The organism is Methylobacterium sp. 10, from assembly GCF_000519085.1.
Taxonomy (GTDB): Bacteria; Pseudomonadota; Alphaproteobacteria; order Rhizobiales; family Beijerinckiaceae; genus Methylobacterium.
This window is the reverse complement of sequence record NZ_KI912577.1, coordinates 4516618-4573136: the sequence shown is the minus strand read 5'-3', so window position 1 is coordinate 4573136 and position 56519 is coordinate 4516618. Positions and strand designations below refer to the sequence as shown.

The following is a 56519-nucleotide window of genomic DNA, read 5'->3' as shown; positions in this document are numbered from 1 at the left end:
ATACTCGAAGGCGATGCACGAGAAGTACAAGAACGCGACCAACTGAGGTCTCTAACGAAACTCCCGCCGCGCGGTAGGGTTCAGGGCGAGAACCGGCCGCGGTCGGGAGTTTCGTGAGGCACTCCGAGCCGCGCCGGGCCGATCGACCCGCCGTCTTGAGGAACACGATGGACGCCGTTCCGAACTGGTTCCGGACCCTTTACGACACCACGGGCTTCAACTTCACCGTCTTCTATGACCCCTACGACTGGGACCGCTACGTCAACGGTCTGAAGACGACCCTGCTGCTGGCGGTGACGACGATCCTGGCGAGCCTCGTCATCGGCGCTGTGGGGGCCCTGCTTCAGGGCGGCCCGTCGCGGCTCCTGCGCGGACTCGTCAACGGCTTCGTCGTGGTGTTCCGCAACACGCCGCCGCTGGTGCAGATCTTCTTCTTCTACTTCGGGCTCGGGACCCTGCTGCCGGCCGCCGAGACCGCCGACGGCCTGCGCGTGCCGATCCTCGACAACGTGCAATGGGCCATAGTCTCGCTGGCGCTGTTCGCCGGCGCTTTCAACGTCGAAATCTTCCGCTCCGGCATCGAGGCGGTGCCGCGTACCACCATCGAGGCGGCCGAGGCCCTCGGCTATACCCGCCTGAAGGCCTATCTCTTCATCGTCCTGCCGCTGGCGCTCCGCGTCTGCCTGCCGGCCCTCAACAACAACCTCATCAACCTGCTGAAGACCACCACCCTGGCCTACGCCATCGCGGTGCCCGAGACGCTCTATGCGGTGAAGCAGATCTGGTCGGAATCGCAGAACGTGCTGGAAATGATGATCGTGCTGCTGGCGACCTACGCCGTCCTCGTCGGCGTCCTCGTCTGGATCATGCATCGCTGGGAGCGGGCCTTGCGGATCCCGGGCTACAGCCGGTGAGGGCGCCACCGCCGAGTGCCAGCGACCTGCCGGTCCTGCTGCCGTTCCGGGTCTCGCGCACGCGGACCCGGTTCGCCCTCAGCCCGGCCCAAGGGTGGCTCGTCGGGGCGTGGCTCGCCGGCCTCGTCCTCGTGGCGCCGGCCTTCGCGCAAGGGGCGGACGCGGTCTTGTCGCCGCTCCAGGTCGTCCTGCGCTGGGCGCCGCTGCTGCTGACGGGCTTTGCCTTCAACGTCGTGATCTCGCTCGTGGCGATGCTCCTCGGCACGGGGGCGGGTCTCGGGCTGGGGCTCGCCCTGGTGAGCGAGGGGCCGGTCCTGCGCCGCATCGCCTGGGGCGTGACGCAGTTCTTCCGCAACGTGCCCTGGCTGGTGCTGCTGTTCTTCGTGATGTTTCTCGTGCCGTTCCAGGTCACGGTGTTCGGCCTGCGCGTGCCGCTGCCCGACTGGGTCAAGGCGACGGTGGGGTTCGCCCTGCCGGTGATGGCCAACGTCGCCGAAATCGTGCGTGGCGCCGTGCGCTCGGTGCCGGCCACCCAGTGGGAGGCGGCCGAATCCCTGGCCTTCACCCGGCGCCAGACGCTGTTCCGGATCATCCTGCCCCAATGCCTCAAGCGGATGCTGCCGCCCTGGATGAACGTCTACGCCCTCATCGCCATGGCCACCGTGCAGGCCTCCATCGTCGGTGTCACCGAGATGCTGACATTGACGGCGCAGGTTCACGCCGCCGAAGGCGGGCGGCCCGAACTGTTCGCGCCCCTCTACGGCTTCGCCCTGCTGTGCTTCTTCCTCTACTGCTATCCGATCGACCGGCTGACGGCGCGCCTGGAGCGGCGCTTCGAGACCGCGTGAGGCCAGTGTTCCCTATGGTGCGTCCCCGATGCTGAAGGTCCCGACCGCCGATGCGCCGATCATCGAGCTGCGCGACGTGCACAAGTCCTTCGGCGAGGCCGAGGTTCTCAAGGGCATCGGCTTCGACGTGCGCCGGGGTGAAGTCGTCTGCATCATCGGGCCGTCCGGTTCGGGCAAGTCGACGCTGATCCGCTGCATCAACGCCCTCGTTCCGGTGACCTCCGGTACCATCCGGGTCGACGGGATCGAAGTGGTCGACCCGAAACTCGACAAGCTCGCATTGCGCCGCAAGGTCGGCATGGTGTTCCAGCAGTACAACCTGTTCCCGCACAAGACGGCGCTGCAGAACGTCATGATGGCGCCCATCCACGTGCTCGGCCAGGACAAGCAGGAGGTCGAGGCTCGGGCGCGGGCGCTCCTCGCCAAGGTGCGCCTCGCCGGCAAGGAGGCGTCCTATCCCGGCGAGATGTCGGGCGGTCAGCAGCAGCGCGTGGCCATCGCCCGCTCCCTCGCGATGCGGCCGGAGGTGATGCTGTTCGACGAGGTCACAGCCGCCCTCGATCCCGAGACGGTCAAGGAGGTGCTGGTTACCATCCGCGAGCTGGCGGAGGAGGGCATGACCTGCCTCCTCGTCACCCACGAGATGAACTTCGCGCGCGAGGTCGCCGACCACGTCTACTTCACCGATCGCGGTGTCATCGTCGAGCACGGGCCGCCCGAGACTTTGTTCTCGTCCGCCGTCGATCCGCGCACGCGACGATTTCTCTCCCAGGTCCTTTAGAAGCCCGTTCGAGAGTAGTCAGACAAACTGTGGATATCGCCCCCTTGCTCTTGGGTGAGGGACTTGTCGCTTGCGACCCAAAATCACTCCTGCGCAACACGGAGCTTGGGAGCCGCTGCGAACAGTGCCTGCGTATAGGCATGGCGCGGGTTGGCGAAGAGTGCGGCGGTCGCCCCTTCCTCGACGATCCGTCCGCCGAGCATGACCACGAGGCGGTCGCAAAGGCGTGCGGCCACGCGCAGGTCGTGAGTGATGAACAGGATCGAGAGGTTGAGACGCTCGCGGATATCCTCCAGCAATTCCAGCACCTGGCGCTGCACCGAGACGTCCAGGGCCGACACAGCCTCGTCCGCGATGAGCACATCGGGTTCCATGGCCAACGCCCGCGCAATGGCGATGCGCTGGCGCTGGCCGCCGGAGAATTCGTGCGGATAGCGGTCGAGCGCGCCGGCATCGAGATGGACGAGATCGAGGAGGCGCGTCGCGCGCGCCCAAGCCGCCTCTTTCGACAGACCGTAGTTCATCGGTCCCTCGATGATCGACTGCCCCACCGTCCGGCGTGGATTGAGCGAGCGGTAGGGATCTTGGAACACCATCTGGACGCGACGCCGATAGGGGCGAAGTTCCCGCGTCGGCAACAGGGCGATGTCGTCGCCACCGATGCGGATATGACCGGCGGACGGATCGACGAAGCGGGCGACGCAGCGCGCCAGGGTCGATTTGCCCGAGCCCGATTCCCCCACGATGCCGAGGGTTTCCCCTGGTTGCAGCGCGAGGCTGACGCCGTCCAGGGCCGTCACTGCGCGGCCGCCACCGAAGAGACCGCGTCCGCCATAGGTCTTGGTGAGGTCACGCACAGCGAGGATCGGCGCCGAAGGCTGCCGGCGTGGCCGGGGAGGCGGCGGCTCGGCCCGGGGAACCGCCGCGATGAGCATGCGGGTATAGGGGTCGCGCGGCCGGGTCAGCACATCCTCGGCGCTGCCCTCCTCCACGAGACGCCCCTTCTGCATGACCACCACCCGGTCGGCGATCTGGGAGACGACGCCGAAATCGTGGGTGATGAACAGGATGCCGGCGTTGCGGCGGGCCTGGAGTTCCTTCAGCAGCTTAAGGATCTGCGCCTGGGTGGTGACGTCGAGCGCCGTGGTCGGCTCGTCGGCGATGATCAGGGCCGGGTCGTTGGCGAGCGCCATGGCGATCATCACCCTCTGGCGCTGGCCACCGGAGAGTTGGTGCGGGTAGGCCTTCGCGAGGCTCGGCGGATCGGGCAGGTGGACATCGCCGAGAAGGTCGAGAACGCGGCGACGCCGCGCCTCGCGGCCGCCCCGGCCGGAATGCGCTTCCAGCATCTCGGCGATCTGGTCGCCGACCTTCAGCACGGGGTTCAGGGCCGTCATCGGCTCCTGGAACACCATCGCCATGCGGCTGCCGCGCAGGGCGCGCAGGCGCGCGGGGCCGATCTTCAGCACATCCTCGCCCTGCAACAGGATCTGCCCGGCGGACGGCGACAGGTTCGGCGCCAGGAGCCCCATCACCGCACTCGCGGTGATGGATTTGCCAGAGCCGGATTCACCGACGACGCAGACGATCTCGTTCGGACCCACGCTGAGCGACAGGCCCTCGATGGCGTTGGCCCGGTCGGCGCCCCGCGGCAGCGGAACGGTGAGGCCGGTGATGGACAGGACAGGTTCCGAACGCACCGAGGCTCCGATCATCGCAAGGCTCCGAAGCGGCGCGCGGTGCGCGGGTCGAGGGCATCGCGCAGACCGTCGCCGATGATGTTGACGGCGAGCACCGTGGCGGCGACGCAGAGGCCCGGGAACAGGATCACCCAGGGCGCGATCTGGAAGGATTGGCGCCCCTCGGCCATGATGTTGCCCCAGCTCGGAATCTCGGTGGGAATGCCGGCGCCGAGGAAACTGAGGATCGCCTCGGTCAGAATCGCCGAGGCGCAGACATAGGTGCCCTGGACGATCAGCGGCGCGATGGTGTTGGGCAGAACGTGGCGGATCAGCAGCATCGGCAGGCGGGTGCCGGCACCGATGGCGGCCTCGACATAGGGCTCCGAGCGCACCGACAGGACGACGCTGCGCACGAGGCGCGCCACCCGCGGGATCTCGGGAATGGCGATGGCGACGATCACCGTGCCGATGCCGGCTCCCGACAGGGTCACCATGGCGATGGCGAGAAGGATAGACGGGATCGCCATGATGCCGTCCATGATCCGCATCACCACCGCGTCGAGGCGGCGCAGGTAGCCCGCCACGAGCCCGATGAACAGACCGATGAGTACGGCGGCGGCGGCCACCGAGAAGCCGATCGTGAGCGACACCCGGGCGCCGTAGACGACACGGGTCCAAACGTCGCGCCCGAATGCGTCGGTCCCGAGCCAGGCCACGCTCGACGGCGGTTTCAGGCGCAGGCGGGGCCGCAGCAGGATCGGGTCGCCGGTCCAGAGGAATGGTGCCGCCAGCGCCGCGAGCCCGACGACCAGCAGGACGGCGAGCCCGAAGAGCACGCCCGGATGGCGCAGGGCCGGTGGCAGCGTCGCGAGCCGTGAGGCCAGGGAGGAGGGGATGGGGGAGGGCATCGTCCGATCCTCGCCGCTCAATAGCGTATCCTCGGATCGAACAGCAGGTAGGACAGGTCGATGGCGAGATTGACCACCACGTAGAGGGCGGAGAACAGCAGGATCACGCCCTGGATGACCGGATAGTCGCGGGCGAGCACCGAATCGACGGTGAGGCGGCCGAGGCCGGGCAGGTTGAAGACGCTTTCGGTGACGACGACGCCGCTGATCAGGAGCGCGATGCCCAACCCGATCACCGAGATCACCGGCACCGCCGCGTTACGCAGGGCATGGCGCCACAGCACCTGCGTCTCGCCGATGCCCTTGGCGCGGGCGGTGCGGATGTAGTCCTCGCCCAGGACCTCCAGCACGCTGGAGCGCGTGGTCCTGGCGATGAGGGCGATGTAGATCACCGAGAGGGTGAGCGTCGGCAGGATCAGCCGCGACAGGAACGGCCAGACGCCTTCGGTGATGCTGACATAGCCTTGCACCGGCAGAAGGCGCAGTTGCATGGCGAAGCCGAAGATGAGGAGATAGCCGAGGACGAAGACCGGCACCGAGAAGCCGAGCACCGAGACCGCCATCACCGCCCGGTCGACCCAGGTGCCGTGCCACCACGCCGCCAGCACCCCGAGGGGGACCGCCACGAGGACGGCGAAGACGATGGTGGTGGTGGCCAGCGCCAGCGTCGGCTCGATCCGCTCCAGAATGAGCTTTGCGACGGGCTGGTTCGATATGATCGACGCGCCGAGATCGCCATGAAGCAGACGGCCGATCCAGGACAGGAACTGGGTCAGGATCGGCTGGTCGAGGCCGAGCCGCGCCCGGATCGCAGCGATCTGGTCGGGGCTCGCGGCATCCCCCGCGAGGATGGCGGCGGGATCACCCGGCGCCAGCCGCAGTAGCAGGAACACGATGACCGCCACCACGCCCATGACGGGAAGAGTGGCGGCGAGGCGTCCGGCGAGAAAGCGACCCATTCAGATCTCCGGGTTCTCGGATCGAGGTGCGGATCCCCCCTTCCACGGGGGAGGGGAGGCCGTGCGAACGTCACTTCTTCTCGATGTTCCAGAATACCGGCGCGGGGGCTTCGAGGATGCCCTTGAGCTTGGGGCCGGCCGCCAGCGGGCTGATGAACTGGCCGGTCGGGTAGTACATCCCGACCGCGTAGGCCCGCTGCTGCACCATCTTTGCGATGGCGACCTGCTTGGCCGGATCGATCTCAAGGGCGTAGGCGTCGCGCATCTTCTCGATCTCGGCATCCTCCGCCCAGCCGAAGAAGCCGCCGTTGCGGCCGCGCGCGTTGACGCCGACATTGCTCACCGGGTTCAGCATGTCGGCGTTGACCCAGGTCGTGTGAAAGATGTTCCAGCCGCCCTGGTCCACCGGATCCTGCTTGGCCCGGCGTCCCACCAGGGTCTGCCAATCCATCGATTGCAGATCGACGTTCATGCCGATCTTGCGCAGTGCCTGGGCGGTCACCGGCCCCAGCGGCGCGGCGATGGCGAGGTCCGTCGGCTGCATCACGACGATGGGCTTCCCGTCATAGCCGCCCTCCTTCAGCAGTTGCTTGGCGCGGGCGAGATCAGTCTTGGGCGCACCGGCATCGGTGGCGTTGGGCGTGTTGCAGACGAACATTGCGAGACACGGCACCATGTAGTCCGGGTCGCCGATCTGGGCGTCGAGGTAATCCTGCTGGTTGACGGCCAGCAGCACGGCCTGGCGGATCTTCTCGTTGTCGAAGGGCGGGTTGACCCAGTTCATCCGGAGCATTCCAGAGACGCCGAGCGTATTGTAGTTGATGATCTGCACACCCGCCCCTGCCTTCAGGATAGGCAGGAAGTCATGTGGCGGCTGCTCGATGTAATCGATCTCGCCGTTGATGAGGGCGTTCACGGCAGTCTGATAATCGGGGATGTTGAGCCACTCGACCCGGTCGACCTTCACCACCTTCGCGCCGGAGGTCCAGCTCGGCGCCTCGCTGCGCGGCACGTAATCCGGGTTCTTTTCGTAGACCACCTTCAAACCGGGCTGGAACTCGGCCTTGACGAAGCGAAACGGGCCGGAGCCGATCTCCTCCGGCACGTTCTTGTCTGCCGGTGTTTCGGCGATGCGCTTGGGCATGATGAACGGCACGTTCGAGGACGGCTTGCCCAGGGAGGTGAGAACGAGGCCGTAGGGCTGTTTCAGCTTGAGGGTGAAGGTCTTGTCGTCCACCGCGTCGAGGGAGGCGGTGTAGGCCATGAGCTTCTGGCCCATGCTGTCGCGCTTGCCCCAGCGTTGCAGCGAGGCGATGCAATCGGCCGACGTCACCGGAGTGCCGTCGTGGAACTTCAATCCGTCGCGCAAGGTGAAGGTGTAGGTCAGCGTGTCGTCGCTGACGCTGTAATCCTTCACCATCTGCGGCTGGACCTTGAAAGTCGCATCGGTGGCGAACAACGTATCGTAGATCATGTAACCGTGATTACGGGCGATGTAGGCGGTGGTGATGATCGGGTCGGTGATCCGCAGGCCCGAATGCATCACGGCGCGGATGGTGACGGGCTTGGCCTGCGCCATCGCCTCGGTCGTGACCGCTCCGGCCGCCATCGCAGCGAGGGCCAGTGCCGCCCGGAAACCCGTCCTGAACGCCTTGTCCATGGAATTCCTCCCCAACGCCGCGATGCGGCTCTCGTGACGAAGTGTATGCAGGATGCAGGCCGTTACCGTCCGTCGAGCCTCGCCATCAGGCCGGCCAGCAGCCTGGCGCGATGCGGCAGCGAGGCGGTGAGTACATACTCGTCCAGGGTATGGTAGCCAGCACCGCAGGGGCCGAGACCGTCGAGGGTCGGGATGCCGAGATTGCCGGTGAAATTGCCGTCGGAGCCGCCGCCGAAGCTCTCGTGCGGCAGCGCCGAGCCGAGGTCGCCGGCGATCATCCGGGCGGTCTCGTAGAGCGCCATGGTGCCGGCATCGGGCTCCCAGACCGGGCGGGTGACACCGCGCGTCACCGTGAAGGCGACGCCGTCCGCCTCTCCGGACAGGGCGAGCATCCGCTCGACGCCGCGGTCGAGATCGCCCTGGCGCTTGGCCATGCTCAGCACCTCGGCCCGGCAGGTGGTGGCGACGCAGTTCACCCATTGCCCGCCCTGGACGATGCCGACGCTGAAGGTGCAATCGGCATCCGACATCGCCTCGATGGCGATGATCTGCTGCGCCATGGACCGGATGGCCGAGCGGCCGTCCCCGAGGCGTGCTCCCGCATGGCTCGGGCGGCCGGTGGCGGTGAGATCGAAGCGGGCGATGGCGTAGCGCCCCGTGAGCACTCCGTCCCCCGGCTGGCCGGGCTCCGGCACCAGGACGTAGCGCTGCCGGGACGCTTCCGCCTCGATGAGATCACGGGTCGAGGGGCTTCCCACCTCCTCGTCGCTCGTGAGCAGAAAAGTGATCGGGAGCGGTGTCTCGACGGCGGCTTTGCGCAAAGCCTTCACGGCTTCGAGGGCGATGAAGTTGCCCCCTTTCATGTCGAGGATGCCGGGGCCGTAGCAGCGATCCCCTTCCACCCGCCAGGGGAGGGCGGACAGGGTGCCGACGGGATGGACCGTATCGAGATGGCCGAGCACGAGGATGCCCGGCTCGTCCCGGCGCGCATGCGGGAACCGGGCGCGGACGCAATCGCCGAAGCCCATGCGTCCGGGGATCGACTCCACCGCGGCGCCGGCCATGGCGAGGTCGCGGGCGGCAACACCCATCATCCGGTTCACCGCCGCCCTGTCGTGGGTCGGGCTCTCGCACTCGATCCAGGGGCGAAGGCCGGCGAGAAGGTCGCCGAGATCGAAGGGAAGGTCGTTCAGAGCGAAATTCTCGAAAGCCATCGATCAATCCTGTGCGAACGGGTCGGCAATGCGGGGCCAGTAGGCCGGGTCGCGCTTGGTGTAGGGGATCGCTCCGTAATCCGGGGGAACCGCGCCGGGGACGGCGACGTAGCGAATCTCGCTGGCGATAGGCGCGAAGGCCGCGTGGAAGTGCTGCATCGATTTCACCACGACGATGCGCTTGTCGTCGAGGGTGAGGCCGAGGCCGGTATAGGCATCCGGGGCGAAGGGCTGCTGGCGCTGCGAGGCCAGAACGATGTGGATGCCGTCCGCCTCGATCCAGGCGCAGGGACCGAGTTGCGCGCGCCCGCCGCTGAGGCCGCCCTGGCTATGAGACGCGGAGAGCCCGCGCACGGTGATGCGCAGGTCGAGGGGATCACCGGAGGTGACACCGCACTTGCCGGCGATGCGCAGATCGAACGTGGCGCCGATCCCGGCCTCGTGGCAGATGCCCACCGCGCCCGGATCCCAGTACAGGCCGGTGACGGCGTCGCGGATGCCCCGCTCGACCATCCGCGCGAGGAGGGCGGTATTGTCGGAGGGAGCGCCCGCCCCGGCATTGTCCGCGATGTCGGCGAGCACCATCGGGCGCGGATCGGTGGAGGCCAGCGCCGCGTCGAGCGCGGCATCGACCGTATCGACCCGTGTCGCGGCCTCCCCGCGCATCGCCCAGACATCGGCTGCGAGACTTCGGGCAAGGGACGCGGCCTTGGCCGTATCGCCGTCGGCCACCACGAGCATCCGGGCGCCGACCTCGGCGACGTCCCCCCATGGAAAACCGTGTCCGAACGAGACGGACAGGATGCCGTCCCTGCCCTCCAGCGCCTCCATCCGCCGGACGAACCCGGCGACCGGCTCCGCCGTGGTGCGCCACATATTGACCATGCGGCAATCCTGGATCGCCATGACCGGACGGATCGTCCCCGTGGCCGTGCCGATCACGAGCGGATAGAGGTCGCGCGCCCGCGCCACGATGTCGGTATGCGGGTATTCCTTGTAGATCACGACGACGTCGGCCGCCCGGCGGATCGTCTCAGTCAGATGGCAATGCAGGTCGAGCTCGACCCCGACCGCCACTTTCGGCCCGACCAGGGCGCGGACCCGCTCCAGGGTATCGCCCTCGCAATCGTCGTAGCCTTGCGCGACCATGGCGCCGTGCATGAACAGCAGCACCGCATCCACCGGCAGGGCCGCTTCGAGATCGGACAGCAGCGTGTCGCGCAAGTCTTCGTAGACCGCGCGCAGGGTGATGCCGCCGGGCTGGGCGAAGGTGGACAGGCTTTCGACCACCCTGTGCCCGTCGCTCTCGGCCATCTCGCGCCAGGCCTTGAGGCCGATATTGCTCAGGCTCGGCGGGCCGAGGCTCCCGTCGCGGCGGGCGTAATCGGCGAGGAAGGCGGCCCTGCCTGTGGGAATGGGAGCGAAGGTGTTCGTCTCGGTGGCGAGGCCGGCGATGAAGATCTTCACGTGCGCGGCACCTCCTGGCTGGGTCGAATGGGCTGGCTGGGTCGAAGCGGGATGACGGTCTCGGTGGCCGCGTCCACGGCCTCGCGGGAATAGAGCAGGGGCACGGGCTCGCCCGCCGCCCAGGGCACGGCATGGTCGGCGTAATGGGGGCTGTCGGATCGGCCCGACTGGCCCGGTGCGTTCACGAACAGGCTGGCGTCCCAATCACCCACATCGACGACCATGCGGAACGACGCGCCCGTGGTGAGGGCACCGTCATGGGGGCGGTAATCCGCATGCATCACGGAAGCCGCCGAGCCGCCGACAGGCAGCGGACCGACATTCTCGCCGGCCGCACCGCCGATGCCGGAGAGAGGATGCCGGAAGAAACCATGATGGAACCGGCCCCATTCCCATCCGGCGGGATCGGTGCCGAACCGCGCCTCGCAATCGCGCCAGGCCGAGGCGAGGGCGCGGGTGACAAGCGCCGTGCGCGCTGCTTCATCAAGGCTCGGGTCGCCATGATCGAGGGCGTCGAGCAGGGTCTCCGTGTCGCCGGGCCGGAACAGGTCGGCATCGGCCGGTTCGGGCGCCAGGGCGGTGACGAGCGCCGGGCGCAGGTGCCGGACCCACAGCGTCTCGATGAGGCAGGCGGCGGCGCTCCCCGCATGCAGGTGTCCGTCGAAGCCGAGGAGCAGATGGGCGGCGGCGCGGGACGCAGCATCGTCGGCCGGGGGCAGGGCGGCGATGAACCGGCCGAGACGAAGGGCGGGTTCCGAGAAGACGTCGGCCTGCAGGCGGGTCGAGGCGTCGAGCGTATGCCCGGCATCGTCCTCGAGGACGGAGCGGATGCGCCGGGCCCGCCAGGGCTCGAGCCACTCGAAGCCCAGGCGGCGCGTCTCGGCCGGATAATCGTCCGGCAGGTTCATCTCGTTCGCGCTGAAGACGAAGCCGCATTCCGGGTCTACGTGGTGCGGCAGCACGAAGGGATCGTGGAAACCGGCCCATTCGTAGCGGCCGTCGCCAGGCACCGGGAGCAGCCCGTCCCAGTTCGAGCGCACCGGCGCCTTGCCGGCCATGAACCATGCGATGGTGCCGCCGGTATCGGCATAGACCTGATTGGTGGAGGGTGCCGACCAATCGCGCAACGCCTCTCGGAACTCCGTCACCGTGCTGGCGCCGAGATAGGCGAGGCTGCCGAGATAGGCGGCTGTCCCGGGCTCCGACCAGACCGTCCGCACGGCGAAGGCCTGGTGTCCGGCCGCATCCTCGCAGATCACCGGCCCGTGGCGGGTGAAGGTGAGGGTGACCTCCTCGTCGGGGCCGTCGCGCACGGGGATGCGCTCGACGATCCGCGCCATGGCCTCCCAGCCCGTGCCATAGCGATAGAGGCCGGGATCGTCCGGATGCGTCTCGTAGACGAACAGGTCTTCCTGATCGATCGGCGCGATGGTGAGGCTGAAGGCGGCTGTGCCGTTATGGCCGATGGAGATGCCCGGCAGCGCCGGTTCTCCGGCTCCGATCACGTCGAGCCCCGGCGCGGTGAGGTGAACGACGTAGCGCAATGAGGGAAGCTGGTAGGCGCGATGCGGGTCGCTCGCCAGGATCGGGCGGCCGGTGGCGGTGCGCGCCCCCGAGACCGCCCAGTTGTTCGAGCCTTCGCCGGTCTCCGCCGCCGTCACGACAGGTTGGCGACCCGCGCGGTGAACGGTGCCGAAGGCATCGACCTCGCTCCATGCCCGGCCCTCGGTGCGATGGGCGGCGAGGCGGTCCGGATCGAAGCTCACCGGCGCGGTGGCGAGACGGAAGACCGTGAGGAGGTCTTCGGGCAGACGCTCGGGCGCCAAGCCTTCCGGGATCACGGGGGCGTGGGTCGGGCTCAATGACTTGCGCAGGTCATCCGTCGCAAGGCCACAGCAGGCGAGGACACGGGCGCGGGCGACCTCCGAGGCGACGTTGCGCACGAGGGCATGGCTGCGGATCCGCACCACGTCCTCCACATCCCACAAAGCGGGCCGTGTCCCCATGGAGGCGAATTCCGGCGGCAGCAGATCGTCCCGCTCACGGGTCAGGGCAATAAACGCGTTGAGCCCGCGGACGAAGGCGGAGACAATGGTTCTGGTGCGGGGATGGCCATAAGCCGCCCATTCGGCCTCCATATCCCCACGATACAGAAACAGCCGCGTGGCCCGATCCTGAGCCAGGTAGCCCGGACCGAAATCTGCGGCGAGCAAACCCAATCCTCGCTTGCGCCACAGGTCGAGCTGCCAGAGACGGTCGCGCCCCGCATTAAATCCCTGGACGAGGAATGCGTCGTCCTGCGATTCCGCCCGGATATGGGCGACGCCCCATTGGTCGAGGCGGATCTCGGCGGGCGCAGCCAACCCGTCAATGACGAAGGCGGCGTCTTCCCGGTGCATTGCAGCCGCCATCAGTGCGGAATCCGTCGGAACGGCTTCAGGCAGTCTTCTCGGTCTCCGGCACGTATCATGTATGCAATCCCATCCTGTATTCGGCGTTCTGGCAAGCCGTACGCCAACCCGGGAGTGATGGGATGAGCGGGATTTCTCCGATGCCGAGCCTGCCGCAGGGCGGGATCGTCGGCCTCGACGCGACGCGGATGATGGCGGCGATCCACGACCGGCACATCTCCTGCCGGGAGGTGATGGAGGCTCATCTCGATCGCATCGCGCTGGTGAACGGGCGAGTGAACGCCATCGTGTCTCTGCGTGACCGGGACGACCTTCTCGCCGAGGCCGACGCGGCCGATGCCGACCTTCGACGCGGGCTATGGCGCGGGCCGATGCATGGATTGCCCCACGCGGTGAAGGACTTGGCGCCGACGCGCGGGCTTCGCACCACGTTCGGCTCGCCAATCTTCGCGGAATATGTTCCGAAGGAGGATGCGCTGTTCGTCGAACGACTGCGCGCGGCGGGGGCGATCCTCATCGGCAAGACGAATGTCTCCGAGTTTGGCCTTGGCTCGCATAGCTACAACCCCGTCTGGGGGACCACGCTCAACGCCTATGATCCCGCTTTGAGTGCCGGCGGAAGCTCGGGCGGCGGCGCCGTCGCGACGGCCCTGCGCATGGTGCCCATGGCCGATGGCAGCGACTTTGCCGGCTCCCTGCGCAACCCTGCCGGCTGGAACGGCATCTTCGGGTTCCGGCCCTCCCAGGGCAGGGTCCCATCGCTGCCGGGCCCGGAGGGCTATCTTCAGCAGCTCGCCACGGACGGTCCCATGGCGCGGACCGTCGCCGATCTGGCCCTCCTCCTATCGGTCATGAGCGGGCCCGATGCCCGTGCACCCCTCTCCCTGGCGGAGCCGGGCCTCCCTGCCGAGTTGCCGCCAGGCGGAGCGGATCCCGCCCGCATCGGCTGGCTCGGCGATTTCATCAGTGCTCTTCCCCTGGAAGACGGTATCCTGCCCCTATCCCAAGCCGGCCTCTCCGCCCTCGAAGCCTCGGGATGCCGCATCGAGGAGACCCGTCTCGGGATCAGCCGGGACGAGATCTGGGCATGCTGGCTGGTCTGGCGCCATGTCCTGGTCGGCAGCCGCTACCGGCCGCTCTATGACGATCCGATCAAACGCGAGCAGATGAAGCCGGAACTGATCTGGGAGATCGAGGGCAGCCTCCGCCTTTCGGCCGACGATCTCTATCGAGCGTCGGTGACGCGGACGCGCCTCTACCAGCGCTTCCTCGCCCTCTTCGCCGATTTCGATGCGCTGGCCCTGCCGAGCGCTCAGGTTTTTCCCTTTGCTCAGGCCAAGCCCTGGCCCGCGACCATCGCCGGCACGGCCATGGACACGTATCATCGCTGGATGGAAGTGGTGGTACCAGCGACCTTGTCCGGATGCCCCACGATCTGCATCCCGTTAGGTCCATGGGCACCGGACGGACGATCATCGGGGCTGCAGCTCATCGGAAGGCCGGGACAAGACAGGGCGCTGCTCCGCATAGCCGCTGCGTTCGAGGAAGTGAGCCGGCCATCAGAGCGCCTTCCCCCATGAGGAGATAGGCCTACCCGGCAGACTAAGACCCACAACTATCAACACCCCGGCACGACGCCCCTGTTTGCCGTCCTCAACGTCATGGTCGGCATAGAGATCGGCGTTAAAAGCATGGCCCTATGAGAAGCGCCGTCAAGTCTCTGACATTTCAACAAGATTTGAGATTTTGGCAGGATCGTCATCGGCGCCGGTCGCAACCCCACATCGTGGGGAGATTGGCTCAATTAGCCATGATCCGGGAAGAATTAGGGTAGGGTCATGCTTCGACGCTGATCCACACCCTGAAAGATAGCGCGAACAGAATCAGGATTGATATCCAGACTCAATGGGCCGGCCACATCGAAGCCTGCCCGCGCGGCCGGGCGGCGGCGGGCGTCCGCCGAAGCGCAGGGAGACAGATCTAAGGTTGGGGCTGTGCGAGACATCGTATGCGCGACCGGATATGGCGAGCAGGCCCAACAGCCGATACACCATCGCGACAACTTCAGTCGCGGAGAAGTAGCTCGCTTAACTTCTGCTTCGGGGCATCGATTCGTGGAGCCCGAACGGCTGGGTTCGGTCGACAGCGGAGCGCCCGATTCTGAGCGTGCGGCCAACGTCCGCATCTGGCAAAAAGGGCACACTACCGAACGGCTTAGTTGGGTGGCAATCGGACCTTGGCCCTCCGGCCCGAAGCGGACGATCCGCCTCCACCCCTGCCCCCTTTGAACAGCCCGATCAGGATTACGCGCGTTCGATGACGACACTCCTCACCGTCCTGAAAACTGGCGGTCGCTACGACGCGGCCTGGGTCGAGCGCTTGGCACGAGGCGTTCGCCGCCACGCTCCGTCTTTCGACCGCATCCTCTGCCTCACCGACCTTCCCCTCGTGGTGGCCGGTGTAGAGCGGGTGCCGCTGCGGCACGACTGGCCAGCCTGGTGGGCGAAGATGGAAGCGTTCCGCCCAGGCCTTACACGAGGGCCGACGCTGCTCTGCGACCTTGATACCGTCTTCACCGGTCCGGCAGACGCTCTGGCCGAGCCGGGCCTCGCCGCGATGGAGGATTACTTCCACAAGGGACGGCTCTCCAGTGCCCTGCTACGCTGGGACGGCGGCGAGTTGGGTTTTCTCTACACGACCTTCGCGGCCGAGCCCGCGTGGTGGATGACGCCGGGCGCCTGCGGTTCCGTCCCGAACGCGGTACATGGCGATCAGGTCGTCATCGACCACCTCGTACGTCGGGAGGGCCTGCACCTGGACTTCCTCCAGCGCCTTTACCCGAATCTTCTTGATTTCTACGATCCGCGCCGGTCCGATCACGGCCCTGTCGTCATTTTCATTGGGGATGCGAAGCCGGACACTGCAACAGGTCCGGTCCGGGCAGCGTGGGCGGAGACATAACTGAATGCGGAAACGGTCCTGCCATCATCCCCGTCTCCCGTTGTGCCGCGTCTGCTTTCAATAAACCTCCGTCTTAGTGTCTCTCACAAAACTCCCGCTGCGCCGTCGTGCTTCGAGGAGACCCGACCGTGGCCGGGAGTTTTATGAGGCACTCTTAATGCGGATTGGCAAAAATCCACCGAAGCCCTTCGTCTGGCACTGCATCACCAAGACCCTGGGAGCGGACGTTCCCAGGGTCCGCAATGGATTGTCATCCGCCCGTCGGCGCACGAAGGGGCTCTGAAAAATGCGCCCCCCGAACGTGAAGGCGTTCCTCGGCTTCCTCGGCGAGATCTTTCGGACCCCGGCACCGTGAGATGTGACGGTCGCGGCCCACGCTTGCCGCAGGCCCCAGCCTTCTAAGGCTGAGGATGTCTGAACCGGACGGGAGAAGCGTCCTCGCGTCAGCATGGATCAGTTCGGGATGAGTTCGCGCGCCGGGCCACCGGTCTCCTGACCACGCGCCTGGGCGTAATCGGGGAGGGCCGGGTTCTTGGCGTTGCCGCTGTCGGTGTCCATACGTCCGAGCCAGTATGGGGAGCCGGCGGGCGCCGAGAGAGGCTCGTTGAGGACCGAGTGGGTCTCGGTGTGCTGGACGGTACGGGCTTCCGAGGCACCCGTCAGAACGGCGAGCGTACAAGCAGACGCGAGGAGCAGGCCCAAGAAGTTCTTGAGGGAGTTCATATCATGTCTCCAGTTTTCCTGCCCCGATCGACAATGTCTGGCAGCGATAACCGGACAGACGCCAGCTTCCTTTGGTTATTCCCAACCTCGCAAAATCTTTTTCTTGCCGTTTCGCGGTACACCCTTGTGACGGACCCTCTCGAAGGCCCGCCCAAAAAGATCTTGGGGTGCTGGAATAATCCGGAATTGGCAGCGTCCATGCCTACGTTGCCAGCCCCGGAGCATTTCCGGTCCGGCCGGCGCGAAGGCACAGGAGCCCCGCCCATGCCAGGAGACCGGACATGACGGACATGATGCGCCTCATCGAGCCGCTGATCCCGGCGCTCCGCCGCTATGCGCGGGCCCTCCTGCGCAATCCCGCCGATGCCGACGATCTCGTGCAGGACTGTCTGGAAAAGGCGGTCGGCCGCTGGCACCAACGCCAGGCCGACGGCGATACCCGGACCTGGCTGTTCGCCATCGTCCACAACCTCGCCGTGACGCAGATGCGCCAGCGCGCCCGCCGCGGGGCTCACATGGCGATCGAGGACACGGCGGAAGCCAACCTCGCCGTGGCGCCGACGCAGGAGAGCGGCCTGCGCCACCGGGACCTGATGACCGCCCTGGAGGCGCTGCCGGAGGAGCAGCGCAGCGTCCTCCTGCTCGTGACGGTGGAAGGGCTGTCCTACGCCGAGACGGCGCAGGTTCTCGCCATCCCGACCGGAACGGTGATGTCCCGCCTGTCTCGGGCGCGGGACCGGATGATCCAGTTGATGGACGGCGCCGAGGCGGCCGTTCCTGCCAAGCGCCCGCTCCTGCGGAGGGTAAAATGACCACGCGTCCGATCGGCGAAGACGACCTTCAGGGTCTCGTGGACGAGCGCCTCGATGCCACGCGGCGCAGCGAGGTCGAAGCCTATCTCGGCGACCACCCGGATGCCCGGGCGCGGGTCGCGCGCATGGTCGCCTTGCGCGAGGAGATGCGGGCTGCCTTCGCGCCCATCGCGGCTGAGCCGGTGCCGGCCCAGCTCAACCTGTCGCGGATCGTCGAGTCGCGCCGTCGCCCAGCTCGTCCCCCCTGGCAGGCGATGGCGGCCGGACTGCTGCTCCTCGTGGGCGGCGCCGGAGGGTGGGGCCTGCGCGAGGTGGTCTCGCCCGTACCGACCGGCATCGAGGCGCTCGCTCAGGAGGCGAGCACGAACTATGCGGTCTATGCCCCCGATCATACCCGCCCCGTCGAGCTCGTCGCCGCAAACCGCGATGAGCTTGCCGGCTGGTTCTCCAACAGGCTGAAGCGGCCCGTAGGCGTGCCGGACCTGAGCGGTTCCGGCTACCGCCTCATGGGCGGGCGCCTCGTCGCCACGCCGCAGGGGCCCGCCGGCATGCTGATGTACGACGACGGACACGCCACCCGCTTCGTCATGCTGATGCGGCCGATGGCCCAGCCCGGTGACGCGCCGATGCGTGCGCATACCTCGGAGGCTTCGAACGGCTACGCCTGGGCCCAGGATGGGCTGGGCTACAGCCTCGTGGGTGCCGTCGACCCGACCGTCCTGCATCCGCTGGCCAACGAGATCCGTCGCGCCACCGCGAAAGCCATCTGAAAGTCCGCCATGTCCCTCCTGAACGATCTCACAGGCGCCAGTCCCGGCTTGGGCCCGCGCGCCGTCCTCCTCCGGCTTGGCGCCATCGGAGCCCTGGTCGCCGGCACTGCGGGGACCTTTGCGTATGCCGGAGGCTGGCTCTCGCCGGGGGACCTCACCCAGGCTCGGATCGTCGACCGCTTCGAGCAGGTCAACGGCCCCCATCCGGGATTCCGGCGCAATCACGCCAAGGGGCTCTGCCTCGCCGGGCGCTTCGAGAGCAGCGGCGGGGGCGTACGCCTGTCGGAGGCCGCGCTGTTTGCCGCAGGACAGGTCACCCCCGTCACCGGGCGCATCGCGCTCGCAGGCGGACAGCCCTACGCGGCGGATGCGGCGGCGACGGTGCGCAGCCTCGCGCTTCGCTTTCATCTTCCCCACGGCGAGGAATGGCGCACCGGCAACAACGACATCCCGGTCTTCCCGGTGCGGACACCGGAGGCGTTCTACGCGCAGCTCCTCGCCGCCAAGCCCGATCCGGCCACGGGCAAGCCCGATCCCGAGGCGCTGAAAGCGTTCTTCGCCGCGCACCCCGAAAGCGCGGAGGCGGCGGCCCTGATCAAGGCGCGGACGATCACGTCCGGATTCGCCGATGACACCTTCCGGAGCCTGAACGCCTTCCGCTTCGTCGCCGCGAACGGTACCGAAACGCTCGTGCGCTGGGCCTTCGTGCCGGCGCAGGCGGCCACAGCAGAGAGCCCCGCTCAGGCAGCGCGCACAGACAAGAATTTCCTGTTCGAGGATTTCGCGGCCGCAATCCGCCGGGGTCCCGTGCGCTGGCACCTCGTGGTCACCGTCGGCTCGCCCGGCGACGCCAGCGCGGACGCGACCCTTCCCTGGCCGTCCGAACGCGCGAGCGTCGACGTCGGCACAGTGGTCGTCACCGCGACGGAGGCGGAAGCGAACGGCAATTGTCGCGACGTGAACTTCGACCCCCTCGTTCTGCCCGCCGGCATCGTGGGATCGGACGATCCGCTGCTCAGCGCCCGCTCGGCAGCCTATTCGCAATCCTTCACCCGCCGCGTTGGTGAATCGAAGGCGCCGAGCGCCGTCCACGACACCCCTGTCTCAGGAGCCGGATTGTGAGCGACCCAGCGCACTTCAACCTGCCGGCGCGAGCGTTGCACTGGACCATGGCGGCGATGGTCCTGGCCATGCTGTTCATCGGCGTGGCGATGGTGACTTCGGTGGCCCACTATCACGCCCTCGTCGCGCTGCACCGGCCCCTCGGCATCGGCATCCTGGTCCTGGCGGTGCTGCGCCTGATCAACCGCTGGCGCAGTCCACCGCCTGAATTGCCGCCGGACCTTCCAGGCTGGCAGCGCAAGGCGGCCCATGCCTCGCACATCCTGCTCTACGGACTCATGCTCGCGCTGCCGCTGGTCGGATGGGCGATGCTGTCGGCGGCCGGCTATCCCATTGGCCTCGCCGGCTCCGTGGTGCTGCCGCCGATCCTGCCACGCGATCCCGCCCTCTACGCGTGGCTGCGTCCGCTTCACACGGTCCTGGCCTACACCCTGTTCGGCATCATCCTCGCCCATCTCGGTGCCGCCCTGATGCACGGGCTCATCCGCCGGGATGGCGTCCTGGGCAGCATGGCCCTGCGTCTAACGGCATCCCAGTCGCGATGATGTAAATCAAAGGAAGGCAAGGCCGAATGGACGGTAGCGACAAAGGCCGCGTGCTGATCGCCGGGGGCGGCATCGCAGGGCTTGCCACGCGACGGGCGCTCCAGCGGCGCGGCATCCCCTCACTCACCCTGGAGCGGCGTTCAGAAGCGGCGGATGGAGGCCTCGCCATCAACCTGCCGGGGAACGCGGTCCAGGCCCTCGGGCAACTTGGCTTGGCTGAATCCCTCCGCCAGGTTGGTTCGCCCGTTCGCCGGCGCGAGTACCGCACCGAACGCGGACGCCTCCTCTTCGCCGTCGACGAAGCAGCGTTCTGGGGCGAAGAGGCACGGCCACGTTGTCTTCGACGCGCCGATCTCCTGCGCCTGCTGACGCTGGACCTCCCCTCAAGCGACATCCGGCCGGAAAGCGAGGTCGCCGCCCTCCGGCAGGGACCGCAGGGCGTTACCGTCGAATGCACGGATGGCGCGGTCGAGACCGGAAGGCTGCTCGTCGGTGCGGATGGGGTGCACTCGCGGGTCCGAGGTGGCGTGTTCGGCGAACGCGCGCTCGGCGCGGCGATGCTGGCCTCGGCGAGTTGGCGCTTCATGGCGCCGAACCCCGGTATCGACGCCTGGACGCTCTGGGCGGGATCGGGGGGATTGTTCCTGCTCATCCCCGTCGACCGTGGCGAGGTCTACGGCTGGGTCTCACTCGGCAAGGCTGCGGAACAGGGACGGGATCTGGCCGCCTTCCGCAGCGTGTTCGCCTCATTCCCACGTCTCGTCCGCGAGACCCTCGATTCGGTTCTAGTTCAGCCGGGCGCCCTCCATCACTCGCCGCTCGAGGAGGTCCGGATCCCGAGTTGGACCCAGGACCGCGTGGTGCTGGTGGGAGACGCCGCGCATGCGACGGCACCGGTCTGGGCCCAGGGCGCCGCCCTTGCCCTTGAGGATGCGGTGGTGCTGGCCGCGCTGCTGGCCGAACGAGCCGACTGGAGCACGGTCGGCACGGATTACGAAGCGTTGCGGCGGCCGCGCGTGGCCCATGTGCAAGCCATGACCGATCGCCTGTCGCGCACCGCACAGATGCCGGGCTGGGCGAGGAACCTCTTGCTTCCGTTCATCGGTCCACGCAGCTACCGCGACACCTACGCTCCCCTGCGCGTACCGGTCTCAGCCTGAGCATTGGAACATGCCAGTCTCGACCTGACGACCCGACGGCTGGACTGGGATTGCCCCGGTTTGGTGGACCCTGAGAACGCTTTCGCGTGAGGTGTTTGTCCAAATGCCGAAGAGCGGCCCGCCATAACCCAATCGCGTTCCGCCGACAGATGGTCGAGTTGGCCCGCGCCGGCGGTGATCCGAACGATATGCCTCGCGGGTTCGAGCCCTCCGCGCAGGTCCTTCGCAACGGGGTGGCCGCGGCGGATTGCACGATGGCACGACGCTGGGCTTCTGTTCGATTCGTCGTACCGAGCGAGATCCATTTCTGGCCGCTACGTCCCCCTGGAACCAAATCGCGCAGCTCCGTTGGAACCCACCCACGGAATGCAGAACCGCCGTTTGAGCGACGAACGAGCCGGGTTTCCAGGACTATTTGACGAACACCGACTGTAGCAGCAACCTGTATTACAGATAACAACTAAGCCTCTGATCGTCGAGCCTCATTGCGCTTACAATTACTTAGGAAGGCACTGGCGCAAGGGGTGTCCGCCTTAGTGGACTGATAATACATAGCTATTTTGATTTATGCAGACTGTGCCCATGCATTTGCCCAAGCGGATTTCTTCACGTTTGCACTCCTGCTGAGGAACGATCTGCTCCTGCTGCAGGGCGAAGGCGAGCTGTTCGTTCGTGAAGCACTTGCGAGGCATGGCATCCACCCTCCTTCAGGGTTCAGGATGCCCGAAAAACTCGCGCTCAGAGCGGACCAGTTTGCTGGGTCAGGGTCAGTCCGGCCTGAGATCGTGAAGGACGCCACCGACGAGTATTTCACCGCGCAGGACACCTCCAGCCAGTGGCTAGAGATGCGCTGCATCGTCGATCGGGGGAACCCGTACCGGGAAGCCACCACGAAGGAGCTGTCCGATTCCTGGTCGAAGTACGCCATTGGAAACAACGAGGCGGTCGGCTCGCTGAAGGCCTTCTCGGAGAGCTTCGAGAAGCGTGGCTTCAAGAAGCTACTGAACGTTCCTACTGGGTTAGGGACACGGGCGCGCGACTTCGCGGGTGTCGAGGTGCACCCGGACCACAGCGTTGGTGGTTCAGGTGGTGACGATGCGGATTGATGCGCATCATTGTGGTCGGTGTCTTGGTCTTACGACCAAGCACCTGTCCACCCGACGAGTTCATACTATGCCGGCCTTAGACCAATCAGCTTCCGGCCCATGTTGTATAGGCGCTTGTCGTCTTCGTGGGCGCATCGCGAGAAGTTCGACAGCTTATGGTCGTCTCTTTGACCCATCCGATATGCGTCAATAGCGGATGAAATGTACTTGGGGTCGCCCTTAGCGAAAGCCTCTTTGAGTTCGTCGCGACCCTTCACATCTTCGCCTTGGTTCAGGCTCCAATCCAAGTCGTCTTTAACTGATTTCCAGTTTGCCGACATTATTTCCTCCCTGATCCCATGCGGGACAAGAAGGAGGATACGCCCCTTTTGATCTTCGTCGAGCAAATCCGCATCGGCGGCCGGGTACGGAGCTCCGAGGGGATCGAGCCTAGGCCATCCCCATCTTATCGCTGTTGATGGTCGCCGATCCGCAACGATACCGACGCCGCGGATCTGGTGGCGGGAAAGCCTCCTCAGGAGAACGAACCGAAGCTTTCAAAGACCGACGGAGACACAGCTCTGGCATATGGGGTCCGGGGTGCGGGCGCAGCATTATCCGCCACACTCTCAGTAGCCGGTTCGCCAAGGCCAATATTGTTCAGAGATTCGGCACCGCTATCCATCACCTGCCCGGTCGAAGGCAAGGAAAGACGATCACGTTCAATGTGATTGTACATTTGTCAGGCCCATCTGGACGCGGTGAATTGGGAGAGGTGAGCTTAGAATGCGCTGCGAGCGAGCGTGTTCCGACTGGTATGCCTATGGTCTGGTGTCGCACCGGCACACGCTCAAGCTCCGATCTACTGGCCGCTGAGGGATGGCCCGCCGGACGTCCCACCGGTGCCGGGCGGGCTGCTGGTGCGCGTGCCGCCGATGTTCACATCGGGCGTGCTGCCGGGGACGGAAGCCGCGCTTGGATTGCCCGGAATGGCATCGGCAGGGCGGCCGCTCGGGCCACTCGCCCTCGGGACCGGACCCGGCTCCATGGATGGCGTCATGACGCCGGTGTTGGCGGCGCCACCAGTGGGAGCCAATTGCTCGGCGAGGGCCGGTACGGTCAGCATCATCGCCAGCGTGGCCGTGAGAGCAAGCTTCATGAGTGTCATGGGTCCGTCTGTCCTGCTGAGGTCGGTCGGCAACTGATGGGAGACCTATAAGTTCAGGGCGTTGGGGTGGGGTGGGCCATCTCAGGCCCGGCAATGATGCGGATCTTCCCTACTGCACGCACATGCACGCCCGCGCGCGGACGCGTGTGAAGGCTTTACGGCCAGCTCGCATCAATCCGCATCATCCTTGCGGGGGGTGGCCAGTAGCACCTCGTACGAGCCGTTATTTCGATGGGTGACCGATGCTTGACCATGGCGAGATCAATGGCCGGCGGCATTCGGATCGGCTGAGGGCGGACGAAAGGGCTGAAGCCTCAGTCCCCCAGAGGGGCGGGTGGTTCTAAAGGGGCTGGGAAGGCTACGCGACGCCTCGACCCGAGCGTAGCAAGAATCCGGGACGGCTTGAGGAGTGCTTTTGAACGCCTGCTAATTCCGAATAGCGGGCAGTGCGGAAACATCATCCGCTCTGAATGGTGAATTGAGTTCGCGGTGTCGGCAGCTTAGCATATCGCCATTGCAACCTACCCACGGCGGCACCCACGGTAGCCGACCAGATCATGGCCCGATGCGGCTCCACCGATCAGGCCGCAGCGAGCCCCAATCTACCTTGATGGAAGACGACAGGATGGTGGCGTATCGATAACGCATGACGGCGGCGCCTCGCGGTAGATCCTGACCAGCGGCGGCTCCTCACCATTCTCAATGGCGTACAGACGTTCTTCCTCGACGTAGGACCAGCTTTTCTCGTCCGAGTGCTCTGCTTCGAGGAACACGCCTGATCGGCAGCCCCAGCCATGAGCCCGCGCTATCTGCGCCTGCTCGTAGCTCACCGAGTAATACCCGAACTCATGAGCTTCCCGATCGCGGCACCGGATCTTGCCGTCGTCGGTGACGATGTCGCCTGGCTTGGCGCCGGCCGGAATGTCGATGGTCATTGGATCGCTCCAGGAGCGGGATGGGGGACCGTTTCGATCGCGGCCTTGATCAGATCACGGAGAAGGTCCGGTGCCAACTCCGGGTCGTCCTGTGGGATCTCGGCCTCTCTGGAGGCTGAGGTGAGGCGCGTCACGATCTCAGCGACGCGGGCTTCGATGTCTCCAGAAGAGGAAGGATCGCTCCGGACATTCTCGCTGATCCAATCGCGAACGAAATTCGATGGATTCTCGGCCATGGCGTCCTCTGCATCCGACCCGTGATCAGATCGGGGCGGCGGGGATGCGAACTCGACGCTGATCAAGGGGAAGCGAAGCCCCGCTTTCATTCGCATTCGCTAATTTCGCCGCGGTTATAGCGGCTTCGCGTTCCAGCCTCGCAGCTTCGAGATCCAGTCGGATGTCTTCGAGTTCTGCAGGTCCAATCATCGCAGCGCACTCCCAAGACGATTGCAACGCAGCACGATAAAGAGAGGTTGGCAGCCAGCTGTTCCCCCACCTGTCGCGTCGGTACGAAATCGGACGGCGCTCTCCCGGTTCGAGCGGACGCGGTACTTTCGGGATGTGCCGGGCCGGCTGAAGGGGGCCGTGCCAATTTGGGCGGCGAAGCGTTAAGCGACTGGGAAGCTGGCCTACCTTTTTCCGGGCACCGCCAGGAAGTCGATCATGAGCACCGAACGCACCGAGGGCTACATCGAAGCTTTGGCCGGCATGAGGGCGACGATCCAGTATCCGATCCGCGAGCCCCACATCACGAACGACGGCAAGCTCGAACTCCTCGATCTGTTGTCAACGTTGGACGACATGCTCAAGGGCAACCAGCCGCGCCGGAACCACTGAAGCGGCAGCTTCTAGCCAAAGCCACCCGCACCTCATGCGGATCGAATTCAGGCCGTAAGTCGCTTTTCGTCCTGAGCAGCGAATTCCTCGGTAATCGTCATTGAGATCTTCGACAGCCACGCTTCTGCGGTGCGAGCCCGCTCTTCCGCTTCCCTGATGCGGGCATCCGCGGCTTTCAGCAGCGCATCGGACCGGGTTTGAATGTCCTGGGCATGGCTCTCAGCCTCCCTGACGCGATTATGCGCGGCCGTCATATCCTCACGAACCCGGTCCAAAAGTTCACGAACGCGGATTTCCTGCTCCTGAGCTTCTGTCTCAGCCTCCCTCACGCGATGCGCCGCGTTCCTGACCCTATCAATCAGGTCCGACCAATCCTGCGGAGTCGAGTGATGATTGGAGGGAAAGTCGGCGGTCTGTCGGTCGCTCGGACCGATGACACGCAGGATGCCAGCCAGTGAAGGCGTGGGCGTTTGCTTCGCGTCAGATGCCTGCCGCTCAGCTTCGAAATCCTTGGTGAGATCACGCATGATCTTTTCGATCTGATCCACCGTATGATTCCTCACAATGACCCTAAGAACATCTTCTCGGCTTCTCGCGTGCCGAACCAGGAGCACTCCCTAATTTTCCGCAGCCGTCAAGCGAGATTAAAGTTGACTAATTATACTCTGGAAGAACCGACTGGTCGGTGTTGCTCATATATCTCTCGGTATCAGAGGCGCCACTTCCCCGCGCTGCTCGCGTGTGGCTGCTCAACCCTCGTAGAGTAGGTTGGACTGCCCGCCCAACCTAGCCGGCGCAGCGGTGCGCAGCTTGCGCGCGCCACCTGTCACGGTCGCGCTCCACCATGGCAAGCCGGCCCTGTAGCCGCTCCACCTCGGCGTGAAGCTCGCCCGCATCCACGGCCAGCTCGACGCACTGGTCCTGGACCTCCGCGAGTTGGGCACGCAATTCGACATTCTCGGTCGCTAATGCGAGCAGGAGCAGGGTATCAGAAACGGTGGGCCTCCTCGGGGCGGGGATCGGATGCCGATGCGGCCCTTTGAGCCTACGAATAGCGAACGGGCAACTGACGATATCGTCGCGATCGGATGCGTATTTGGACGGCCACAAGCGGGAGCGGACGTCTACGATCAATATAATACAAGTATTATCAGCGCTTTTGCTCAAGAAATATATGATTTGAGCGGGGGTCGAATGACCTTGCGCCAGTATCAACGATTGCGGGGCCGGATGTCCTGAGGGCGAAGCGATCCGTCCAACAACGAAAACCCTGGCTCCGCTGCCCCGCGCGCGTCGTGCGTCATGAACCCGTCAAGCTGTGGGTGGTCGCACCTCTCCCAATCCTACGAAGCCACCTCGATCCGGAAGCCCAAACCACCCCGCCAGCGCTCTGCCGTATCGAACGGCAAGCGGTTCCTCGGCCGTGTCGATGGCCGCACGGACGTTGGCCGCCGTTTCGCCGACATCATCGCGGACCTCGAGGCCGAGCGCGGCGGTACGGACGTCCTCGGCGTCGTGGAGCGCTAGGCGGTGCGGGCCTTCGCCATGCTGAGCGTCCAGCGAGATCTGATCGAGGCCGAGATGGCTGCGGGCAATGCCGTGATCCGGTTGACCAACCGCATCGGCATCACCGTGACGCCAGCCGGCTTCAAGACGGTGCGCGGTGCGCGGTGCGACCCTGGCGGCGGTGGTCTGCGACCAGATCGCGTTCTGGCACATCGAGGACGCGGCCTACCCGGACAAGGAGATCCTTCGCTGCATACCAGCAGCCGCAAAGCCTCACGGACGCTCTCGGCTATGCCTCAGCGATAGGCCAGACGAACGATCCCAACGTCGTGGCTCATTCCGTTGCCTCGGTTCCGCACGGCGACGAAGCCCCCCCGGATCAGGATCGGATCGAGCGGTGTTTTGAAGGGCCGTCCGCTCGGTACTCACGTCTTCGGGCCATCGTACGCAGAAAGGTCGGGCGCCCTCGGAGGACGCGAGAAGAGCGTTCCGAAAACGCGGCGGACGAAACGGGTGCTGGCGACGCGCAGGGCGCCATGGAGCAGTCGGATACCGAGGCGGGTCTTCGGGTTCGCCAGCTTCGGAGCGATCTTTGGCACGCCTTGGCCCTGTTCGACCATCGGCCGCATCGCCCGCTCGTAGGCGGCAAAGCCCGCCCGGACATCCCGGTTTCGCGAGAGTTCCTGGGCGAGGACGAAGGCGCCGGTGATGGCCAGGGTGGTGCCGATGCCCGCGAGCGGCGTGGCGCACCAGGCCGCGTCGCCCGTGAGCCCGACGCGGCCTTTCGACCAGCGCGGCATCCGCACCTGCCGCAGGACGTCGAAGTAGAAATCCTCGGTCGAGTCCATCCCCGCGAGGACGCGTCGCGCCTGCCAGCCGGCATCGACGAACCGCTCGCGCAGGAAGGCCTTCTGCCTGTCGACGTCCCAGTCCTGCTCGCCGGCAGGAGGCTGCCGGACGGAGATCATCGCCCTGGTGGTCCCTTTCCGGTCGGGGCGAAGCGACACGCTCCGGCCGCCGGTCGCATTGTACCAACGCCAGAGCCGATCATCGTCGGCGACCTGTGGAATGGTGAAGTAGGCGATGGTCAGGCCCATCCAGCGCGGGTCGTTCTCCCCGGGAAAAGCGAGTTCGCGCGTCGTCGAGCCTACGCCCTCGGCGACCACGACGGCGTCGTACCGCTCGGTGAGGCCACTCGCGAACGTGACGGCCGCGGCGTCACCATCCTCTTGGATGTGCTCGACCCTGTCGCCGAAACGGAAATTCGCGCTGTCGCGCGCCGCCTCGTAGAGGAGACGCGCCAGGTCACCACGCAGGATCTCCATCTCCGCGGTCGGCCCGTCAACGCCGAGCTCGTCCGTCATGAACCTCGCGACGACCCGGCCGTCTCCGTCGACCCACGCCGTTCCGGTTTCGCCCGTGCCCTGTTCGAGGGCGCGCTCATCCAGTCCCATCCGGCGCAAAACCTCGCGGCCGACGCCACGCACGTCGATGTTCTGCCCCCCGTCCCGGAACGCGGGCGACCGCTCCACCACCGTGACCTCGTGTCCGAGATGGGCAAGCCACCATGCGAGGGTGGAGCCGGCAACGCTGGCGCCGGTGACGAGAATGCGATGAGCCATGATTCCTTTCCGCAACGGGAGCGAGGATCGGGACGTATCCGGGAGCAGCCGCAATCACATCGACATCTATGGACCGAGCATCGCTGTGGGAGGTTGAAGCCGAGCCGTTTGAGCAACGTCCAGACGATTTTTCGGTAGGCCGGTGCGAAACCCGTCGGGCATGCTCGCACTCCGTTCGCATCGTACCCCAGGGGATCATCGAGGGCAGCGAAAACATGCCGATACGACTGCGTGCGGGCGAGCCAGCGCGACGTCCGATCCCTAATCCCGCGTACCGGGTGCCGAGGTTTCGTCAGGCGCCCGATGGACGACACAGTAATGGAATGCTCCTACGCCGGCAGCTTGGCGATGACCTCATCGAAGCCCTCAGTCGTGAGTGCCCCTTCGTAACGGGCGTCGTTCACGAACAAGGTCGGGGTGGCATGGACGCCGAGCTCCTCCGTCGCGCGGGCCTGCACGCGGTTCACGTGGTCGTAGAGCGCCTGGTCGGCGAGGATGGCGCCGAACCGCGCCCGGTCGAACCCGGCCTGACGCAGCAGGTCGCGCATCGCATCGAGGGGCTTCGGCACGAAGGCCCACGTGGCCTGCCTCTCGAACAACAGGTCGGTGATCGCATAGTAGTTCCGTCCGCCATCGGCCCGGGCGAGCATGAAGGCGGCCGTGTCGAGCGGGTTCAGGGGGAGTCCTCGCAGGGCGAAGCGCACCCGCCCGGTATCGATCCAGCGCGTTCTGATCGCCGGCAAGGTCCTGACGTGGAACGCGGCGCAGTGCGAGCACGTCACCGCGGCGTACTCGATCAGCGTCACCTTGGCATCTGACGCGCCGACCCAGATGTCCCCGAGGGGGCCCGCCATCGACGGATCGCCGGCGGCGGCCGCGAGGGCATCGGAGGGCCAGGTCGCCATCGCCCAGGCGGGGCTGAGGAGGATGGGGCCGGCGAAGAGATGGCGACGGGTGATCCGTCCCGCCGCCGTTCCTTGCGTGAAAATCATGCGACGTCGCCTCGGTCGCGCTCCCACCCGGTCGGATCGACCGGATGGGGCCGTTGGGAACGGGTTCGTTGCCGGTATCATGGGGTCGCCTCGGCCGGGGCCGACGCGACCCTGGGCCTCGTCGGCGAGGTTCCCACGGTGCACCCAACACAGTGGCTGAAAGGTCAGTTCGGCCAGCAGCGGCGGCCGTAGGGCCCGATGTGGAAGCCCGCCGGGCAGGAGGCGCCGCGGACATAGCCGCCACGCTGACCACCGGCTCGGCAACCGCCGTAGGGACCGCGATGGGCGTAGGGGCCGCAGCCGCCGTAGACCTGAATGATCTCGGCGCCATCCGAGCCGGTGGACACGGCGGGCTGGATCAGCGGCGACGCCGCGGCCGGGAATGCCAGTCCGGCCAGGAGGGCGACCGGGGCGAGGATCTTCAGCATCGTGGAATCCTTCTCTGCTCTCGTCCGAGCCGCGATGCCGGAGATGGCCCCGCGACCGATGAGGGCAGGATCGTCCCCGCTTGCCTCCCGGATGTGACGGACCGATGCGTCGACGTAACGTTCTGTAACGGGCCGCCCGGCGTACCCTCCGGTCGTCAAACGATAGCCGGCAGGGTCGCGACGAGGCGGGCACCGCCGAGCGGGGACGCCTCGGCCACGACGGTGCCGTCATGCGCCTCCGCGATCTGCCGCGCGATGGCGAGCCCCAGGCCGTTTCCGCCGGTCTGGCGGTTGCGGGACCGCTCGATCCGGTAGAACGGGCTGAACACGGCCGTCCGCTCCGATGCCGGGATGCCCGGGCCGTCGTCTTCCACGGTGATCCGGCACGACGCGCCGGTCCGGCTCACCGAGACGGCGACGGTCGAGCGGCCGAACTTGACGGCATTCCCGATCAGGTTGGCAACGACCCGACGCAAGGCGACCGCATCCCCGGCGGCGACGGCATCCTGCACGTCCTCGCCGGTCAGGTGGACGTCGATGCCATGCGCGGCCTGCTCGGCCACTTCGACCGCAACGAGGTCGGCGAGGTCCACCGCCGTCCGGCCCACCTCGACCGCGGTGCCCCGGGCGAAGCCGAGGGAGGTGTCGATCAGTGTGGTCATCGCGTCGAGATCCTCGATCAGCCGGTCCCGACGCTTCGGCTCCGATACGCCCTCGGCCCGCAGGCGCAGGCGTGTCAGGTAGGTCTTGAGGTCGTGCGAGATCGCGCCGATCAGCAGCGAGCGTTCGCCGAGGAGGCCGACGATGCGATCCTGCATGTCCCGGACCGCCTGGGCGAGGCGCCGGATTTCCGGGGCGCCCCGCCGAGTGGCGACCGGCTCGGGCGCGCGGCCGTCGAACCGGGTCACCGTCTCGGTGAGGCGCCGCAGCGGGGCGAGTTCGTGGCGGGTTCCGACGAGGACGAGACCGGCCACCGCAGCGCCGAGGACGGCCACCCACAGGCTCAACGGTTGCCCGAGCAGCCACGGCATGAGCGAGCGATGCCTCTTCACGGCCGAGATGACGAGGGTCCGGCCGTCCGGCAGGCGATCGGTCGCCGTCGCGAGGCGGCCGACAGGGAGGTTCCGATCCCGGTCGTTGACGTCCTCTGGATCGACGCCCCGATGCAGCATGGCCGCATCGGTATAGGCCCGCAGCGACCCGTCCGGATCACCGGTCATCCGCCACGGGCCTACCCGGCTCCGCGGGTGGTGGGCATCGACCACTGGGCTTGGCGGCGCGGGCGACGCTACGGCACCATTGTCTGCGGATCTGGAACGCCGTCGCGTTCTGGCCCTGCTGCCGGGCCGCTCTTCCGCTCCGGTCAGGGACTGGCTCGCTGCGCATCCGGGCATTGCCGTCGTCAGCCGGGACCGGGCAGGCCCCTACGCCGAGGCCGCCCGTAGCGGTGCTCCTGCCGCCATCCAGGTCGCCGATCGCTGGCACCTTCTGGTCAACGCCTCGGAAGCGCTTCGGTCCGTCGTCGCGCGCCACCAGACACAGATCGAAGAGGCTGCCGGACTTCGGCCCCCTTCCGGCAGCGTACCACCCGTGCCCGCAGTTGCGCCGCACCTCTCGCAACGGAGCGAGAACCGTCGCAGGCGCTTCGACGACGTCATGCGCCTTCACGCGGAGGGGCTTCCGATCCTGCAGATCGCGCACCGGACCGGACTGGCCCGTAACACCGTGCGCAGCTACCTGCGCGCCGGCACCTTCGTTCCGTATCGCCGTGCGCCGGGACCGAGCCTGCTCGACCGTCATCGTGGCTTTGCCGAAGCACGCTGGCAGGAGGGGCTCCGAAGCAGATCCGCGCTCCACCGAGAACTCCGGGCACGGGGCTTCGGCGGCGGCTACGACATCGTTCGACGCTGGGTTGCGGGACGACGAGAGAGCGGACCGGATCGTCCACCCGTCCGCGCTGTGCCCTCGACGCGCCAGACCACGCGCCTGCTGGCAAGCGATCCGAGCCGGCTCGCCCCCGACGACCGCGCGTTCATCGATGCGCTGTGCGAGGCGGCTCCGGAGGTTCGGATCGCGGCCGGCCACGTGCGAACCTTCGCCGATCTGCTTCAACAGGGTGATCCGGCAGGGCTGGAACCCTGGCTGGACGCGGCACCTGCAGCGGGATTGCACGGCTTCACCTCCGGCCTGCGCCAGGATCTGGATGCCGTACGGGCGGCGATCACCCAGCCCTGGAGCAACGGGCCGGTCGAAGGTCAGGTCAACCGCCTCAAGCTGATCAAGCGGCAGATGTACGGTCGTGTCGGCTTCGACCTCCTGCAGCAGAGAGTGCTCCATGCCGCGTGATCAACTCAGGCGCCGATCCAACTCCATCAATCGGGCCTCCAACACCTCTCAGCACCAAAAGTGCGGATGAACCATGCTTCGACGCTGTTTGACAGGATACCCTCGGGACCGTGAAAGCGAGGTTCTGAATGCGGCTCTGTGTCTCGTCCGGGAACCATGAGTGCCTCCGCCGCGGGATCGGCCCTGGCATTCCGTACCGAACCCTCAGCCCTCACGCCGGCCCTCCGCCCAATTCGGTGACTGGGCGAAGGTCTTTCCGCAACTAGATTCTCGGTCGCGAACTTACCGAACCGTCCTCGTCAGCGGCGGCAGCGACCGCCCGGACCGCGATAGAGGCCGGGCGGGCAACCGCGCGGCGCGCCCGTGATGGCCCGCCGCATGGCGCCGCGCGGCCCGCGGTTCAGGCGGCAGCCCCCGAACGGACCGCGATGGGCGCCGAAGCCGCAACCGGCGCGGACCTGGACGATGGGGGTGCCGACGCCGATGCCGCCGGCCGGCATGGGAAGGGCCTGGGCACCGCCAGCCACGAGCAGCGTCGCGAACCCGCCGACGATGAGACCTGTGAGCTTCATCCTGATTCCTTCGTTCTGGTGGACGCGGCAGACGGGCCGTGCCCTGGGGGAAATCGCTATCCGAACCCCGACCCCGGGCGTTCGGTTCACTTGGCGCGGCAGGGTCGCTCCGCGCGGACGACGCGACCGTCGTGGTCGGCGTCGAGCCGTGCGAACCGCTTGGTGGACGTGGCGTCGATCTCCTCGGCGGTGAGGAAGCCGTCGCCGTCCGCGTCGATGGCCCGGAACCGCCCTGCAGGGTCGTAGGGCCCCCTGCCGGGACGGGCGTCCCACCAGGCCGCCCATTCCGCCCTGCTGACGCGCCCGTCCTGGTCGGCGTCGGCCCGCATGATTCGGGTGCGGTTCCGCGAAAGGAACGTCGCGAGGTCGACGCCCGCGGCTCCCGTACTCTTCGGCGGATCCGCTCCCGCAGGCGTCTGGGCGGATGCGGGCGTAACCGCGAGGAGCATGCACAGGGCTAGGCAGGCAATAGCCTTCGTTATGATCGCACCTCTCGCGTCACCGGGTCGTCCGGGGGCCGCGCCGGATGGCACGGGCCCAAGCCGCGACAGGGTCACCAACGGTGATGCCAGCCGTGGTGGCCCCACCCGCGATGGCCCCAGCCGACATGCCGGTAGCCGCCCCAGCGATGCCAGCGAGGACCGCCCCAACCGAACCGCCGCGGTCCGTAGAATGCGGGCCGAAAGGCGTAGGGCCGGTAGAACACCCTCGGTCCGAGGTTGGGCCGGCAGTAGCCGTAGAACCCGCGGTGGCCCCCGAGGCCGCAGCCGTCACGGGCCTCGGCCGTGCCGGCGGTAGCCAGCGGTGCTGCCAGACCGGCTGCCAGCAGGGCCGCAGGTAGGAGCCGCCTCAACAGGGGCGGCGCGCGTAGCGCTTGCTTCGTCATCGCTTCGTCTTCCGATGCGGTGTTTCGACTGCCCGCACCCTGCCGCCGGCCTGTCGCAGGGCTTTGCCGGGAAACCCCGTTTTCGTCGCGATCCGTCGCGGCTTCGAAGGTCCCGATACATTTCGCGACAGAATCCATCGGGAAGCGGATGCCGCTGCGCGTTAGGATCGAGTACGAAAGGCTCGGGACATGGACGGCGCACACATCTTGGTGGTGGACGACCATCGCGACATCCGCGATCCGCTCGCGGCCTACCTTAGGAAGCACGAGCTCCGGGTCACCGTCGCCGCGGACGCGGCGGCCGCTCGCATTGTCCTGGCGGGAAGCGCCATCGACCTGGTGCTCCTCGACGTGATGATGCCGGGCGAGGATGGGTTCTCGCTCTGCCGCCATATCCGGGAGGCGTACGACACGCCCGTCATCCTCCTCACCGCACTTACAGAGGGGACGGACCGGATCGTCGGCCTGGAGATCGGGGCCGACGACTACGTCACGAAGCCGTTCGAGCCGCGCGAGCTTCTCGCCCGTATCAAGAACCTCCTCCGGCGCACGCGCGCGCTTCCCCGCACCCGGGACGGGGCCGACGGGCGCAAGCTAAGCTTCGACCGCTGGACGCTGGACACCGACCGGCGCGAGCTCGTCGACGACGCCGGCACCCCGGTGACGCTCAGCACGGCCGAGTTCCGACTGCTGTCGGCGCTGACCCGGCATCCGAGGGTGGTGCTCTCGCGCGACCAGCTCCTCGACCTGACCAGCGGCCGGACCGCCGACGCGTTTGACCGCAGCATCGACAACCAGGTCAGTCGCCTCCGGCGCAAGCTGGAGCGCGACCCGGCCAATCCGGGGATCCTCAAGACCGTCTGGGGCGGCGGCTACGTCCTGGCGACCGACGTGAGGACGGTGCCTTGAGGCTGGTGCCGCACTCGCTCGGCGGAAGGCTGGCGATCCTGCTGGTGCTCGCCGTCGTGGGTGCCCAGGCCGTGGCCTTCGCGATGTTCGCACACGAGTCGTCGCGGGTCGGCCGCGCGGCGGCCCGGACCCAGGTGGTCGACCGCATCGCCACGCTGGTTCGCCTGCTCGACGCGGTCCAGCCCGATACCGTCCCGAGCGTGGTCGCGGCCTACGGTTCTCCCCGCCACCGTTTCACTATCGATGCCGGCAGCCTTGTCCCGGAAGGCGCGATTGGGCCCGACGAGGCACGGCTGGCGCGGCGGATCGACCGACGCATGAAGGACGACGCCAGCCAGGCACGGATCGCCTTGGTCGAACGCGACGTCGGAGAAGACGTCCCCCGGGGCCGCCCGTCCAACAGGACCCAGGCTCTGCGGGTCTCCGTCAAGCTCGACGACGGGCGCTGGCTCAATGCCGAGGCCCCGCTCGCGTCCCGGACGCCACCCTGGTTGCGCATCGCGCTCATCCAGGTCCTAGCTAGCGTGGTCGCAGTGCTCGCGGTCGTCGCCGTAGCCAGGTGCGGGATCGTCGGTCCGGTGGCGGACCTCGCCAGGGCAGCGGAGTTGGCCGGTCGGGGCGCCTCGTTCAAGCCGCTACCGGAGCATGGCCCGAGCGAGTTGCGGACCATGACGGCGGCATTCAACCGGATGCAGGAGCGTTCGGCGGCCTTCGTTACCGACCGCACCCGGATGCTGGCCGCCATCAGCCACGACCTGCGCACCCCCATCGCCTCGCTATGGCTCCGGGCCGAGATGGTCGAGGACGGCGAACTGAGGGACGCGATGGTCCGCACGATCTCGGACATGAAGCGGATGGTCGAAGCGACCCTGGTGTTCGCCCGGGACGATGCGCTCTCCCAGGACAGCGGCCCGTTGGACCTCGCCGAGATGGTCCGGTCCCTTGCGGACGACCACGTGGTCCTGGGACGGCACGTAACCGTCGCGTCGCCGGCCGACCTTCCGTTCAATGGCCGGCGGATGGCGCTGCGTCGGGCCCTCGACAACCTCGTCGAGAACGCCGTCCGCTACGGCGGCAGGGCGCGAATCACCCTTGAGCGGGGCGGTGACGGCATCCGGATCCTCGTCGACGACGACGGCCGGGGTATTCCAGCCGACAAGATCGAGGAAATGTTCGAGCCCTTCACGCGGCTGGAGGTTTCGCGCAACGCTGACACAGGTGGGACCGGCCTCGGCCTCGCCATCGCACGCTCGGCGATTCGTGCGCATGGGGGCGACGTGACCCTGGTCAACCGGGCCGTCGGCGGACTGAGGGCCGAGGTGAGCCTACCGGCCTGAGGGCCGGAGTGCCGCGTGAGGTACGCCGAGAATGGCATTCGCACCCTCGGCGTCCCAGAAGCTCACGCCGCCCTGGAGGTGACCTTCTCATAGGTCCCCGTCGCGATCTGGTCTTCCAGCTGTGCCTTGAAGTCGGCGATGCCAAGAACCTGGACGGGATTGCCCGCGTCGTCGAGGAACTCGTAGAGCGCATCCTCGATGTTGCGGTTGCTGAAGAATACGATGGCATCCTCGTCGCCGCCACCCTCCATATGCGGGTCGCCGTTGGCCACACCTGAGACGTAGCTGCCCGTCGGACGGGTCTCCTTCAGGGTCCCGTCCTCACGGTAGAACCTGAGCTCCCCCTGCATCACGAGGGTCACGTAGGGGCTCTTGTGCCGGTGCAGCATGACGCGCTGGTTCGGGGCGAATTTGAATACGACGTCGACGATGCGGTTTTCCTCATCGACCTTGTAGACGAAGAACGCGATATGCGGGAGCCAGTCGAGCGTCCGCCAGGTGATGTTGCTCTCGTCGAACATATGGTTGGGCATCCAGTTTCCTTCCGTTCCCCCATCCGGCCGCTCGTGGGCGACGCACGGCTTTCCGCCGCGTCGAATGGCTCGTGATGGGGCAACGTCCCCGACGGTGGATCGATGCGACCGCCCTTCCGGACACCTCACCAGGTCAGGCGGCCATGTCACCGTCTGGCGTTTCGCACCGGAATGGAGAGCGCCTCGATGAAGTTGGCGATCTCGACCTGCCGGTTGCCTTCATCCGCGACCTGGTCGTCCAGCCCCAGTCGCCACGCGAGGTCGCGCCGGCCGGGCTCGCGGTGGAGGGCTTCAACGAGGTCCGCCTGTTCCTCGACCTCGCGCCGGTTACGTGCCAGCCCGCTTTCGATCAAATCGTCGGCCTGCCGCCGAAGGGCCCCCGTCACCTCGTCGAGGCCAATCTCCGGGTGGTACTGGACGCCCCAGAACGTGCCTCCGTCGTGCCGGATCTCGGCGGCCTCGACCACGGTGGACCGGTTGAGGGCGAGCAGGGTGGCCCCGCCCGGAAGGGTCTCGACCTCGTCCGTGTGAATGCTAGGCGCATCGTAGGCGCCGGGTCTGCCTTTGAGCATCGGCGGAAGCGAAGCAGGCCTACGTGATGTATCCGGGCAGCGACAAGCTCGACGCCTCAATGGCCTTGGCCGTGCGGTTTCGGTACGGCAATCCCGATCGGCTGCAGACGACGTGCGAGGCCATTGACCGAGAACTCGGGCGGGGGGCGTACCATTATCGCTATTGGGGAGTGGATGCCGAGGAAGGATGCTTCCTCGCCTGCACCTTCTGGCTCTCCGAGGCGATGGCGCTCCTGGGACAGGCAGAGCTTGCATCCGAAAACTTCGAGGCGGTGGTCGCGGCCCTTGACCGGAACTCCGGCACCTATTCTGAGATGGCGGACCCTGCGACGGGCAATTTCCTCGGAAACCTTCCGCAGGGGCTCACCCATCTGGCGCGGATACAGGCGGCGGCGACACTGTCGGGATCGAACCTTTAGCCCCTCCACCGTCTTGGTCGTGAGGGCGTCTCTTTCGGTCGAGACAAGGATTGCCGCGGCCGGGGATACAAATCGTAGAAAGTAGGCCCGGGGAAACGGATCATACTTCGCCCACCGAGGTGGGTTCGCGTTCGTTGCATAAGGTAACTCCGACGATTCTAGTCCGGCGCAGGAACCAGCTATCCTGATGGACAATGACGAACGCTGATTCCAAGTTCGAACGGCGTAACGACAAATGCCGGGCTGCATGGGCTCGCGGTGGAAGTCCCGGCATCCTGCGTCGAAAGCTGGTTCGCGATTCGACAGCACAACAAGCAATCCGTTCCTACATAACGACCCTTGAAACACGCGAGGATGGATGATGAGGAACGATAGAGCGGTACTAGCCGGCGGTTGCTTCTGGGGCATGCAGGACCTGATCCGGCGCCAAGAGGGGGTCGTGGCGACACGCGTCGGATACTCGGGGGGCGACGTTCCGAATGCGACCTATCGCAATCATGGCACCCACGCCGAAGCCATCGAGATCACCTTCGATCCGGCTCGGACGAGCTTTCGGCGGATGCTGGAGTTCTTCTTCCAGATCCACGACCCCACGACCCCGAACCGCCAGGGCAACGACCGCGGCTTGGGCTACCGTTCGGCGATCTTCTACGTCGACGACGACCAGCGTCAAGTTGCCGAGGACACCATCGCGGACGTCGACGCGTCCGGGCTCTGGCCCGGGAAGGTGGTCACCGAAGTCGCGCCTGTCGGGCCGTTCTGGGAGGCCGAGCCGGAGCACCAGGATTATCTGGAGCGCCGGCCCGACGGGTACACCTGCCACTTCGTCAGGCCGAACTGGACGCTGCCGGTCCGGATCAAGGCGCCTGAGGTTGCCTGAGATGTCACTCCGGAGGCCGTGCGATGTCGCATGGCCTCCCTCAATCACACACGGCCGCCGGCGATGCCGACGACCGTGATACGGCATCGATCAGAGGACGGGCATTCCACCCGCCACTGTCACCAGGGCACCGGAGGTGTAGCTGCCCTCGTCGGACGCCAGCATCACGTAGGCCGAGGCGAGCTCGGGCGGCTGACCCGGGCGTCCGAACGGCACCTTGGAGCCGAACGACTTCACCGAGTCCTGATCCATGCCGGAGGGGATGAAGGGCGTCCAGATCGGTCCCGGCAGCACGCCGTTCACGCGGATACCCTTCTCGGATAGCAACTGGGCGAGGCTCAGCACCATGTTGCTCAGGGCGCCTTTCGTGGCGCTGTAGGCGAGCAGCGATGGCATCGGGTGCTTGGAGTTCACGGACGAGGTGAAGATCACCGAGGCGCCAGGCTTCATGTGGGCCATGGCCGCCTTCGTCACGTAGAACGGGCCGAAGACGTTCGTACGGAAGTGGTCCTCGAACACCGCGTCCTCGATGCCGTCCAGCCCTTCGTTCGGCTGCTGGAAGGCGCCGTTGTTCACGGGAAGGTCCAGGCGGCCGAACGTCTCGGCGGTGCGTGCCACGATCTCGCGCCCGTAGTCCGGGTCCTTGAGGTCGCCCGGCAGGAGGAGCGCACGCCGCCCCGCCTTTACGATCCAACCTTGGACCGCCTCGGCGTCCGCCTTGGAGTTGACCCCGTTTGTGGTCCACGGCCTATGCAAGTTCTCGGGCTGTGACAGCTTGGTTGGCGAAGGCTCGGGGCGTCAAGCCGCCCAGGGCCGTGTGGGATCGATCTTCGTTGTAGTGGCACCTCCATTCCTCGATGCGGTCGCGGGCATCGGCCAGCGACAGGAACCACGAGGCGTTCAGGCACTCCGCCCGTAGGCGACCGTTGAACGACTCGATTGTTGCCGTTGTCGGTCGGCTTGCCCGGTCGGGAGAGCCGGAGGCGGGCGCAGAGCGACCAATTCGATCTCGACCCCATTCAGGTAGGCCCATTGGTCGAGCATGCGACCGGCAAACTCAGGTCCGTTGTCTACCCGTAGACTTTTCGGTCGACCTCGCAGCCTGACCAAAGCGTCGAGCGCCTCAGTTACCTGGTAGGCGCGGAAGTTGGCTCCCGGTGTGAGTGAGAGCGCCTCTCGCGTGTGGCAATCGACGACGGTCAAGATCCGGAACGGACGTCCGTCGAATATGCGGTCGGACATGAGCCGAAGGCGGACGCGCAGCGGCCAATTCCATGGCCCAGAGCTCGTTGGGGCCGCCGATCGCCGGTCGCCCCTGACGATACCGCCAAGCTCGTTTGCGCTTGGGCAGCTTGGCCCGGATCGACAGTCCCTCGTCGCGGTAGATCCGGTAGGTGCGCTTGTGGTTCACGGCCCAGCCCTCCCGTCGCAGCAGGATGTGTAGACGCCGGTAGCCGTAGCGCACCCGCACGGCGGCCAACTCCTTCAGCCGCATGCGCAGCGCGACCTGCGGGCCCGAGCGCTTCCTGTAGCGCTGGGACGAACGGCCGAAGCCGGTGGCCAGACAGGCCCGACGCTCGCTGATGCCGTAGACCACCTGGAGGTGGCAGGCGACCTCGCGGCGAGCGGCGGGCCTCACCACTTTTGCTGACGCTGCCCTTCGGGTCGCTTCAGGACATCCTCAAGCATCGAGCGGTCCAGCGTCAGGTCGGCGACCAGCCGTTTCAGCTTGCTGTTCTCATCTTCCAACTGCTTCAGCCGCCGGATCTCCGGCACACCCATACCGACGAACTGCTTCTTCCAGCGGTAGAACGTCGGCTCAGAGACGCCCATCTCGCCGCACAGACCTCGTCCACCGTCGCGCCGTTCTCCGCCTGCCGCAGGGCGAAGGCGATCTGTTCGTTCGTGAAACGCTTGCGAGGCATGGCATCCATCCTCCTTCAGGGTTCAGGATGCCCGAAAAACTTGCGCTCAGCGCGGACCAGTTTGCTGGGTCAGGGTCACCTCGTTCTCGGTAATGAGGTCGCGGACGAGATCCTTAATAGCTTCGGGAATTCCGGCGAGGGGGAGGCGGCCTGATGCGCCCCATCCTCTCGCTCCTCTGCGGGACCGTGGGTGCCTGCTTGATTACCGCCGCGGGCCTCGTGAGCGTGATTTTCGCCGCGATGGGCCATGCCGGCGAGCTCGCCGCCGCGAATTTTCGCGACATGGGGAGGCCTCGGCGGCGGGGTGAATCTGGACGATCGCAGCTCGCCGGAAGGTGGGCAAGCGCGACGTTAGGGCAGGGTGAAGAAATCCCTGGCCGCATTTCGGGATCGACTCGGCCGCGAGTTTATTCTTCATTCGTTCTCATGAGCGAATCGCTGGAGCAGGCCGTCAACGAACTCGAACGCACATACCTTGACGCCTATGGCGGGGACGAACGGAACGCCCTGCGCCGGGCCCTGGGCGATGCACTGATGGAGATCGCGACCGTCAACAGACAGGTGAGCCGGGGGTTCGTTCGGGCGGGCAAGCCGTCCGATCTCGCCAGGAAACTTGGACGGGACCGGCGAGACCGGCAGGGTCAGGTCGCCGCCGTCTGGCGAGCACGTTGCCGGGTCGTCCGCCCCTCCGCCCAAGCTTTCGCCGAGGCGGCCGCGCGCCTGGCCTTCTCGGCAACGGGATCCTTGACCCCTCGTTGCCTGAGGTTCTCTGCGACCAGCAACGCCTTCAGAGTTTCGCTGTCTGGGAGCTCGATGGAGATCTTCGCGACCCGCAGCGCCTCAACCCATGCGTCGATGGTGGGCGCCTTCAGGCCCAGCATCTGCTCGCGGGTGTAGCGCCGGGCCGTGGCACTCTCATCCGTGACGTTGAGAAGATCGGACTGGGCATGGTCGAGGACCATGCCGACGCGCGAGGAGGCGATGCCGAGATCCTCCTGGAGGTGAGTGGCGAATGCCCGCCGGACATCGTGCGGCGTCGCCCGGCATCCCGGCATGGCCGACACGGCGTGCGTGAGGGTATCTTCCGCCATGTGCCCATCCAGGTCCCCGCCGGCCCGGCGCGCCCTGAACTTCGGGAACATCCATTCCGACCGCTCCCGCCCGGCCACGGCGGCATCCTCGCCGGTCCTCTTGAGGTACGCTTCGATCCGCCACCACACGCTCGGGGGGAGGGGAAGCGCATGGCTCCCCGCCCGTGGATCACGTTCGGTAGGGCCGCCGCGCGAGATCTTGCGATGGCCTTGCCACCACAGGCCCCAACCGTTGCGCTCGGCCCATGGCTCGAACTCGTCGACCCGGGCGCGCACGATGCTGAGCCGGCGCTGGGCGGTGTAGATCAGGAGCTCGACCGCCATCCCGACGCCATCGGACAGGACGCCGTGCTGTGCGATCCGGAGCATGATGGCCACCTCCTGCAGGAGCGGGAAATGCTGGCGCCCCTTGGTGTTGCCGAGGCGTGGTGCCTTGAGGCCCACCATCGCGCCGGCCGCGGCCCCGGACCGCTTTGCCTGGCCTGGCTCCCCAAGCCAGGCCCAGAGACGTTTCGTCACCCGAACCACGTCCCGGCCCTGCGAACGCTTCCCCTCCTGCACGAGCGATTCCACGACCTGCGCGACGTCGCCGGCATCGATTCTGGAAACGAACCGATCATCGAGCGCCCGCATCCCCGGGCAACCGACGACGGCGCTATAGTTGCGCACCGTTGCCGGCCGGAACGCCTGCGCCGGGCTCTCGGCCTCGCGCCTGAGCCACGCCCCCCATGCCTCACGTGCCTCGCGGTAGGTCCAGGTGGCCGGCGGCGCGGTCCGGGGCATGTATGCCGGGACCTCGACGGTCTCCCCCTTCGAGGCTGGGGCGGCGCGCTTGAGCTCGATCCATTCCGTCGCGGGGATCCCGTGCCCGGCCTCGACGTGCCGCCGGACATCGATGGCGACGAACCGGGCCTGCGCCAACGTCCAGACCTTGGCGTCACCCAGGAGGATGCGGACCTGCGGCCCCTCGTGCCGGAACCGGGCGAACCATCGGGACCCCGCCCGGTGGGTGCGCAGGGTAAGCCCCGGGCAGGCGCCGTCGGCGAACTCCTTGTAGTCCTCCCCGGCTTCGCGGACGAGCCGGGCCACCGAAGTGGCGTTCAGATCCAAAGCAGCCTTCCGTGGCACACGGGCCTCCCGAGTGAGCGTATGCTCTATCCCGTGGCTCACCCGTGGCTCAACCCTGGAATTGGCCGCGCCTGTGGAATCCCCGGCCAGGCCACCGGCAGGGTTACCGAACGGCCCTCCCGAAGCCCGGAAAACGGGGCGTCCGCGTAGGGGAAACGCAACGTTTGCAGAGGGCTGGTGACAGGTTGGGAGGGGGGTGGTAGACGGGGGTCGGCGTCCCGACTCCGTAGCTCAGCTGGATAGAGCAGCCGCCTTCTAAGCGGCAGGTCGTTGGTTCGAGCCCAACCGGGGTCGCCAGCCGTTAGCTAAGGCCACGTGCGGGCTGGAATTCTCATCATATCAGTGCCTTAGGCGCCCTCTGGTCACACAGTCGAGCGGTGCAAATAGGCCATGGCGCTGATGTCATATCCGTCCGGGACAAGCTCGGCACGTACTATCTCCGCCGCGCGTCATGCCGGTGGACCTTTGCCCCTTCATGCCCGCTCCGTGGGTCGGGAAGGCGAACTGGAAGCTCAGCCTCAGGACCAAATCACCGGCTACCGCAAAGCAGACGGCTTTTCGTGTTTGCCGGGACTGCATGGCTGATTTCGAGGCCGCCGAGCATGCCAAGCACAGGTCGTTTTACGGTCCTACCGCAGGTCGATGAGATCGAGAGGAAGGTCATGGCAAGGCTTCTGGCTGACAAGGACGCTCAGAGGTCTGACGGTGATACGCGGTGCTATGACCAATCGGCGGACGAGCGAGCCCAGTGGGCGGACTTGGAGCCGAGACCTGTTGGCCGGAGGGGCGTCGGACGTGACGTTGCAAACGCTGACGGCTCGGCCCTTCGAGCCTTGCACGAAGAGTACCGCGGGGCACTTCAGCGGCCGGACACCGAGATCGTCGTCGCTGCTTGGTGTCATAGCAGGGCACGCCGTAGTGAACCTGAGTTGGCCGGGGTCGTTGACCCAGCAGACTTCCTTATTCCCCTTGCCAGGAGTGCTGATGCCAGAAGCCCCTCTCATGCCACCTCAAGCCCTGACGGATGTCACCTTTAAGGGCCGTGGGCTCGGCCGCATGCTGGGCCTCAAGCTTGCCTTACTGATTTGCCCGCGATGCTCTCAACGGAATGCGCCGAAGGTCGAGGCGAAGGGCTATTGCAATTGGTGCTGCTATGAGCCCTCGCGGGAAGACGCGGAGCCGGCACCCTTCCGCCAAACCTTGCCTACCTCTGCCCGAACAGAGCGATGAAGGCGTGAACCACGGACGCTCCGCCTACGGGAGCAACGAACAGAAGCACAGCATTCAGGCCGATAATGCAGACCACCGCCCGCTCCTGCGCCTTGGTGAGCGGAGTCTTACGGGCCGGCGGCTCCCACGCTGGTTCTCTCGGCGGCTTCCAACCCTCGTCCACGAACATGGGGAAACCTCATCCGGCCTGGGACCGCATGACCGCGCGGCCAATATCGTGATGCTAGAGCGATAGGAACGGCTGAGGCAATCGCCTTCGGGTGGGGAGAAGGCCGGGCATAAGGTTCTGCCCGAGGCGCCCCCAGCGGCGGGCATAGGGGGAAATGCTGATCCGCTGGCACGAGTATGGCCACTCATACGGGTGACCCCTGGTTCATTAGGGAAGAGTTTGCGCCCTACCGGATGGTCACCTTCCCCTGTGCCGGAACGTCACATCGGAAGCCTGCGTTTGCCCGAGCGTGCTTCACGCCAACATCAGGGAGAAACGCCATGAAAGCCATTACGCTCGCCCTCGCCAGCACTCTTCTTTTGGGATCGGCCGCCCTCGCTGCGGAAGGCGGCTCGGGGACCACGAAGTCCGGTACGATGGATAAGACCGGGCCAAACGATGCGGGCGCCGGGTCTTCGCCGGGCGCTGCCGGAAGCGGACCCTCGACGGGCGACAAGAGCCGGTCGGGCACCACGAACAGCACGGGCGCCAACGATGCAGGCTCGGGGTCATCACCGGGGGCATCGGGTAAGGGTGCCAGCGCTCCCACTCGCTAACTGCGCAGATTGAGTTTGGCTGGAGGCCGGGCATGGATTGAGATCCCGGCCTCTCGCTCTTAATCGCCTACCACGTCAGCCGTAACCTTCTGTCCACGGCGCTTCGCTTCCTTAAGGTGATCAATTACATTCTGAGGTAACTCTTTTGGCTTGCCCAACGCACGCCGCTCAAGCTCGGTTACCTCTTCCCTCCTGAAGCCAGCAGCTTCAAGACTTAATCCGAAGCGCGTACTGATGTCTTGAATCGGGTCGGTGGGCGAATCAGATGAGCAGGGGCCAGGATCATGGCGGCAAGTCTTCTTGCCTCACCCTCCTCACATTTCACCTCAGCAGCAGACCGTTCTACAGCATTCCTAACTAGACTGCGGTTTCTTAACCCGCTATGCCCGAGTGAATTATGTACAACTGCGTGTGTGGCCGTCATACGAGCACAGGAATGCTGGGCCTGCATGCCTTGGAATTCACTTTAACGGAGACGAACCGTCATCCTTTCCGCCTCCCATTGAGCTTCGGCGTCTGGCATTTGCCAATCAGGCACTATCCTATAGACGAAACCGGACTCTGTATGCTTTAGCTTTTGTATAACTGCCATCATATCGATGTGGTGTTGGTCCTTGAGGCCGAGCTTCCTCCGAAGCCCCAGCGCATGCTCCTCATTCGTCCGATGGCGCGACGTGTTGCGCCTACCTCGAAGTCGAACACTACATGTTGTGTTATTGATAGGCGATATTGGTCATCCACATTACACACTCCTGCCAAACGCGGTCGCCGTGAACGCCCTCAATGCCTCCTGTAAGGGAGGCCACGCGAAACTGCCGAAGGCGCTTCAGTCACCAAACCCTCCTGACATGAGAAAGGCGCCTCCGCTGGCTCGGAAGCGCCTCGTGGATCGTCACGGGATGCCCGTGGGGTCTTACCGGTGGGCAAGGATGCTCCCGACCGGCCGGGAGCATCGTTCTTGAGCGGTCAGAAGCCGAACCGCACGTAGGGGCGGGGCGCATAGGCGTAGGGCCGGTAATACGGACGGTAGTACGGCCGATAACCGTAGCCATAGCCGTAGACCGGCACCGGACGGGGCGCGTAATAGCCGAACGCGCGGGACGTGGCCCGGCAACCGAACGCGGACGGATAATAGCCGTAGCCGCAGCCGCCGGCGGCTTCGGCCGTCGTGGTGGTGGCGGCAGCCATCGTCAGGCCGCCGATGACGGCGCCGATGAGGCCCAAAGTCTTCACGTGCTTCATGACAGGAACTCCAGATCGCATCCCCTCGGGACCTCAGCTTCACCTCGGGGCGTGCTGCATCAAGACACCCGATCGCTGAACGAATTCTGACATTTCCGCCGCCTGACGCGCGTTCCGACGCCGGCGAGCTTGAGCGCGCGATTTCGTGATTGAGAACGGGTTATCGACCGCCTTCCGCCCCAACCGGGAGCGGGCATCCCCGCCGCGACGGACGGGATTGACGCCGCCCCCAGATGAGGTCTCCTCGCCCGACACGTCCATGTCCTCGACAGATCGAAAGTCCGCCATGACAGACCTCAAGACCCTGCGCGACGTCTCGGGCCTGAGCCCGGCACCGGCCAGACTCCGGGCCTCCGCCCTCATCATGATCGACCTGCAGAACACCTACCGCGAGGGAATCATGCGCCTGGAGCAGGTGGAGCCCGCCATCCGCGCCGCGCGCGAACTTCTCGGCCGCGCGAGGGACGCCGGTATCCCCATTGTCCACATCCAGCACGATGCCGGGCAGGGGTCGCCCTACGACATCTCGGCCGCCATCGGGCGGATCAGCGACGAGGTGGCACCGCGAGACGGCGAGACGGTCATCGTGAAGAACTATCCCAATGCCTTCGTCGGCACGAACCTGCAGACGCATCTGGAAGAGTCCGGAGTCCAGTCGGTGCTGCTCGCCGGCTTCATGACGCATATGTGCATCAACTCGACGGCGCGCGGTGCCTTCAACCTCGGTTTCAGCCCCACGGTGGTGGCGTCCACCACTGCCACCCGTGCCTTGCCCGGCCCCGATGGTTCGGTGGTGAGCGCGAGCGCCCTGCAGGCCGCGAGCCTCGCCACCCTCGGCGACCTCTTTGCCGTGATCGCTCCGAGCGTCGGCGATATCGCGGAGTGACACGGATCCGCGTCTCTCTCTCTCCGAGGGGAACGTGTGCGGCGCACCATCGTTCGAATTCTGAAGCAGGAGCTTGAGCCATGAAAATCGACATTGTCGCGGATCTCGTCGTCGAAACCTTGCAGCAGGTGGGTGTCCGGCGGATCTACGGTGTCGTCGGCGACAGCCTCAATGCCATCACCGAATCGATCCGGGCGCGGGGCGTCATCGACTGGGTGCATGTGCGCCACGAGGAAGTCGGCGCCTTCGCTGCCGGCGCTGAAAGCCAGATCACGGGGGAGCTGGCAGTCTGTGCCGGTTCCTGCGGCCCCGGCCATGTCCATCTCATCAACGGGCTGTTCGATTGCCACCGGAGCCGGACCCCGGTCCTGGCCATCGCCGCGCATATCCCCTCGGCTGAGATCGGCTCCGGCTACTTCCAGGAGACTGACCCGAAGGCCCTGTTCGCGCAGTGCAGCCATTATTGCGAACTCGTCTCAGACCCGTCGCAGCTGCCGTTCGTGCTCGAGAACGCCATCCGCGCCGCGGTGGGGCAGCGCGGTGTCGCCGTGGTGATCATTCCGGGCGACGTGGCGTTGAAGGATGCGCCGGCCCGCGCCATCGCGCCCAATGCCGGCCTGCTGCCCGCAGCGCCGGTGATCCGCCCGGCGGAAGCCGAGCTCAACGCCCTCGCAGAACTCCTCGACGGCTCGTCCAAGATCACACTGCTCTGCGGCCGGGGTTGTGCCGGCGCCCATGCCGAACTGTTGCAGCTCGCCGAGGCGCTGAAGAGCCCCATCGTCCATGCCCTGGGCGGCAAGGAGCACGTGGAGTATGACAACCCCTACGATGTCGGGATGACCGGCCTCATCGGGTTCTCGTCCGGCTACGCGGCGATGCGTGACTGCGACACGCTGCTGATGCTCGGCACCGATTTTCCCTACAAGCAGTTCTATCCGGCTCATGCCAAGGTGGCGCAGGTCGATCTGCGGTCGAACCAGCTCGGCCGGCGGACGAAGCTCGATCTCGGCCTCGTTGGCGACGTGCGCGACACGATCACGGCGCTTCTGCCGAAGCTCGGCGTAAAATCCGACCGCACTTGGCTCGATGCCAGCCTGAAGCACTATGCCAAGGCACGGGACGATCTCGACGATCTCGCCACCGGCGCCCCGACCAAGGGCTGGTTCGGCCTGAAATCCGCCAAGTCCCCGATCCATCCGCAATATCTCACCAAGCTCCTCAGCGAGGCCGCGGCGGACGACGCGGTCTTCGCCGCCGATGTCGGCACGCCGACGATCTGGGCCGCACGCTACCTGAAGATGAACGGCAAGCGCCGGCTCCTCGGCTCGTGGGTCCATGGGTCGATGGCCAATGCCATGGCGCAGGGCATCGGTGCCCAGGCGGCCTGTCCCGGCCGGCAGGTGGTGTCCCTGTCCGGCGACGGCGGCTTTACCATGCTGATGGGCGATCTGCTGACCCTGCGGCAGGAGAAGCTGCCGCTGAAGGTGGTGATCTATAACAACGGCTCCCTCGGCTTCGTCGAGATGGAGATGAAGGCCGCGGGCTATCTCGAGACCGGCGTCGCCCTGGACAACCCGGACTTCGCCGCCATGGCGCGCGCCGCCGGCCTCCACGCGGTGCGGGTGGAAGACCCCGCCGAGTTGGAGGGCGCGATCCGCGAGGTGCTCGCCCATGACGGCCCGGCGGTGCTCGACGTGGTGGTCAACCGCCAGGAGCTCTCGATTCCCCCAAAGATCGACGGCCAGCAAGTGAAGGGGTTCAGCCTCTACCTGCTCCGTGCGGTGATGAGCGGCCGGGGGGATTCGGTTCTCGACCTCGCCAAAACCAACATCATCCGGTAGATGAAAGGCGACCTTTGAACGTATCCAAACTGCACCGCGATGCGGCATCCGCTGATGGGCGCTGCCGCATCCCAGGAGAGAAGACCGCTTTCCATGCGCATCGGACTGTTCGTGCCGTGCTACGTCGATGCTTTCGAGCCTGAAGTCGGCATCGCGACGCTGGAATTGCTGGAACGCTTCGGCCTCGACGTGTCCTATCCTTTCGACCAGACCTGCTGCGGCCAGCCGATGACCAATACCGGTTGCCATGCCGAGGCCGCCGCGACGGAAGCGCTCTTCGTCAAGAACTTCGCCCCGTTCGACTACATCGTGGCCCCGTCCGGCTCCTGCGTGCATCAGGTACGCGAGCATCTCACCGCGATCCCGCAGACGGACGAGGTGAGGGACGTCCGCACCAAGACCTTCGAGCTGGTGGAGTTTCTCCACGACGTGCTCCAGGTCGATTCCTTCCCCTGGGCCGAATTCCCGCACAAGGTCGGGTATCATTCGAACTGCAATGCCCTGCGCGGCATCCATCACGCGCGGCCCTCCGAGCTCAACAAGCCGGCCTATTCGAAGCCCCTCGATCTCCTGGCCAAGGTGAAGGGGATCGAGATCGTCACTCCGGCCCGGCCGGACGAATGCTGCGGCTTCGGCGGGACGTTCAGCGTGTTCGAGCCGGCCGTGTCGGCCAAGATGGGCTACGACAAGGTCAGCGACCACAGCCGTGCCGGGGCCGAATACGTCGTCTCGTCCGACTCGTCCTGCATGATGCACCAGAAGGGCTGCGCCGCCCGGATCGGCGTGCCGCTCAAGTTCATCCACATCGCCCGCATCCTCAATGGAGTCTCGGCATGAGCGCGAATGAGGAAAGCGGGCCCCGCGACCGCATGATCCATCCCGACGTCGCCAAAGCCGACGATGAGAGCGAGCGCGGCCAGGATGGCCGCCGCCTCGATCATGCCGAAGCGACGACGAGGCCTATCAGCGCCGAGCCCAAGGCGAAGGCGGCGCGGGAGCCTCAACCGCGCGGTGCCAAGATCCGCGGCAACCGACCGATCGATCAGGCCGAGGCCGCCGAGCGCTTCCTCGCGGCTCCGCTTCACCAGAAAGCCCATGACGAGCGCCTGTGGGATCTGCGCAAGAAGCGTGACACGGCGGCCTTCGGCATTCCGGAATGGGAGGAGCTGCGCGACCTCGCCTCGCAGATCAAGGCGCACACCCTGTCGAACCTCGACCGGTATCTCGAAGAGTTCGAGGCGAATGCAAAGGCTAACGGTGTCCACGTCCATTGGGCGGCGGACGGGGCCGAGCACAACCGCATCGTCCACGGTATCCTCAAGGATCACGGCGCCAAGTCGCTGATCAAGTCGAAGTCGATGCTCACCGAGGAATGCGGCTTCCGGCATTACATGGCAGGCACAGGGATCGAGGTGATCGAGACCGATCTCGGCGAGCGCATCCAGCAGCTCGACAACGAGGAGCCGAGCCACGTGGTGGTGCCGGCGGTGCACAAGACCCGGTTCGACGTGGCCGCCGTCTTCGCCAAGACCATGGGAACGGACCCCGAGAACGACGACGCCCATTACCTGGCCGAAAGCCAGCGCATGCATACGCGCCCCCTGATTTTGGAGGCGGATGCCGGCATGACCGGCTGCAATTTCGCCATCGCCGAGACCGGCACGGTGGTGACCTGCACCAACGAGGGCAATGCCGACCTGTCGGGCAACGTGCCGAAGCTGCAGATCCACTCCATCGGCATCGAGAAGCTGATCCCGCGCATCGAGCATCTGGGCGTGTTCCTGCGCCTGCTCGCGCGTTCGGCGCTGGGCTCACCCATCACCCAGTACACCTCGCATTTCCGAAAGCCGCGGACTGGCTCGGACATGCATTATGTGCTGGTCGATAACGGCCGCTCCGAGCGGCTCGGGATGGAAGAGTTCTGGACCTCGCTCAAATGCATCCGCTGCGGCGCCTGCATGAACACCTGCCCGGTCTACCGGCGCAGCGGCGGCCTCTCCTACGGCGCCACCTATTCCGGCCCGATCGGGCTCATCATCGACCCGACCTTCAACAAGCGGAAATACTCGACCCTGCCGTTCTCCTCGACCATGAACGGCAGCTGCACCAACGTCTGCCCGGTGAAGATCAATATCCACGAGCAGATCTTCGCCTGGCGCAAGGTGCTGGCGGAAGAGCACCAGATCCCGCTCCTGAAGCAGGGCATGATGAAGGCGGCCGGACAGGTGCTCAGCCGGCCGGCCACCTACCGCGCGGCCATCGGCGCCGCCGATTCGGCCCTCAAGGCACTGCCACGCTTTGCCGTCTACAACCCGCTCAACACCTGGGGGAAGGGCCGCGAGATGCCCGACAGCCCGCGCCAGAGTTTCCACAGCTGGTACAAACAGAATCGGATGGACAAGAAGCCGGAGACGGATGCGTGAGTAGGGCTTCTTCCTTGTCGGCAAGATCACTTCGGCTGGTGCGCACCCCCTCTCCCCGCCCGCGGGTAGAGGGGCGCGTCTCCCCCTCGTCGGGGGGCGAGCCGATACGGCAGCCGACGGTGAGGGGGAGCATCCGGAGGAGACTAGTCCGGAGATATCCCCTCACCCTCGCTTCGGCTCCGCCTTCGCTCACCATAGGGACGGCAAGGTCCCTATGGCCCTCTCCCCGCTCTGCGGCTACTGGATCCGCCCCTCTGCTCGAGGGCTGTTCGCTCCATTCAAAAGGTTTCGACATGAGGCGCGACCGTCTCCCTCTCCTGGAAGGAGAGGGCTGGGGTGAGGTGTGGTCCATCTCCGCAGAGGTCACACACCTCACCCTGTCCCTCTCCCCTCAGGAGAGGGGACCCGTGCTGCCCGCGAGATGTGTGAATGTCGCAGGCCCGGGGGTGAGAGGGAAGTGCGCAGCCTCGGCGCGGCAGGACGATCGTCGTTGGAGTGTCGGCCGGTGAGCGCACGCGACGACACCCTGGCCCGCATCCGTCGGAACCGGCCCGCCGGAGATCATCCCCTCCCGGAAATCCCGAACTTCGAGCCCTTGGTCGGCGACGATCTCGTGGCGGAGTTCGGCGAGCGCCTGAAGCGCATGGGCGGGCGCATCGCGGCGCCGGTTCCGGGCGAGGACCCGTTCGCCGACGTGCGCGAGCGACTGGACGACAGCGCGGTGATCGCCTCGGCGGTGCCCGAGATCGCCGGCAACCGCGATCTCTCCCGCGTGGCGTTGCCGGGTGATCTCGCCGATGTCGACGTCGCCGTCGTCCGTGCCGTGTTCGGCGTGGCAGAGACCGGGTCCGTTCTGTTCACGCAGGACGAGCTGCAAGTGAACGCGGTGGCCTATCTCGCCCAGCACCTCGTCGTGCTGCTCGATCCCGCCGACATCCTGGTCAACATCCAGGCGGCCTATCGCCGGCCGGATTTCGGCCGCGCCGCTTATGCCGTGCTTCATACCGGACCGTCGGCCACCGCCGATATCGAGGGCGTGCTGATCCACGGCGCGCAGGGCGTCCGCTCGCTCACCGTGATCCTGCTCCCGCGCGCCTGACAAGAACGGCGCAGGGACGCAACCGGCGGGGCGCGTCTCGCATGGCTCTACCGCCGTGAAACGGCCGAACCTGGCCTTTACCGCAGGATTCTCGTTGCTGCGACGGGCGTAATCCTTGCTAGGACATCCCCAACAGAGGAAGGAACGTCCATGCGCTACACGCTCGGTTGCAGCCTGTCTTATAACATACTCTCGGACACGACCTTCATCTTCAACATCGAAGTGGCTCGCCTGAAGAGCCTCGACATCCTCAGCGAGACCCTGACGCTCAAGCCCGACCTGAAGCGGGAGATCTACATCTCGCCCGACCTGCAGAACCGCTATCTCGGCGTCAACGTCCCCGCCGGCCAGTTCTCCCTGGAGTACAATGCCGAGGTGGAGCTCACCGTGCACCGGGCCGATCCGGCCACGATCAACGAGACGCCGATCTCGCAGCTTCCCCTCGACATCCTGCCCTTCCTGCTGCCGAGCCGCTTCGTCTCGTCCGACCGGCTGACGCCCTTCGCGCAGGCCGAGTTCGGGGCGCATCCCAAAGGGCATCAGCGCGTCAATGCGATCTGCAACTGGATCCACGACCACCTGACCTACCAGCCCGGCACCAGCGACGGCGAGACCACCGCCGACGAGAGCCTGCTCAAGCGCGCGGGCGTGTGCCGCGATTTCGCGCATATCGGCACGGCCTTCTGCCGGGCCCTGGGCATCCCCGCCCGTTTCGTGAGCTGCTACGCTCACGGACTCGTGCCCAGCGACTTCCACGCGGTGTTCGAGGCCTATCTCGACGGCCGCTGGTGGCTGTTCGACGCCACGCGTCAGGCCGATCTCGACGGGCTCGTCCGTATCGGCGTCGGCCGGGATGCGGCCGAGATCGCGTTCTCGACGCCCTATGGCAACATGCAGCCGGTCAACCAGCAGATTCGCATCGCCCGCTCGGACGGCCTCGGCAGCCCGCCCCAGCGCACGGTGGATGCCATTTCGACGGAATTGCCGGCCCCGCATGCGGGCGCGGCCTGAACGAACGGATCACAGGATGACGGCATCCTGTGATCCGCGTCCGGCGTCCTTCCGATCCTGCAGGGTCGGTTGGATTTGTCTTGGACAACCTTGTGGATGAAGTCGATCCGGTTGGAGCAATCGCCGGTTTTTCAATCGAAAGGAGACATTGCCATCTATAGCTGGCCGCGTCCCATTTGGATCCCATGATGGAACGAGGCGCGATGGCTATCCCCCTTCAGACCCGCGGAACGACCTTCGCAGCTTATGAGGCATCGTTTCAGACAGTCAGATCGCTATGGCGCGAGACGAGCGCCATCACGGCCCTCATCGTCGTCCAGGGCCTTGTCGACGCCGTGACGGAAACATCCACACGTCCAACGGTCGCGGCGCTGGGACTCATCGTCGATGTCCTGGTCACCGTCCTTCTGGTTCCTTACACGATGGCGATCTACCGCCACGCCTTGGGCTTGCCGGTGGGCAGCCTCCGAAGCTTGCTTGCGGACGCCGTCCGGCGGAAGGATTTCCTTGCCTATCAACTGGGATGGTTTCTCCTCGGGCGCCTCTGGTCCAAGGTCTGGATCACGTCCACGCCGTTCAACGGCATCATGTCCGCTCTCCTGTTCATCCTCTGCTTCTGGCTGACGCTGCGTCTCTTCGCCGTTGGACCGGCCCTCGCCATCGAAGAATCGCAAGCCACGGCCAGGGGAGCGTTCGAGGCCACGGCCGGACGGATCTGGACGATCTTCTACATCTGTTTTCGCACGGCGTTCCCCCTCGTCGCCGTGGTTCTCATCGTGGGCGTAGCGGTCGTCCTCGTCGGCGGCTTGGGGACAGGAAAACCGGCGGCCTCGGCATTGATCCTGACCGGCGTGTTGCTCGGCCCGTTGCTTGTCTTCAGTCTGGTCCTCCGCGCCGTGCTCGAAGCTCAGATCTTCCGGAACCTCGGTCTTTTCGCCCCACAGCCCGAGATGGAACACCGATAATCACCGATGGCTCGATTTTCGCGACGGCCGATTTTCGCGACGGCGATGCAGGAGCGTTGAAAAATGACCTATCGGCACGTCGTCGGCCCCAAGACCCATGTCTTCGCAGACCTCGCCGCCCTGATGGCCAAGGCCACACCCCTGCGCTCGGGCGACAGGCTCGCCGGTATCGCCGCGGAATCGGCGGAGGAGGGGATGGCGGCGCGCTGGTGCCTCTCCGAGGTGCCGCTGTCGGAGATTCTGGCGAAACCCCTCATCCCCTACGAAGAGGACGACGTCACCCGCCTCATCCTCGACACGCACGATGCGGTGGCCTTCAAGGAGATCGCCCATCTCACCGTCGGCGACTTCCGTGAGTTCCTGATCAAGGCGTCCCCGGAGACGCTGACCCGGATCTCGCCCGGCATCACGCCGGAGATCGCCGCCGCCGTCTCGAAGATCATGCGCCACCAAGACCTGATCCTGGTGGCGCGCAAATGCCGGGTGGTGACGAAGTTCCGCAACACGATCGGCCTGCCCGGCCGGCTCTCCGTCCGCCTCCAGCCCAACCACCCCACCGACGATGCCGCCGGCATCACCGCCGCCATCGTCGACGGGCTGTCCTATGGCTGCGGCGATGCCGTGATCGGCCTCAACCCGGCCTCCGATTCGGTCTCCACCCTGAGCGGCCTGCTCCACCTCTTCGACGACCTGATCCAGCGGCTCGCGATCCCGACGCAGGGCTGCATCCTCACCCACGTCACCACCACCCTGGAGGCGATGAACCGTGGCCTGCCGGTGGACCTCGTGTTCCAGTCCATCGCGGGCACGCAGAAGGCCAATGCCAGTTTCGGCGTGACCCTGCCGATCCTGAAGGAGGCGCACGAGGCGGCGCTCGCCCTGAAGCGCGGCACGGTGGGCGACAACTGCATGTATTTCGAGACCGGACAGGGCTCGGCGCTCTCCGCCAACGCCCATCACGGCATCGACCAGCAGACCCTGGAGGCACGTGCCTACGCCGTGGCGCGCCCGTTCCGGCCGCTCCTCGTCAACACCGTGGTCGGCTTCATCGGGCCGGAATATCTCTATGACGGCAGGGAGATCATCCGGGCCGGGCTGGAAGATCATTTCTGCGGCAAGCTCATGGGCCTGCCGCTCGGCTGCGACGTTTGCTACACCAACCATGCCGAGGCCGACCAGAACGACATGGATACGCTCCTGACCCTGCTGGGAGCGGCCGGCTGCACCTTCGTCATGGGCATTCCCGGTGCCGACGACGTGATGCTGAACTACCAATCCACCTCGTTCCACGACTCGCTCTATGTCCGCGAGGTGCTCGGACTGAAACGCGCGCCGGAATTCGAGGCGTGGCTCGAACAGATCGGCCTCACCGATACGGACGGGGCGCTGCTGCCCGAGGGGCCGAGCGCCCGGCTCATCGCAGCGGCCCCCGGCCTGTCCGCCCGGAAGGGGATCGCCGCATGAGCGCCGAAGGCCCCACCATGGACGACGCGACGACGGACGACGCCAACATGGACCCTTGGGCTCGGCTGAGCCGCCTGACGCCGGCGCGGATCGGACTCGGGCGCGCCGGCACCGGCATGCCCACCATTGAGGTGCTGCGCTTCGGCCTCGCCCATGCCCAGGCGCGGGATGCGGTCCACACGCCTATGGATGCTGCCGAGGTCGCCTCTGGGGTCGAGGCCCTGGGCTATCCCACCCTCGTCCTCGCCTCGGCGGCGCCGGACCGCGCCACTTATCTGCGCCGGCCCGATCTCGGCCGTACCCTGAGCGAGGAGAGCGCGACGATCCTGAACGAGCGTCCCTCTGAGCCGGTGGACCTCGTCATCGTCGTTGCGGACGGCCTCTCGGCGCGGGCGGTGCACGAAGGCGCGGCCGGCTTCCTCGCCGCCTTCAAGCCACATATCGATAAGGCCGGATGGACCTTAGGACCCATCGTGGTGGCGACGCAGGGTCGCGTCGCCCTCGGCGACGGGATCGGCGCGGCGTTGAAGTCCCGCGCCGTCGCCGTGCTCATCGGCGAGCGGCCCGGCCTGTCCTCGCCCGACAGTCTCGGCATCTACCTCACCCTCGACCCGCGCGTGGGGCGTTCGGATGCCGAGCGCAACTGCATCTCGAACGTCCGCCCGGCCGGGCTCTCGCACGACCTCGCCGCGTTCAAGCTCGACTGGCTCCTGCGGGAGGCCTTCGCGCGCGGAATCACCGGCGTGAACCTCAAGGACGGCAGCGGCACGGCGCTGGAGCCGCCACCGCGTCAGCAGGCGCTGGAAGACGGAATCGACACCGCATCCCGGACCTGACTGAACGCGGACCGGCCTACGCCATCCGCGAAGCCCGAACGTCACGCGCGCCCTCGGCCCGGAAGACCCGCCTTTTCGGGCTGCGTCACGGCTCGTGGCGAAGCGCGTCGTCTTGCCGGACGCTCCCCGACTCCGATCCCGCCCGCCGTCCTCACCGACGAAGCGTGGCTGTGGCGAGGTCGCAACACCGCGAAAGCATCCCGACTTCGCCTTGGGACACGCCCTCATTCGCCGCGATCCCGCCATAAACCGGGACCACCTCAACATCCGCGGTAAACGACAGTTTCCCCAACGCTTTACCGCTGAATTCCGAGACTGCGTTTCACGGTGTCGAACGACGCTTCACCGGCGTCGCGTGCCATCGTGCTGAGAGCCGACAGCCGGACTTCACCCGAAGCGCCTGAGACCGGGGCCGAGAGAGACGATGGACGTGCGTACCACAGACAAGTCGAAGCTTCCGAGCCGCCACGTCACGGAGGGCCCCGAGCGGGCGCCGCACCGTTCGTATCTCTACGCCATGGGTCTCACCAAGGAACAGATTCACCAGCCGCTGGTGGGTGTCGCCTCGTGCTGGAACGAGGCCGCGCCCTGCAACATCTCGCTGATGCGCCAGGCGCAGGCGGTGAAGAAGGGTGTCGCCGCCGCCAAT

Annotated in this window: 53 protein-coding genes, 1 tRNA gene and 2 pseudogenes (2 of these 56 only partly in view); 30 read left to right on the top strand and 26 right to left on the bottom strand. The window is 66.3% G+C overall.

What is annotated here, in order from left to right; genetic code table 11:
• From K368_RS0121555 to K368_RS0121540, 4 genes are all read left to right on the top strand, one after another.
• Positions 1-46 carry the 3' portion of a transporter substrate-binding domain-containing protein gene (locus K368_RS0121555; RefSeq protein ID WP_027174157.1) on the top strand. 785 nt of this gene lie to the left of the window's left edge, so 46 of the gene's 831 nt are visible here — the last part of the coding sequence; the start codon falls outside the window, past its left edge; its stop codon occupies positions 44-46.
• A 121-nt stretch (positions 47-167) separates the two neighbouring features.
• Positions 168-914 (top strand): amino acid ABC transporter permease, encoded by a 747-nt coding sequence (locus K368_RS0121550; protein WP_027174156.1) that lies wholly within the window; start codon positions 168-170, stop codon positions 912-914.
• Positions 911-1762 (top strand): amino acid ABC transporter permease, encoded by an 852-nt coding sequence (locus tag K368_RS0121545; RefSeq protein ID WP_027174155.1) that lies wholly within the window; start codon positions 911-913, stop codon positions 1760-1762. Before K368_RS0121550 ends, K368_RS0121545 begins: the two co-directional genes overlap by 4 nt.
• A 28-nt stretch (positions 1763-1790) precedes the next feature.
• Positions 1791-2543: an amino acid ABC transporter ATP-binding protein gene (locus K368_RS0121540; RefSeq protein WP_027174154.1), complete on the top strand. Its 753-nt coding sequence runs from the start codon at positions 1791-1793 to the stop codon at positions 2541-2543.
• 83 nt (positions 2544-2626) lie between these two features.
• On the opposite strand, the gene K368_RS0121535 is transcribed toward K368_RS0121540, so the two are convergent.
• The 7 genes from K368_RS0121535 to K368_RS25280 form a co-directional block, all read right to left on the bottom strand.
• Positions 2627-4258, bottom strand: coding sequence for an ABC transporter ATP-binding protein (locus K368_RS0121535; protein ID WP_027174153.1), 1632 nt, complete (start codon positions 4256-4258; stop codon positions 2627-2629).
• Positions 4255-5133 carry an ABC transporter permease gene (locus K368_RS0121530; RefSeq protein WP_027174152.1) on the bottom strand — a complete coding sequence of 293 codons (879 nt, stop codon included), beginning with the start codon at positions 5131-5133 and terminating at the stop codon, positions 4255-4257. Before K368_RS0121530 ends, K368_RS0121535 begins: the two co-directional genes overlap by 4 nt.
• Positions 5134-5150: 17 nt before the next feature.
• Positions 5151-6092 (bottom strand): ABC transporter permease, encoded by a 942-nt coding sequence (locus K368_RS0121525; RefSeq protein ID WP_027174151.1) that lies wholly within the window; start codon positions 6090-6092, stop codon positions 5151-5153.
• A 70-nt stretch (positions 6093-6162) separates the two neighbouring features.
• Positions 6163-7752, bottom strand: a complete 1590-nt coding sequence (locus tag K368_RS0121520) for an ABC transporter substrate-binding protein (protein ID WP_027174150.1) — start codon at positions 7750-7752, stop codon at positions 6163-6165.
• 62 nt (positions 7753-7814) lie between these two features.
• Positions 7815-8966: a M20/M25/M40 family metallo-hydrolase gene (locus tag K368_RS0121515; RefSeq protein WP_036266581.1), complete on the bottom strand. Its 1152-nt coding sequence runs from the start codon at positions 8964-8966 to the stop codon at positions 7815-7817.
• A gap of 3 nt (positions 8967-8969) precedes the next feature.
• Positions 8970-10433 carry a M81 family metallopeptidase gene (locus K368_RS0121510; RefSeq protein WP_027174148.1) on the bottom strand — a complete coding sequence of 488 codons (1464 nt, stop codon included), beginning with the start codon at positions 10431-10433 and terminating at the stop codon, positions 8970-8972.
• Positions 10430-12844 (bottom strand): penicillin acylase family protein, encoded by a 2415-nt coding sequence (locus K368_RS25280; RefSeq protein ID WP_051439959.1) that lies wholly within the window; start codon positions 12842-12844, stop codon positions 10430-10432. Before K368_RS25280 ends, K368_RS0121510 begins: the two co-directional genes overlap by 4 nt.
• Before the next feature lie 122 nt (positions 12845-12966).
• Here K368_RS25280 and K368_RS0121500 point away from each other — a divergent pair, with 122 nt between their 5' ends.
• On the top strand, positions 12967-14424 hold the full coding sequence (locus tag K368_RS0121500) for an amidase (RefSeq protein ID WP_155935274.1): 1458 nt from the start codon (positions 12967-12969) through the stop codon (positions 14422-14424).
• A gap of 736 nt (positions 14425-15160) precedes the next feature.
• Positions 15161-15805 (top strand): hypothetical protein, encoded by a 645-nt coding sequence (locus K368_RS0121495; RefSeq protein ID WP_027174146.1) that lies wholly within the window; start codon positions 15161-15163, stop codon positions 15803-15805.
• Positions 15806-16258: 453 nt separating this feature from the next.
• On the opposite strand, the gene K368_RS0121490 is transcribed toward K368_RS0121495, so the two are convergent.
• A complete protein-coding gene (locus tag K368_RS0121490) occupies positions 16259-16528 on the bottom strand; it encodes a hypothetical protein (protein ID WP_051439958.1) in 270 nt (89 codons plus the stop codon).
• A gap of 281 nt (positions 16529-16809) precedes the next feature.
• Here K368_RS0121490 and K368_RS0121485 point away from each other — a divergent pair, with 281 nt between their 5' ends.
• From K368_RS0121485 to K368_RS27165, 6 genes are all read left to right on the top strand, one after another.
• Complete coding sequence (locus K368_RS0121485; protein WP_027174144.1) at positions 16810-17340, top strand: sigma-70 family RNA polymerase sigma factor; 531 nt, start codon at positions 16810-16812, stop codon at positions 17338-17340.
• Positions 17337-18110 (top strand): anti-sigma factor, encoded by a 774-nt coding sequence (locus K368_RS0121480; protein ID WP_027174143.1) that lies wholly within the window; start codon positions 17337-17339, stop codon positions 18108-18110. Before K368_RS0121485 ends, K368_RS0121480 begins: the two co-directional genes overlap by 4 nt.
• Positions 18111-18119: 9 nt before the next feature.
• Positions 18120-19232 (top strand): catalase family peroxidase, encoded by a 1113-nt coding sequence (locus K368_RS0121475; RefSeq protein WP_027174142.1) that lies wholly within the window; start codon positions 18120-18122, stop codon positions 19230-19232.
• Positions 19229-19777 carry a cytochrome b gene (locus K368_RS0121470; RefSeq protein ID WP_027174141.1) on the top strand — a complete coding sequence of 183 codons (549 nt, stop codon included), beginning with the start codon at positions 19229-19231 and terminating at the stop codon, positions 19775-19777. The genes K368_RS0121475 and K368_RS0121470 overlap by 4 nt, the downstream gene beginning before the upstream one ends.
• Positions 19778-19803: 26 nt before the next feature.
• Positions 19804-20937: an FAD-dependent monooxygenase gene (locus tag K368_RS0121465; protein WP_027174140.1), complete on the top strand. Its 1134-nt coding sequence runs from the start codon at positions 19804-19806 to the stop codon at positions 20935-20937.
• Between the two features lie 560 nt (positions 20938-21497).
• Positions 21498-22043, top strand: a complete 546-nt coding sequence (locus K368_RS27165) for a hypothetical protein (RefSeq protein WP_027174139.1) — start codon at positions 21498-21500, stop codon at positions 22041-22043.
• Between the two features lie 841 nt (positions 22044-22884).
• Here the strand turns inward: K368_RS27165 and K368_RS0121450 are convergent.
• From K368_RS0121450 to K368_RS0121440, 3 genes are all read right to left on the bottom strand, one after another.
• Positions 22885-23190, bottom strand: coding sequence for a hypothetical protein (locus K368_RS0121450; protein ID WP_027174137.1), 306 nt, complete (start codon positions 23188-23190; stop codon positions 22885-22887).
• A gap of 602 nt (positions 23191-23792) precedes the next feature.
• Entirely contained in the window at positions 23793-24125 is a 333-nt protein-coding gene (locus K368_RS0121445) for a hypothetical protein (RefSeq protein WP_027174136.1), read from the bottom strand.
• The gene (locus tag K368_RS0121440; protein WP_027174135.1) at positions 24122-24361 is read right to left on the bottom strand and encodes a hypothetical protein; all 240 of its coding nucleotides are present in this window, start codon (positions 24359-24361) and stop codon (positions 24122-24124) included. The genes K368_RS0121445 and K368_RS0121440 overlap by 4 nt, the downstream gene beginning before the upstream one ends.
• Positions 24362-24788: 427 nt before the next feature.
• Between K368_RS0121440 and K368_RS27160 the strand changes: the two genes are divergently transcribed.
• Positions 24789-24962, top strand: coding sequence for a hypothetical protein (locus K368_RS27160; RefSeq protein ID WP_197031048.1), 174 nt, complete (start codon positions 24789-24791; stop codon positions 24960-24962).
• A 47-nt stretch (positions 24963-25009) separates the two neighbouring features.
• Here the strand turns inward: K368_RS27160 and K368_RS0121430 are convergent, their stop codons facing one another.
• The 6 genes from K368_RS0121430 to K368_RS25275 all read right to left on the bottom strand — a co-directional run bounded on the left by K368_RS0121430 (position 25010) and on the right by K368_RS25275 (position 30730).
• Positions 25010-25510 carry a hypothetical protein gene (locus K368_RS0121430; RefSeq protein WP_027174134.1) on the bottom strand — a complete coding sequence of 167 codons (501 nt, stop codon included), beginning with the start codon at positions 25508-25510 and terminating at the stop codon, positions 25010-25012.
• Between the two features lie 763 nt (positions 25511-26273).
• Entirely contained in the window at positions 26274-26681 is a 408-nt protein-coding gene (locus K368_RS26900) for a hypothetical protein (protein ID WP_155935272.1), read from the bottom strand.
• Positions 26682-26893: 212 nt separating this feature from the next.
• Positions 26894-28090 (bottom strand): FAD-dependent oxidoreductase, encoded by a 1197-nt coding sequence (locus K368_RS0121410; protein ID WP_027174131.1) that lies wholly within the window; start codon positions 28088-28090, stop codon positions 26894-26896.
• 329 nt (positions 28091-28419) lie between these two features.
• On the bottom strand, positions 28420-29082 hold the full coding sequence (locus K368_RS0121405; RefSeq protein WP_036266580.1) for a thioredoxin domain-containing protein: 663 nt from the start codon (positions 29080-29082) through the stop codon (positions 28420-28422).
• Between the two features lie 164 nt (positions 29083-29246).
• Positions 29247-29510 (bottom strand): hypothetical protein, encoded by a 264-nt coding sequence (locus K368_RS0121400; RefSeq protein ID WP_027174129.1) that lies wholly within the window; start codon positions 29508-29510, stop codon positions 29247-29249.
• A gap of 155 nt (positions 29511-29665) precedes the next feature.
• Positions 29666-30730 carry an ATP-binding protein gene (locus K368_RS25275; RefSeq protein WP_081739636.1) on the bottom strand — a complete coding sequence of 355 codons (1065 nt, stop codon included), beginning with the start codon at positions 30728-30730 and terminating at the stop codon, positions 29666-29668.
• A gap of 21 nt (positions 30731-30751) precedes the next feature.
• On the opposite strand from K368_RS25275, the pseudogene K368_RS26305 reads away from it, so the two are divergent.
• A pseudogene (locus tag K368_RS26305) lies at positions 30752-31856 on the top strand (ISL3 family transposase); the annotation flags it as partial.
• 299 nt (positions 31857-32155) lie between these two features.
• Here K368_RS26305 and K368_RS0121385 read toward each other — a convergent pair.
• From K368_RS0121385 to K368_RS26300, 3 genes are all read right to left on the bottom strand, one after another.
• Positions 32156-32428 (bottom strand): hypothetical protein, encoded by a 273-nt coding sequence (locus K368_RS0121385; protein WP_027174128.1) that lies wholly within the window; start codon positions 32426-32428, stop codon positions 32156-32158.
• Between the two features lie 86 nt (positions 32429-32514).
• Positions 32515-32757, bottom strand: coding sequence for a hypothetical protein (locus K368_RS0121380; RefSeq protein ID WP_197031047.1), 243 nt, complete (start codon positions 32755-32757; stop codon positions 32515-32517).
• A 224-nt stretch (positions 32758-32981) separates the two neighbouring features.
• A complete protein-coding gene (locus tag K368_RS26300; protein WP_348625541.1) occupies positions 32982-33314 on the bottom strand; it encodes a hypothetical protein in 333 nt (110 codons plus the stop codon).
• Between the two features lie 189 nt (positions 33315-33503).
• Here K368_RS26300 and K368_RS0121375 point away from each other — a divergent pair, with 189 nt between their 5' ends.
• Together K368_RS0121375 and K368_RS0121370 are read left to right on the top strand one after the other, a co-directional pair.
• Positions 33504-34223: a response regulator gene (locus K368_RS0121375; protein WP_027174126.1), complete on the top strand. Its 720-nt coding sequence runs from the start codon at positions 33504-33506 to the stop codon at positions 34221-34223.
• A gap of 5 nt (positions 34224-34228) precedes the next feature.
• Positions 34229-35560, top strand: a complete 1332-nt coding sequence (locus K368_RS0121370; protein ID WP_027174125.1) for an ATP-binding protein — start codon at positions 34229-34231, stop codon at positions 35558-35560.
• Between the two features lie 62 nt (positions 35561-35622).
• On the opposite strand, the gene K368_RS0121365 is transcribed toward K368_RS0121370, so the two are convergent.
• A complete protein-coding gene (locus K368_RS0121365; RefSeq protein ID WP_027174124.1) occupies positions 35623-36093 on the bottom strand; it encodes a hypothetical protein in 471 nt (156 codons plus the stop codon).
• A 146-nt stretch (positions 36094-36239) separates the two neighbouring features.
• On the bottom strand, positions 36240-36665 hold the full coding sequence (locus K368_RS25265; protein ID WP_155935268.1) for a gamma-glutamyl-gamma-aminobutyrate hydrolase family protein: 426 nt from the start codon (positions 36663-36665) through the stop codon (positions 36240-36242).
• A gap of 23 nt (positions 36666-36688) precedes the next feature.
• On the opposite strand from K368_RS25265, the gene K368_RS0121355 reads away from it, so the two are divergent.
• The gene (locus tag K368_RS0121355) at positions 36689-37084 is read left to right on the top strand and encodes a hypothetical protein (RefSeq protein WP_155935266.1); all 396 of its coding nucleotides are present in this window, start codon (positions 36689-36691) and stop codon (positions 37082-37084) included.
• 361 nt (positions 37085-37445) lie between these two features.
• The gene (gene msrA / locus K368_RS0121350) at positions 37446-37964 is read left to right on the top strand and encodes a peptide-methionine (S)-S-oxide reductase MsrA (protein WP_027174122.1); all 519 of its coding nucleotides are present in this window, start codon (positions 37446-37448) and stop codon (positions 37962-37964) included.
• Positions 37965-38054: 90 nt separating this feature from the next.
• Here the strand turns inward: msrA and K368_RS25260 are convergent, their stop codons facing one another.
• From K368_RS25260 to K368_RS0121325, 3 genes and pseudogenes are all read right to left on the bottom strand, one after another.
• Positions 38055-38720, bottom strand: a complete 666-nt coding sequence (locus K368_RS25260; protein WP_245259639.1) for an SDR family oxidoreductase — start codon at positions 38718-38720, stop codon at positions 38055-38057.
• Positions 38713-39889 (bottom strand): annotated as a pseudogene (locus K368_RS26895) (IS3 family transposase). Before K368_RS26895 ends, K368_RS25260 begins: the two are co-directional and overlap by 8 nt.
• A 641-nt stretch (positions 39890-40530) precedes the next feature.
• On the bottom strand, positions 40531-42090 hold the full coding sequence (locus K368_RS0121325) for an integrase family protein (RefSeq protein WP_027174121.1): 1560 nt from the start codon (positions 42088-42090) through the stop codon (positions 40531-40533).
• A 238-nt stretch (positions 42091-42328) separates the two neighbouring features.
• On the opposite strand from K368_RS0121325, the gene K368_RS0121320 reads away from it, so the two are divergent.
• Both K368_RS0121320 and K368_RS27690 read left to right on the top strand, forming a co-directional pair.
• Positions 42329-42405: transfer RNA gene (locus K368_RS0121320), tRNA-Arg, on the top strand.
• Between the two features lie 1422 nt (positions 42406-43827).
• Complete coding sequence (locus K368_RS27690; protein ID WP_081739633.1) at positions 43828-44103, top strand: hypothetical protein; 276 nt, start codon at positions 43828-43830, stop codon at positions 44101-44103.
• Between the two features lie 966 nt (positions 44104-45069).
• On the opposite strand, the gene K368_RS0121310 is transcribed toward K368_RS27690, so the two are convergent.
• Complete coding sequence (locus K368_RS0121310; protein ID WP_027174119.1) at positions 45070-45345, bottom strand: hypothetical protein; 276 nt, start codon at positions 45343-45345, stop codon at positions 45070-45072.
• A 286-nt stretch (positions 45346-45631) separates the two neighbouring features.
• Here K368_RS0121310 and K368_RS0121305 point away from each other — a divergent pair, with 286 nt between their 5' ends.
• The 10 genes from K368_RS0121305 to ilvD form a co-directional block, all read left to right on the top strand.
• The gene (locus K368_RS0121305; protein WP_027174118.1) at positions 45632-46231 is read left to right on the top strand and encodes a cysteine hydrolase family protein; all 600 of its coding nucleotides are present in this window, start codon (positions 45632-45634) and stop codon (positions 46229-46231) included.
• A gap of 80 nt (positions 46232-46311) precedes the next feature.
• Positions 46312-48072 carry a ubiquinone-dependent pyruvate dehydrogenase gene (poxB, locus tag K368_RS0121300; protein WP_027174117.1) on the top strand — a complete coding sequence of 587 codons (1761 nt, stop codon included), beginning with the start codon at positions 46312-46314 and terminating at the stop codon, positions 48070-48072.
• Positions 48073-48165: 93 nt separating this feature from the next.
• Complete coding sequence (locus tag K368_RS0121295) at positions 48166-48909, top strand: (Fe-S)-binding protein (RefSeq protein ID WP_027174116.1); 744 nt, start codon at positions 48166-48168, stop codon at positions 48907-48909.
• Positions 48906-50495: a lactate utilization protein B gene (locus tag K368_RS0121290; protein WP_027174115.1), complete on the top strand. Its 1590-nt coding sequence runs from the start codon at positions 48906-48908 to the stop codon at positions 50493-50495. The genes K368_RS0121295 and K368_RS0121290 overlap by 4 nt, the downstream gene beginning before the upstream one ends.
• Positions 50496-51000: 505 nt before the next feature.
• Positions 51001-51594 carry an LUD domain-containing protein gene (locus tag K368_RS0121285; protein ID WP_027174114.1) on the top strand — a complete coding sequence of 198 codons (594 nt, stop codon included), beginning with the start codon at positions 51001-51003 and terminating at the stop codon, positions 51592-51594.
• 150 nt (positions 51595-51744) lie between these two features.
• Positions 51745-52605 (top strand): transglutaminase family protein, encoded by an 861-nt coding sequence (locus K368_RS0121280; protein WP_027174113.1) that lies wholly within the window; start codon positions 51745-51747, stop codon positions 52603-52605.
• A 203-nt stretch (positions 52606-52808) separates the two neighbouring features.
• A complete protein-coding gene (locus K368_RS0121275; protein ID WP_027174112.1) occupies positions 52809-53570 on the top strand; it encodes a hypothetical protein in 762 nt (253 codons plus the stop codon).
• 63 nt (positions 53571-53633) lie between these two features.
• Positions 53634-55034, top strand: a complete 1401-nt coding sequence (locus K368_RS0121270; RefSeq protein ID WP_027174111.1) for an ethanolamine ammonia-lyase subunit EutB — start codon at positions 53634-53636, stop codon at positions 55032-55034.
• A 17-nt stretch (positions 55035-55051) separates the two neighbouring features.
• Entirely contained in the window at positions 55052-55870 is an 819-nt protein-coding gene (gene eutC, locus K368_RS0121265; RefSeq protein ID WP_155935393.1) for an ethanolamine ammonia-lyase subunit EutC, read from the top strand.
• 424 nt (positions 55871-56294) lie between these two features.
• Positions 56295-56519, top strand: the start of a protein-coding gene (ilvD, locus tag K368_RS0121260; RefSeq protein ID WP_027174109.1) for a dihydroxy-acid dehydratase. The gene runs 1506 nt beyond the window's last position; only the first 225 of its 1731 coding nucleotides appear in the window; its start codon is at positions 56295-56297; its stop codon lies off the right edge, out of view.

What these genes read in the sequence shown, in the direction of transcription:
- K368_RS0121440 (WP_027174135.1), bottom strand. Translation starts at nt 24,361, where the DNA reads ATGGCCGAGAATCCATCGAATTTCGTTCGCGATTGGATCAGCGAGAAT.
- K368_RS0121380 (WP_197031047.1), bottom strand. Translation starts at nt 32,757, where the DNA reads ATGCGGGCCGACGCCGACCAGGACGGGCGCGTCAGCAGGGCGGAATGG.
- K368_RS0121485 (WP_027174144.1), top strand. Translation starts at nt 16,810, where the DNA reads ATGACGGACATGATGCGCCTCATCGAGCCGCTGATCCCGGCGCTCCGC.
- K368_RS0121385 (WP_027174128.1), bottom strand. Translation starts at nt 32,428, where the DNA reads ATGAAGCTCACAGGTCTCATCGTCGGCGGGTTCGCGACGCTGCTCGTG.
- K368_RS0121450 (WP_027174137.1), bottom strand. Translation starts at nt 23,190, where the DNA reads ATGACACTCATGAAGCTTGCTCTCACGGCCACGCTGGCGATGATGCTG.
- K368_RS26900 (WP_155935272.1), bottom strand. Translation starts at nt 26,681, where the DNA reads ATGTGCCAGAACGCGATCTGGTCGCAGACCACCGCCGCCAGGGTCGCA.
- K368_RS0121550 (WP_027174156.1), top strand. Translation starts at nt 168, where the DNA reads ATGGACGCCGTTCCGAACTGGTTCCGGACCCTTTACGACACCACGGGC.
- K368_RS0121540 (WP_027174154.1), top strand. Translation starts at nt 1,791, where the DNA reads ATGCTGAAGGTCCCGACCGCCGATGCGCCGATCATCGAGCTGCGCGAC.
- K368_RS0121310 (WP_027174119.1), bottom strand. Translation starts at nt 45,345, where the DNA reads ATGAAGCACGTGAAGACTTTGGGCCTCATCGGCGCCGTCATCGGCGGC.
- K368_RS0121480 (WP_027174143.1), top strand. Translation starts at nt 17,337, where the DNA reads ATGACCACGCGTCCGATCGGCGAAGACGACCTTCAGGGTCTCGTGGAC.
- K368_RS0121465 (WP_027174140.1), top strand. Translation starts at nt 19,804, where the DNA reads ATGGACGGTAGCGACAAAGGCCGCGTGCTGATCGCCGGGGGCGGCATC.
- K368_RS0121520 (WP_027174150.1), bottom strand. Translation starts at nt 7,752, where the DNA reads ATGGACAAGGCGTTCAGGACGGGTTTCCGGGCGGCACTGGCCCTCGCT.
- K368_RS0121400 (WP_027174129.1), bottom strand. Translation starts at nt 29,510, where the DNA reads ATGCTGAAGATCCTCGCCCCGGTCGCCCTCCTGGCCGGACTGGCATTC.
- K368_RS0121410 (WP_027174131.1), bottom strand. Translation starts at nt 28,090, where the DNA reads ATGGCTCATCGCATTCTCGTCACCGGCGCCAGCGTTGCCGGCTCCACC.
- K368_RS0121280 (WP_027174113.1), top strand. Translation starts at nt 51,745, where the DNA reads ATGCGCTACACGCTCGGTTGCAGCCTGTCTTATAACATACTCTCGGAC.
- K368_RS26300 (WP_348625541.1), bottom strand. Translation starts at nt 33,314, where the DNA reads ATGACGAAGCAAGCGCTACGCGCGCCGCCCCTGTTGAGGCGGCTCCTA.
- K368_RS0121405 (WP_036266580.1), bottom strand. Translation starts at nt 29,082, where the DNA reads ATGATTTTCACGCAAGGAACGGCGGCGGGACGGATCACCCGTCGCCAT.
- K368_RS0121290 (WP_027174115.1), top strand. Translation starts at nt 48,906, where the DNA reads ATGAGCGCGAATGAGGAAAGCGGGCCCCGCGACCGCATGATCCATCCC.
- K368_RS0121475 (WP_027174142.1), top strand. Translation starts at nt 18,120, where the DNA reads ATGTCCCTCCTGAACGATCTCACAGGCGCCAGTCCCGGCTTGGGCCCG.
- K368_RS0121500 (WP_155935274.1), top strand. Translation starts at nt 12,967, where the DNA reads ATGAGCGGGATTTCTCCGATGCCGAGCCTGCCGCAGGGCGGGATCGTC.
- K368_RS0121515 (WP_036266581.1), bottom strand. Translation starts at nt 8,966, where the DNA reads ATGGCTTTCGAGAATTTCGCTCTGAACGACCTTCCCTTCGATCTCGGC.
- K368_RS0121490 (WP_051439958.1), bottom strand. Translation starts at nt 16,528, where the DNA reads ATGAACTCCCTCAAGAACTTCTTGGGCCTGCTCCTCGCGTCTGCTTGT.
- K368_RS25275 (WP_081739636.1), bottom strand. Translation starts at nt 30,730, where the DNA reads ATGACCGGTGATCCGGACGGGTCGCTGCGGGCCTATACCGATGCGGCC.
- K368_RS0121535 (WP_027174153.1), bottom strand. Translation starts at nt 4,258, where the DNA reads ATGATCGGAGCCTCGGTGCGTTCGGAACCTGTCCTGTCCATCACCGGC.
- K368_RS0121525 (WP_027174151.1), bottom strand. Translation starts at nt 6,092, where the DNA reads ATGGGTCGCTTTCTCGCCGGACGCCTCGCCGCCACTCTTCCCGTCATG.
- K368_RS0121275 (WP_027174112.1), top strand. Translation starts at nt 52,809, where the DNA reads ATGGCTATCCCCCTTCAGACCCGCGGAACGACCTTCGCAGCTTATGAG.
- K368_RS0121530 (WP_027174152.1), bottom strand. Translation starts at nt 5,133, where the DNA reads ATGCCCTCCCCCATCCCCTCCTCCCTGGCCTCACGGCTCGCGACGCTG.
- K368_RS0121295 (WP_027174116.1), top strand. Translation starts at nt 48,166, where the DNA reads ATGCGCATCGGACTGTTCGTGCCGTGCTACGTCGATGCTTTCGAGCCT.
- K368_RS25265 (WP_155935268.1), bottom strand. Translation starts at nt 36,665, where the DNA reads ATGCTCAAAGGCAGACCCGGCGCCTACGATGCGCCTAGCATTCACACG.
- K368_RS27690 (WP_081739633.1), top strand. Translation starts at nt 43,828, where the DNA reads ATGAAAGCCATTACGCTCGCCCTCGCCAGCACTCTTCTTTTGGGATCG.
- K368_RS0121270 (WP_027174111.1), top strand. Translation starts at nt 53,634, where the DNA reads ATGACCTATCGGCACGTCGTCGGCCCCAAGACCCATGTCTTCGCAGAC.
- K368_RS27160 (WP_197031048.1), top strand. Translation starts at nt 24,789, where the DNA reads ATGAGCACCGAACGCACCGAGGGCTACATCGAAGCTTTGGCCGGCATG.
- K368_RS25280 (WP_051439959.1), bottom strand. Translation starts at nt 12,844, where the DNA reads ATGGCGGCTGCAATGCACCGGGAAGACGCCGCCTTCGTCATTGACGGG.
- K368_RS0121445 (WP_027174136.1), bottom strand. Translation starts at nt 24,125, where the DNA reads ATGACCATCGACATTCCGGCCGGCGCCAAGCCAGGCGACATCGTCACC.
- msrA (WP_027174122.1), top strand. Translation starts at nt 37,446, where the DNA reads ATGAGGAACGATAGAGCGGTACTAGCCGGCGGTTGCTTCTGGGGCATG.
- K368_RS0121365 (WP_027174124.1), bottom strand. Translation starts at nt 36,093, where the DNA reads ATGCCCAACCATATGTTCGACGAGAGCAACATCACCTGGCGGACGCTC.
- K368_RS0121495 (WP_027174146.1), top strand. Translation starts at nt 15,161, where the DNA reads ATGACGACACTCCTCACCGTCCTGAAAACTGGCGGTCGCTACGACGCG.
- K368_RS0121375 (WP_027174126.1), top strand. Translation starts at nt 33,504, where the DNA reads ATGGACGGCGCACACATCTTGGTGGTGGACGACCATCGCGACATCCGC.
- K368_RS0121305 (WP_027174118.1), top strand. Translation starts at nt 45,632, where the DNA reads ATGACAGACCTCAAGACCCTGCGCGACGTCTCGGGCCTGAGCCCGGCA.
- poxB (WP_027174117.1), top strand. Translation starts at nt 46,312, where the DNA reads ATGAAAATCGACATTGTCGCGGATCTCGTCGTCGAAACCTTGCAGCAG.
- eutC (WP_155935393.1), top strand. Translation starts at nt 55,052, where the DNA reads ATGGACGACGCGACGACGGACGACGCCAACATGGACCCTTGGGCTCGG.